The sequence below is a fragment of the Candidatus Polarisedimenticolia bacterium genome (assembly GCA_036004685.1).
Taxonomy (GTDB): Bacteria; Acidobacteriota; Polarisedimenticolia; order Gp22-AA2; family AA152; genus DASYRE01.
This window is the reverse complement of the sequence record DASYRE010000054.1, coordinates 114561-172231: the sequence shown is the minus strand read 5'-3', so window position 1 is coordinate 172231 and position 57671 is coordinate 114561. Positions and strand designations below refer to the sequence as shown.

Genomic DNA, 57671 nt, shown 5'->3' with positions numbered 1-57671 from the left:
TCTCATGCTCTTCGCCGCTTCACGCAACGCCTCCCGCCCCGGGGGGTTCTTCTTCTGGCAATTCCTGCTCTTCGGCTTCATCGTCCTGACTCCCGGGATGATCCTGGGGGCGCTTTTTCCGTTCGCGGCCCGGCTCATGGCCCGGGTCGAGCCGAGTGCCGGCGCCGGCGTCGGCCGCGTCTACGCCTGGAACACCGCCGGTTCGATCCTCGGGTCCCTGGCGGCGGGCTTCGTCCTGGTCGAGATGCTGGGCAGCGAGACGACGCTCGCCTTCGCCTCGGGGGCGAGCGCCGCGCTGGGCCTCCTGACTCTGGCCGGGTGCAGCGGACGAAAGTTCCGCCTCGCCACGGGCTCGGCGGGGGCGCTGCTGCTCGTCGTCGTCCCGTTGGCGATTCCCCGCTGGGATCTCTACCGGATGACCTCCGGAGTCACGCAAATCCTGCGAACTCTCCGACAGAAGAGCCCGTCGATCCCGCTGGCCGATCTGATCGCCGGTTCGAAGGCTCCCGATGCCCGCGTCGTTTTTCATCGCGAGGGGAAGACTTCCACCGTGACGGTAATCCGGGAATGGAGCCTCACCTGGCTTCGAGTGGACGGGAAGACCGACGCCAGCAGCACCGGCGAAGACATGCTGACCCAGGTGCTGCTGGGGCAGCTCCCCTTCTTCTTCGCGGCGCAACCCTCCGACGCGTGCGTCATCGGATTCGGCTCGGGCGTCACCTCCCACGCGGTGCTGACTCATCCCATCCGACGGCTCGACAACGTCGAGATCGAGCGCCAGGTCGTGGAGGCTTCCCGCTTCTTCCGGGAAGTCAATTTCGATCCCCTCGCCGATCCGCGGAGCCGGCTGATCGTCGACGACGCGCGCACCGCCCTCGCCTACCGCCCGGCGACCTACGACGTGATCGTCTCCGAGCCCTCGAATCCCTGGATGGCCGGAGTGAACAACCTTTTCACCCGCGAGTTCTACCAGCTGGTCCGCCGCCGCCTGAAGCCGGGAGGCGTCTTCTGCCAATGGGTCCAGTCGTACGAGCTGTCCAGCGCGTCGCTGCGCTCCATTCTCGACACCCTGGCCTCGGTTTTTCCCCAGACCCACTTGTTCTCCTCCCACCTTGGCGGGGACATGGTGCTGCTGGCGTCGGATCGTCCGCTGGCCCTGGTGCCCGGGGCTGCGGAGCTCTTCCCCGATCGCCCCCGCGTGGCGGAGGATTTCGCGCGCATCGGCGTGAGCCAGATCTCCGATCTGGCGATCCTGTATACCGCGCCGATCCCCGCGCCGCTGCCCGGGGCGGCGCTGAACACCGACGACGCGTCGCCGATCCAGTACCGCGCGCCGCTCGAGTTGTTGCGCGGCGTCGAGCCCGACAAGGCGCTGGTCCAGACCTCCAGCGCCGATCTCGAGCGCCTCTTCTTTCCGAACCTCGACGAGAGGGCCGCGCTGTTCGAGCTGGGAAAGGCCGCCAGCCGGCGCGGCGCCCTGGCCACGCTCGAGGTGATCGCCTCGTTGCTGGATCAGGCCGGCGAGGCAGGGAGGGCGGGCGAGATGCAGGCTCTCGCCGTGGCGCTGCGCCGGAAGCTCGATGCCGCGAATCAGATCAACAACCTCCTGCTCCTGGCCGACGAGCGGGGAGAAGCCAAGGACGCCGTGGCGGCGCTGGCGGCGCTGCAGCAGGCGGAGACGTTGGGAATCTCCGGCGCCGAGCAGCATTCCCGCGCCGGATTCGCCTTCCTCAACCTGGGTCGGTACGCCGAAGCCGAGAGGCACTTCGATCAGGCGGTGGCGACCCCCGTCTCGCGCTTCTACTATCAATCGCTGGCCGCCCGCGGGGCGACGCGCTTCCGTCTCGGCCGCCGGGCCGAGGGCACCGCCGATATCCTGGCGGCCAAGACGCTCGACCCCGGCGAGGCGCTCGCCTATCTCTTGTTCGGCCTCGCCCTCTTCGACGCTGGCGAGCGGGACGCGGCCTTCCGGGAGCTTCGCCAAGGGGCGAGCATCGCGCCGCAGGACGAGCGCGTACGGTCCACGCTCGAGTACCTTTCGTCGCTTCCGCCGCCGCCGGGCCCGAAGGGGCCGGGGCCCTCCCCGAAGTAGCCGAATCTCCCCTGCTTTTCCGGCATCGAAAGCACGCCATCTTTCCAAGGGAGACGACGATGATGAACCTGCTGCGATCGGCCGACCGCGGGCGCACCCGGCTCGGGTGGCTCGACAGCTTCCACACTTTTTCCTTCGGCGGGTATCACGACCCGCAGCGCCTGGGCTTCCGGGATCTCCGGGTGATCAACGAAGACCGGGTCTTGCCGGGTGAGGGATTCGGCAATCATCCCCACCGCGACATGGAGATCATCTCCTACGTTCTGGAGGGCGCCCTCTCCCATCGCGACAGCCTCGGAACCGGCTCGGTGATCCGGGCGGGAGAGTTCCAGGTCATGAGCGCCGGGACCGGCATCACCCACAGCGAGTTCAACGCCTCGACGATCGCGCCGGTGCACTTCCTGCAGATCTGGATCGTCCCCGAGCGCCGGGGGCTGACGCCGCGGTACGACCAGCGCGCCTTCCCCGAAAACGCACGGCGCGGCCGGCTGGCCCCCGTGGCCACTCCGGACGGCCGGGACGGATCCATGAGGATCTTCCAAGACGCGTCGCTCTACGCCGGCTCGTTCGCCGCCGGGGATAGACTGTCTCATCCCCTCGCGCCCGGACGCCACGCCTGGCTGCAGGTGGTGCGCGGCAGCGTTCTGCTGAACGGCAGCCCGCTCGACCAAGGCGACGGCGCATCGACGAGCGACGCGACCCGCCTGACCCTGGAGGGACGGGAGGACTCCGAGGTCCTGCTCTTCGACTTGCGCTGACCGGCGGGCGAGGCTGCGGGGCTGCTAAGACGACTCGCGGCGCGACGGGGCCTGCCTTACCGCGGAGCCCGCTCCGGGGGAGGCTGGGTCGCGAACGCGAGATCGAGCAGCGCCTTCTGCTCCAGGGTATGGGCCTTGAGCGACCCGGTCGCCGGGCTGGCGCTTTCGGCGCGATGAACGACCGTGACCGGGCGATCTCCGGCGAGGCGCTGGAGGTACGGGCGGATGAAGCGCAGGGCGCCCATGTTTCCGGGCTCCTCCTGGACCCAGACGATCCGCCGGGCTTCGGGACGGCGAGCCAGCTCCTCCAAGAGTTCCGCCTGCGGGAACGGGTAAATCTGCTCCAGTCGCAACAGGGCCACACGCTCTGCGCGGCGCGCGCGCTCGGCAAGGAGGTCGTGGGCGATCCGCCCTGTGCAGATCAGGACGCGCTCGGCGCCGGCCGACTCCGGGTCGCCGAGCACCGGCCGGAACGCGCCGGCGGCGAGCTCCTCGAGCGCCGAGGCGGCGGCCGGGGCGCGCAGCAGGCTTTTCGGCGTGAGGACCACCAGCGGCTTGCGCCACCGGCGAAGGCATTGGCGCCGCAGGACGTGAAAGTACTGCGCCGCGGTCGTCGGCTGGACGACCTGAAGGTTGTCCTCCGCGGCGAGAGCCAGGAAGCGCTCCAGGCGCGCGCTGGAATGCTCGGCCCCCTGCCCCTCGTAGCCGTGCGGCAGCAGGAGAACGAGCCCGGAGAGCAGGCCCCACTTGTCCTCCCCCGCCGCCACGAACTGATCGAGGATCACCTGCGCGCCGTTGGCGAAATCGCCGAACTGCGCCTCCCAGCAGACCAGCGCCTCGGGAGTGTCGCGGCTGTAGCCGTATTCGAATCCCAGCACCGAGGCCTCCGACAGCGGCGAGTCGATGATCTCGAACCGTCCCTGGCCCGGACGCAGCCGCGCCAGAGGAACGTGTTCCGTGCCGTCGCGCGTGTCGAACAGCACGGCGTGGCGCTGGTTGAAAGTTCCGCGGCGGCTGTCCTGTCCGGAGAGCCGCACCGGGATCCCCTCCTCGAGGAGCGCGCCGAAGGCCAGAGCCTCGGCCATGCCCCAGTCGACCCGGCGCTTCCCGCGGCTCATCGCGAGCCTCTCCTGGAGCCCTTTCTGCACCTTCGGATGGACGCTGAACCCGTCGGGCGCCGAGGCGATCTTGCGGCCGATCTCCGCCAGGCGCTGGGCGCTTACCGCCGTCTCCACCTCGAAGCCCCGCTCGTAGCGCCCCCCGGCGAACGGACTCCAATAATCGGGCAGCTGGCGGAAGGTCGAGCGCGTGGTCATCGCCCGCCCCTCCTGCAGCGCGCGCTCGAGCTCGGCGCGAATCTCTTCCTCGAGGCCGGCGCGCTCGGGCGGGGCGACCTCGAGGCGATCGGCGTAGGCCTGCCAGAGCATCGGCAGGGTGGCGATCTTCTCGTAGAGCTGCGGCTGGGTCGTGGTCGGGTCGTCCACTTCGCTGTGACCGTAGCGCCGGTAGCAGATCAGGTCGACGACCACGTCGGTGTGGAACGCGGCGCGGTATTCCAGCGCCATCGCCCCGGCCCGCGCCGCCGCCTCCGGATCCTGGCCGTTGACGTGGAAGATCGGCACGTCCAGCCGCCGCGCGGCGTCCGACGCGAACCGGCCGGTATGCAGCAGCGGGCGCGGGGTCGTGAAGCCGATCAGGTTGTCGATCACGACGTGGATCGTCCCTCCCACCGAAAAACCGGGAAGCTCGGAGAGGTTGAGGGTCTCCGAAGCGATTCCCTGGCCGGCCAAGGCGGCATCGCCGTGCAGGCTCACCGGCAGGACGCGGCGGGTCCCCTCCTCGCCGAGGCGCGCCTGGCGGGCCCGTGCCCGGCCCATCATCACCGGGCCGACCGCCTCGAGGTGGCTGGGATTCGAGACCAGGTGGAGCTGCAGAGAATCGCCCGACGCCGCCCGGAACTCGCCGGTCGCCCCGAGGTGGTAGCGCACGTCGCCCCCGCCCAGCACGCTGCGGGGATCGACGTCCTCGAAATCGGCGAACACCAGGGCGGCGGCGATCCCCACGATCTGGACCATCACCGCCAGCCGCCCCCGGTGGCTCATCGAGAGAAGGACGATCCCGGCGCCCTGCGCCGCGGCCCCCTCCAGGACGGCGTCGAGCAGCGGAACCAGGCCGGCGGCTCCCTCGAGCGAATAGCGCTTCGTGCCCACGAAGCGCTGGTGCATGAAGCGCTCGAAGAGCTCCGTCGCCGCCAGCCGACGGAGGATGCGGCGGCGGTCCGGCGCGGGGACCTCCGACTCCATCCGGCCGGCGATCCAGCGGCAGCGCTCCGCCTCGGGAAGGTGCATGAACTCCGCCCCGATCGCCCCGCAATAGATCGACCTGAGCCGCGCCGCCTCGGGACCGGACGCGGCTCGCAGATCGGCATGGACGAACGGCGGCAGGCGCCCCAGCGGGTCGAGATCGGCCTGCAGGTAACCCCATCGCCGGAAGGCATTGAGGAGTCGGGAGGGTGGCATGGCTCAAACCGTCACGATCGTTCGTCCCGTCTCGCGCCTCCGGATTCCCGCTATCCCAGGCAGGTGGACCCGCGGCGGGTTTCAGCCGCCGGGTCCAAACTGCCCCGAATTCGGCCGCCGCCCGCGAGGTTAAGGTCACTTCCGGGACGTGACACTCGGAATCGTGAGCAGTCTAGCGCTTTCCTTCTTACTATCTACATCATCGCGGCCGGAGGCGCCGGCTCGTCGGGGCTCCCGGCGTTGCGCAGCGGAATCCCGATCATCGTCCAGCCCATCACCGCGAGGACGCCCAGCCCCACGAGGTAGGAAGGATTCTCGAAGAAGCCGGGGAGCGGCTTTTTCATGAAGAAGGCGTATCCCGCGGTCACCAACCCGACGAGCGCCTCGCCGGCGATCAGGCCGGAAGCGATCAGGATGCCGACGTTCTCCACCCGGATTCGCTGGGCGGAATTGTAGCCCCGCCTTGTCGCCAGGCTGTCAGTGATCCACCGGATCACGCCGCCCACGAAGATCGCGAAGGTCGTGTCCAGCGGCAGGTACATCCCCACCGCCACCAGCATCGGGCTGCGAACCTGGAGCATGATCATCACGATTCCCATCAGGATGCCGACGACCACCAGCGGCCAGGCCATTTGTCCCTGGACGATCCCCTGCGCCAGCGACGCCATCAGCCCCGCCTGGGGGGCGGGCAGCGCCGGATCGCCGAACCCTATCCCGCCGGCGCTGATGTTGCCGTAATGCAGGATCATCACCGGGAAGAACATCACCAGGCTGGCGCACGCCACCGCGATCAGCTCGACGATCTGGATCGTGCGCGGCGTCCCGCCGAGGATGTAGCCGACCTTGAAGTCCTGGAGCAGCTCGCCCGCCACCGCGGAAGAGACGCAGACCACGGCCGCCACGCCGAGCACGGCGACCACGCCGCTCGCGCCGGCGACGCCCATCGACGTCATCAGCAGGGCGGCGATGATCAGCGTCGAGAGCGTGAGGCCGGAGATCGGGTTGTTGGTCGAGCCGATCATCCCCACCAGGTACCCCGAGACGGTGGCGAAGAAGAAGGCGGCGACGATCATCACGATGGCGGCGACGATCCCCCCTCCGACCAATCCCGAGAGATAGATGTACAGTCCCACCATCAGGATGAAGGTCACCCCGATGAGCGAGAAGACCGTCTTCGAGCTCATGTAACGCTCCGTCCGGGCCACCGCGGCGGGCTCCTGCGCCCCGCCGCGCAGCTCCCCGAAGGCGCGGGCCAGTCCGCCGAACAGGTTCTTGCGCATTCGATACATCGTGTTGGCCGCCCCGACCAGCATCCCGCCCACCGCGATCGGCCGGACGATGTAGCGCCAGACGGCCGTCGCCGGTCCGTCCCAGGCCTCCATCTCCGCCCCGGGCGGCAGGAAAGTCTGGATCTGGGGTCCGAGGAAGTAGAGCAGCAGCGGAATCAGGAGTCCCCAGGCGAGGACGCCGCCCGAGAAGTTGAGCGCCGCCAGAGTCGGTCCGATGATGTAGCCGACGCCGACGTAAGCGGGGCTGATGCTCGGCGCCGAAAACTTGGTCACCCCCCCGGTGGCCAGGACGTCCTTGGAGGCGGCGGGGCCGAGCCGCAGCGTGCTCGTCCCGAGCCTGCCGATCTTCAGGAAGACCTCCTTCCCCGCCGCGAACAGCCGAACGGCGCCGAGGAAGAAGATCAAAGCGCCGAATCCCATGTTGTAGAAGAGGTACTTCGCGGCCTGCCCGCCACGCTGCCCGGCCTTATGGATCTCGCCGGCGGCGACCGACTCCGGGAACGGCAGGTCCGGATCCTCCACCATCACGCGGCGCACCAGCGACACGAACAGGACGCCGAGGATTCCTCCGACCAGCATGAGGGCGGTCGACTTCCAGTAAGCGTCCTTGGCGCTGAAGGAGGGCCAGACGCCGGCGAGGACGAAGGCCGGCAGCGTGAAGATCGCCCCCGCCGCCACCGACTCGCCGATCGACCCCGCGGTCCGCGCGATGTTCTCCTCCAGGATCGACCCGCGCCCGAGCCGCCCGAGGATCGCCATGCTCATGACCGCCGCGGGGTAAGTCGCGGCGATCGTGATCCCGGCGCGCAGCCCAAGATAGGCGTTGGCGGCCCCCAGGATGAGCGTCATAGCGATCCCGAGGAGCACCGCCCTCAGCGTGAACTCGGGCATCTCCATCGACGTGGGAACGAACGGCTGGTATCGGCGGCCGCTGGCTGGCTGAGAGCTCTCTGGCTTCGCCATGGAGTCGGGTCCCTCCGAGACGCGTGGAATGAGACGGATAGGTCCGGCGAACTCTACCGCAGCGCCGCGAATACTGTCAACGGAATCACCGCGCGCCGTCGCGGCGATCCGCGATCTCCGGCGACTCTCCTGGGCGTTCGGTGCGGTGCAGATCAATCCGCGCCTGAGTGCCGGGCGCTTGGAGCACGGTAAGCAGCAGGCGTTCCAGCTTCCAACTCTTGACAGGATCGGTCGCCGAGGAGTAGGTTCGGACCAGCTCAATCCCCCCATGCAAAGAGGAACCCGGCCCCGGGCGTCCGGCTGTCAGTGGAGGTTCTAATGCAGCTCGAGAGGCACTCCCTTCTCTTCCCTCTCATCCGCTGGCTCATCGGTTGGCTGACGGCGCTCTTGCTTACGCTCCCGGCCCTCGAGGGCAGCGGCGCAGCGTCTCTCAATCCACCGAAAGAAGAAGCGAGCCGTCGCGTCCTTTCCTTCGATGCGCGGGTTGCCGCCCAGAAGGCGATCGAGGAAGTCTTTTGGCGCCACCGGATCTGGCCCAAGGAGAACCCGGGCCCGAAGCCGGCTCTCGAAGAGGTCCTGCCCGACTCGGTGATTCGTGAGAGAGTCACCGAATACCTGAAGAAATCGAACGCCCTCGAGAAGCTCTGGGGCCGCCCGCTGATCGCCACGCAGCTGCACTCCGAGATGGGGCGGATGGCCAAGAACAGCCGGCAGCCGGAAGTGCTGCGCGAAGTTTTCGCGGCCCTGCGCAATGACCCGTTCCTCATCGCCGAATGTCTCGCGCGTCCGATCCTGGCGGACCGGCTGTTCAGGAACTGGTACTCCTTCGATGACCGCGTGCATGGTCCCCTGCGCGCAGAAGCCCAGCAGGCTCTGGCCCGGCATCGTGCTCTGAGCGCGGAGCCGCCGGACGGCGCCGGGTATCATGAGGTCACCTGGCGGTCGCGCCCCACGGGCCGGGATCCTGGAGACTTCACCGCCAAAGGCAAGGAGATCTCGTTGGATCCCGAGGAATACGAGACCCAGGTCCAGAGCACGTGGCTCGAGATGGGCCTCGATCCGGCACCGGCCGCTCAGCAGCGGCCAGCCAATCTCGCCGAACTGCCGCAGGGACGATTCGGCCCTCTTCAAGAGGACGAGAACTCCTTTTTTGCGAAGGCGGTGATCGCGCAGGACGCCGATTCGATGCGGGTGGGGGCTCTCAGCTGGAGGAAGACGCCCTTCGAAACCTGGTGGAGCCAGGAGCGTCGCAGTCTCGATGCGGATCTCTCGCCCGAGGAAGAAGACGTTCAAACCGTGGCGGTGGATTCCCCGACCTGTGCGGACGATACCTGGACGCCGATCGCCTTTGGGCCGAATGCCCGATTCCTGCACGCTGCGGTTTGGACCGGCAGTGAGATGCTGATATGGGGGGGGGAAGACGTCAATTCAGCGCTGCTGAACTCCGGCCTCCGTTACAACCCTGCGACCGACACTTGGACGCCGATGAATCCCCTCAATGCGCCCACGGCGCGCATAGATCACACGGCGATCTGGACGGGCACGCGGATGATTGTCTGGGGAGGCGCCGGCCCCGGCGCGAGCTTCCTGAACACCGGGGGAAGATACGATCCGTCGACCGACACCTGGACCGCCACGAATAGCACAGCGGGCATCGCCCCGACCGTCCGAATGGACCACACCGCCGTCTGGACCGGCTCCGAGATGATCGTCTGGGGAGGATATGGTGGGGCCAGGCTGAATGATGGGGGGAGGTACGATCCCTCGAGCGACACTTGGATCGGCATTTTCGCCGGTACGGGACCGCCCGGACGGAGGCGTTCCCATTCGGCTGTCTGGACGGGCTCCGAGATGATCGTTTGGGGAGGGATCGACATCACCGAGCTCAACACGGGCGGTCGTTACGTCCCGAGCACCAACACCTGGAGCACCACGAGCACGGGGGTCAACCTGCCCTCGGCACGATTCAATCACACGGCTGTGTGGACGGGGACCCAGATGATCATTTTCGGGGGAACCGCCCAAGCGGGGGACCCGATCGGCGGCGCCCGCTATAACCCGGGCTCCGACACCTGGAGCACCCTGAACACACCCCTGTATTCTGACGTGAGCCACGCCGCCGTCTGGACCGGTTCCAGGATGATCGTCTGGGGCGGCTATTCGAGCTCCCCTCCCAACCCAGGCCCCACGAATCTCGGATTCCGGTACGACCCTTCCAGCGACACCTACGTCACGACGAACCTGACGGGCGCGCCCGCCTCGCGGGATAAGCACACCGGGGTCTGGACCGGCACCGAGATGATCGTCTGGGGCGGCAGCGGCACCACCGTATTCGATTCAGGCGGCCGGTACGACCCGGCCAGCGACAGCTGGGTTCCGACGAGCCGGGCTCCTTCTCCCACGCCTCGGTTCAATCATTCCGCAATCTGGACAGGGTCCGAGATGATCGTGTGGGGAGGAGCAGCTACCGGTGGCAACTACGTCAGCACCGGCGGGCGCTACGTGCCGGCGACCGACGCGTGGAGCGCCACGAACAGCGCGCCAGGCGCCGTCCCGGAAGGCCGGACCTTTCAGACTGAGGTGTGGACTGGCACCGAGATGATCGTCTGGGGCGGCATGGACACCTTCGGAACGAGACTGAGCTCGGGAGGGCGCTACAACCCGACCAGCGACTCGTGGTTCCCCACGGGAGCCGGGACGAACCTTCCCGTGGCTCGCGTCGGCCACTCCGCCATCTGGACCGGGACGGAGATGATCGTCTGGGGAGGGACCAATTCTTCTCCATCGCCCGTGAATTCCGGAGGCCGCTACAGTCCCGCCTCGGACGGATGGGTTCCGACCGGCGTCGGGGCAAACCTTCCTAGCGCCCGTTCCGGCCACACCGCGACCTGGACCGGAAACAGGATGTTCGTCTGGGGCGGGAGCGGAAGCGGAACGCCGGAGACGACCGGCGGGCGGTACGATCCGGGCTCCGATTCATGGGCCGCCGTCAGCACGTCCGGCGCTCCCTCCAGCCCCGATGGACACACGGCGGTCTGGACCGGCTCCGAAGTGATCGTCTGGGGGAGCTCGGGGCCCGCGAGCAACACGGGGGGCCGCTACAATCCCTCCTCGAACACTTGGAATCCTACAGGTACGGGAACTGGGGTACCGGCCGGTCGACTGTCTCACACCGCGGTATGGGGGAACGGCGAGATGATTGTCTGGGGAGGGTACTCCAGCCCCAATGCGTTGAACACCGGCGGGCGTTACAATCCGTCGAACGACACTTGGACGCCCACCGGGACGGGATCGAACCTACCGTACCCTCGATACGATTCTAGGGCCGTCTGGGCGGGCACCGAAATGCTCGTCTGGGGAGGCTTCAATCAGGGTCCTCTCGGGACGGGGGGGCGTTACTGCCGGCAATGCGGGACTTACTATATCTACTACCTTGATCGGGATCTGGATCACTTCGGAGACCCGCAGACGGCGCAGACCACCTGCGAGTCGATCCCACTCCCGGGGTTCGTCTCCGTGGGCGGCGATTGCCTCGACACGGATCCACAAGTTTGGGGGGTTCCGTCGGAGGTCTCAGGCTTGGCCGTTCTCACTGGAAACCCGACGACCGTCACGTGGACCTCCCAGAGCACGCCCGCGGGATCCGAGACCATTTATGATCTGGTGGGGGGCACGTTCACGAGTCCTCCCGGCTCGACGGGTCTGTCCGCCGCGTCGTGTCTCCAGCCCTCCGGCCCAAACAGCTTCCCCGACTCGCGAGCCGCTCCTGCCGCGAGCACCACCTACTGGTACCTCGCCCGGGCTCGCAACTCCTGTGGGATCGGCACCTACGGCGCCGGCCGGGATGCAGCGATCCCCCCGTGTCCCTGAGCCTCCTGCATCGGCATCCGTCCGCGAGGAGAGACTTAGTGCGTCTGCGCGGCCAGAGCGCCGGTTACGGCCTGCACGATCCGAGCTGCGTTGAAGGGTTTGTCGATGTGAGCCAGGAAGCCTGCATCTCGGGTCCGCTCATGGTCTGCTTGGCTGGCGAGCGCGGTCAGGGCCACGACGGGCAAGTAGACTAGACGCGAGCTCCGGTGAAGCTTCCGGATGAACTCGAATCCGTCCATGTCGGGCATGCGCAAATCGCACAGCACGATGTCGAAATAACTGCTGGCCGCCAGAGCCAGGCCTTTCTGGCCGTTGGGGGCGCTCCGGACGGCGGCTCCGAGACCCTTCAAGACCAGTTCCGTCGCCTCCCGCACGTCCTCGGCATCCTCGACCAGGAGGATACTGAGGTTGTCCAAGCGTGCCGAAGAGGAGACCTCCGTGTCGTGCATGATGGCGCTCGCCGTCTCCGTCCCCACCGCGAGGGGCAGTACCAGCCGCACGCTCGTGCCCAGTCCCATTCCGGGGCTCGAAACGGCGACCTTCCCTTGATGAGCCTCGACCAGCCGCCGGACGATGGCGAGTCCGGCGCCGAGCCCCGAGTATTGCCGCCGCGTGCCTTCTTCCTGTTGGCGAAACAGATCGAAAACGAACGGCAGGAACTCGGCGGCGATTCCCTTGCCCGTGTCGGTGATCGTCACGACCGCCTGGTCCGCTTCCCGGGCGAGGAGCACGTGGATGCTGCCGGTCGGAGGAGTGAATTTCAGAGCGTTGGAGAGAACGTTCGTGAGGATCTGCTGGAGCCTGCCCGCGTCGGCGCGGACGAGCACGGGTTTCTCCCCTCCGGAGAACTCCAGCCGAATCCTCTTTTGTTCCGCAGCCTGCGCGATCGCGGCCACGGCGGAGCCCAGAGCTCCTCGGATATCGAGCGGCTGGAGGTCCAACGGTGTCTTGCCTCGCATGACTTGGTTCACGTCCAGGAGGTCCTCGACGAGGCGGGCCTGAAGCAGGGCGTTGCGCTCGATCACGTCCGCCGCCCGAAGCGGATCCCCTCCGGCCTTCAGGATGTGGGCCCAGGCGATGATCGGGGTGAGCGGCGAGCGCAATTCATGGGAGAGCACGGCCAGGAAGTCGTCTTTCGCGACCGCCGTCTTCTCGCTGAGCCTCATCGTTTCTTCATCGAGACTGATGCGATGGTCCTCTCGCAGAAGCGCGTCTCCGAGGATTCGCAAGAGCTCTCCGACCAGCACCAAGCGGCGCTCCGGCACCGGCCGTTCCCGGCGTGAAACCTCCCAGGCCCGCGCAAAAGCCACTCCGGATTCCCGAGCCAATTCCTGGATCGCGAACTGGTTCAGGAAATCCACGAGCACGTACCCGCCGACGATGGAGGCACGGGGTTTCTCCCCGCGCTTCAGACAGACTCCGACGACGCCTAATCCTTGGGCGGTTCGGAGGGCGATGGGCGAGCGATCGACGTCCTGTTCCAGACAGCGCCGCGCGCATTCCTCGAAGATGCCGGGCTCGTATCCCTTCAGCAACTGAAACAGGGGATTAGGGCCGATGGGACCGAAGGCGAGCTTCCCGCCCGCATCGTAGAGCTGGACGGTCAATCCGGTGACGGCGGCGAATTTTTCCAGCGCCGGGAGCCACACTCCGGATGCGAGGGGTTGCTCATCCGGTGCGGACGACACGGACTCACCTCGCTTTTTCGGCATCGTCACGCCGGGGGCGGCGCTCCGGATTGCGGGACAGAAGGCTGTAATACGAAGAGAAGGCGCTTGGAGGAACGTGCATCTCACGCGGCAGCACAGACAGTCCCCGCCGGTCCACGATTTCGCACTCGTGGGTCGTGCGGACGACGGGATTCGCCCGCATCTTGGCCACCGTCAGGCCGAGGCGGAACGTATCCCCCAGCTCCACCCAGTTCATCAGGATGATGTTGTCCACCAGCGAGCTCATCGCGAAATCTCCCATCATGGACGACATCCCGAGCATTTCGGGGTTTTCATGGTTGTAGACCGCGGCGATCTGATGCTCTTTCATCAGGGCGACGACGGCGTGAAAGAAGTCGCGAAAGATCCGGCCGCTGGTGCCCAGCGCGGAGCCATAGGTCGAGAGGCTGTCGATCAGGACGCGCGTCGGCTTGAACTGCTCGACGTACTGCTCGATCTGGTGAAAGTGGTGATCGATCTCTATTTCTTGAGGCGGCTCGTAGACGACCCGGACGATGCCTTTCTTGATGGCAGGCTCGAGATCGATCCCGATGCTCTTGGCGTTTCGGAGAACCTGCGCATACTGCTCGTCGAGCGTCACCATCAGGCTGTTTTCGCCGCGGCGCGCCCCCTCCCCGATGTACTGCAATCCCATGACGCTCTTACCGACGCCCGAGATGCCCGCGACCACCGTGGTGCTGCCGAGCATGAATCCGCCGTTGACCACCGGATCGAGGCCCGGAGTCCCGGTCGTGACTCGCTTCGTGGGATCGAAGGTCCCTTCGCTCTCGCGGCTCGGCGCCCGGGGCGCTTGCACCCGGCGATAGACCTGCAGCCCCTGCCCGTCCACGATGCGGAAGCTGTGAAGTCCCATCTGGAACGGCTGGCCGCGCGACTTCACGATCTCGATGGACCGGAACACGGCGCGGTATGTCTCCTCGGTCCGCAGGCGGATGACGGTATCCGCGATGGACTCCTCCTCCAGCCCCGGAGGAAACCCCCCGTTGAGGATCGAGGCCTCCACGGCCATCACGGCGGTCAAGCCCTCGCGCTGCAAGCCTTCGACGAGCACGTGGAACAGATCGCGTGAATCCTGCCGGTCGTCTCTCAGGCGCGCCACTCCGTCGATGAACATGCGCGTCGCGCCGATGGAGGCGGCCTGCTCGAGGAGAAGGCTGTCCGCCTGCTGCATTTCCTGCCGGAAGACGTCGCGCGTCGTGAACACGATCTTCAATCGCCCGCGCCGCTCGAGCTCCTGCAGGTCCCACCCCAGGCGGGCCGCGTCGCGCGTGAGCTTGTCCGGAGAAATCTCGAACAGAACGATAATCCCGGGCTCGTCGAACTCGCTGGCGCCGCGATAGATCATCTCGACGCCAAGCGTCGTCTTGCCGGTTCCGATGGCGCCTTCGAGCAGGATGATGTTGCCGCGTGGAATGCCGCCTCCCAGGATGGCATCCAATCCGGTGATTCCGGTCCGAATCAGGCCGGGTCCCTTCATCGCAACTCCTGGAGTCGGAGGCTCACCGGACGCTCCCGAGGGAGCCGCGCGCTTCTGGAAGGGCGCGCGCCGGGGCCGCCGGTTTCTTGAGCGCTCGAATCACCCGCTGGCGGCCGTGGGAAGTCGAAGCGATTTTCAGCAGGCTGAGGAGCGATTTCCCGTGCGGGTCCGGCATCGCCAGGACGTACAATCGCGCCGCATGGGCTGGTGTCGGAGAACGCTCCAGGAACCCGCCCTCGATGAGCGCCTCCAGGGAGGCCGCCACCTCTTTGGCGCTGTACCCAAGAAACCGCGCGATGCTTTTGCTGGTGAGGAGCGCCCGAGGGTGCCGAAGCAGGAAAGTCAGCAGGTCCAGATCGCATGGACGGCGCACCACCCTGGCCTGTCCGAGTAGCTGCTGGATTCGCGACACCACGAGTACTCCCAGGGTTTTTGCCAGAGAAATAAAAGCTATATATTCATCGGCTTATGATCAAGGCAGATGTGCCGACTCTGAACGGCCTTTCTGTGAAACCGCTCCATTCCGGCGGGCACGTCGAGTAGGTTTCTCGACGCGTCGTGGCCTGATGATATCATGACCGGCCAAGAAGTTGGAAGATGCCCTCTCCTCGTCGCATCATGTTCCTCATCCTCCGATAGCACTGCGCAAGCCGAGTTCTCGGCGTCGGCAAATTGCCACGCGCTCACAGACGCCATGCTAGAATACCGCCCTTCCGAGCGGAGAGGTACCGAAGTGGTCGTAACGGGCCCGCCTCGAAAGCGGGTTGGCGCCTAAACAGCGCCACGTGGGTTCGAATCCCACCCTCTCCGCCATTCTTCCGAACCTTCCTCTGAGGAGTCCCGAGCCGTGTTGCGCCCCCTACCCTCGTTCCCGGCCGTCGTCCTCTCCGGCATCCTCGCCGCCGGCGCGCTCGCCGCGATCCACGCCCTGACCTTCGGGGCGGGGCCCGAGCCGGCCCCCGGCGACGCGAAGTTCTACACCGTGGCGCAGCGCTACCTCGACGAGACGCTGCGGCTGTTCCCGGCCCAGGCCTCGGTCAACGGCTACCATCGCTATGACGCCGACCTGGAGGATTTCAGCGCCGCCGGGATCAAGAGGATGACCGACACCTTCAAGCGCCTGCAGAAGGATCTGGCGGCGGTGGATCGATCGAAGCTCGGCCTCAGCGCCCAGGTCGACCGCGATCTCCTGGTGCAGGACTGCGAGTCGAACCTCTTCACGCTGACGACGCTGCGCCCCTTCGATCGCGATCCCCTCTTCTACAACGACGTGCTCGGCAACAGCACGCTGTTCGTGACTCAGGTGGCGCCCGACGCGAAGGAGTTCCCCGAGCGGATGGCGAGCCTGATGGGAAGGATGAAGAAGATCCCCGCCTTCCTCGAGCAGGCCAAGAAGAACCTCAAGAACCCGGCGGAGATCCAGACGAAGTTCTGCCTGGTCCTGAACCCGGGGAACATCGAGTTCTTCGAGAAGACCCTTCCGCCGCTCTCCGGGAAGGTCCCCGCCCTGCGGGAGGACCTGCATCGCGAGAGCGCCAAGGTGATCGGGGCGCTGCGCGACTACCAGAAATGGCTGGAGAGCGACCTCCTGCCGCGCTCCAAGGGCGACTGGCGGCTGGGCAAGGAGCTCTGGACCCGGAAGCTCCGCTATGCCCTCGCCTCCGATCTGACTCCGGAGGAGATCACCCGCCGGGCCGAGGAGAAGCTGAAGAAGGATCGGGAGGAGATGCTCGCGGTCGCCCAGCCGCTGCACGACAAGATGTATCCCGATCACAAGCACCAGGAAACCGGCGACGATCTCATCAACGTCGTGGTCAAGGAAACGCTGGCGAAGCTCGCGGAGAGCCATTCGAAGCCCGACACCCTGTTCGCCGACGTGAAGGAGAAGTGGATCCCGAAGATCAAGGGTTTCATCCGCAAGAGCGACATCATCGGCCTGCCGCCGGAAACCGACAACTTCGTCGTGGAGCCGACGCCGGCCTTCATGGACGGGGTCGCCGTCGCCTTCTTCAATTCGGCGCCCCCCTTCGAGCCCGATCTGAAGAAGTCGTTCTGGGTCTCCTCCGTCCCTCGCGGCGGCAGCCCCGAAGAGGACGCCCGAGTGGCGGAGTCGTTCTTCCGCGAGTACAACGACTACGGGTTGCAGAGTCTCATCATCCACGAGGCCTTTCCCGGGCACTACGTGCAGGCCTGGTACGCGCTGAAATCCCCCATGGCGACGATTTACAAGAAAGTCTTCGCTTCCGGCACCTTCGCCGAAGGATGGGCGGTCCTCGCCGAAGAGGAAATGTTCACCAACGGCTTCGCCGCGGGGGATCCGGCGAACTACCTGGTCCACAAGAAATTCGACCTCCGGGTCCCGATGAACGCCCTGCTCGACTCGAAGATGCACACCGCCGGCATGTCCGAGGAGGAGACCGACCGCTGGGCCATGGACCTGATGACCCGGCTCGGGTTCCAAGAGGAGGTGGAAGCCAAGGGGAAGCTGCGGCGCGCCAAGATCACCGCCACCCAGCTCTCCACCTACTTCGTGGGGTTCACCGAGCTCAACGATCTGCTGACCGACGTGAAGGCGCGCGAGGGAGAGAAGTTCTCCCTGAAGAGCTTCAACGAGCGGCTCCTCGGCTTCGGGACGATCCCGCCGCGCGACGCGCGGCGCCTGATGCTCGCTCCGGCTGTGACACCTTAGTACCATTCCGCGTGACGCGGCGATGGAGTCCGCCCATGACCGCCGGACGACGGCTGATGACTCCTACTCGGAACCTTTCGGCAAGGAGATTCCATGCTGAAGCTGCTCTGGGTAGGATGCGGCGGATTCCTGGGGTCCGCCGCGCGCTACCTCCTGGGAGGATGGCTCAACCGGCTGGCGGCGAGGGCGCTGTTCCCCTACGAGACGCTGACGATCAATGCGGCCGGATGTCTCGCCATCGGATTTCTCGCCGGCCTCATCGAGACGCGTGGAGTTCTCGGTCCGGAGGCGAGGCTGTTCGTCCTCGTCGGAATCCTGGGAGGCTTCACGACGTTCTCGTCGTTCGGGTACGAGACGTTTCAGCTCCTGCGCGACGGACAGGCCCTGGCGGGGATGATCAACGTGGCCCTGCAGGTCTTCCTGGGAATCGGCGCGGTCTTCGCCGGGCACGTCTTTTCCCGGCTCTTTTAGAGCACCCGCGATGATGTTGCCCGAGGCAGGCCAGCTGCTGCGCATTTTCATCGGCGAGAGTGACAAGCACGACGGGATGCCGCTCTACGAATGGATCGTCCGCCGAGCGCGCCAGGAAGGATTGGCCGGCGCCACCGTGATTCGCGGCGTCGAGGGTTACGGGGCGCACAGCCGCCTGCACACCGCGAAGATTCTCCGGCTTTCCGAGGATCTTCCGCTCATCGTCGAAATCGTGGATACGCAGGAAAAGATCGAGAGCTTCCTGCCGGTGATCGATGCGGCCATCCCCGAGGGGCTGGCGACGCTGGAAAATGTCCGGATTCGCTTTTACCGCAGCGGTTCTTGAGAACCCGAACCCTTGTGCAAGGGAGGACGATCTTGATGAAGACCAGCCTGCTGCTTGCCGCCGTCTTGGCGCTGGCGCTGATCCCGGCCGCCGGAGCTGAGGAAGCCCGTCCCGCCAAGAAAGATCCGGCGGGATTCGATCGCCTGAAGGCCCTGGCGGGCGAGTGGGAAGGGAAGACGAGCGATGGAAAGCCGGTCAAGGTGACCTACAAGGTGGCCTCTTCCGGCTCGGCCGTGGTCGAGACGCTCGACGCCCCCGGCGACATGAACATGGTCACCGTCTACCACGCCGACGGCGACAGCATCCTGATGACGCACTACTGCGCGGCCAACAACCAGCCGCGGATGCGCGCCAAGGCGGCCTCCGCGAGCCCCCGGGAGCTGGCCTTCGCCTACGTCGACGCCGCCAATCTCGCGGGGCCCGACGAGGGGCACATGTCCGCCCTGACGCTGACGTTCGAGGACGCCAACCACCTGGCGGAAGCCTGGACCTGGACCGGGCCGGGCGGGGGCAAGCCGGAGGTCTTCGAGTTCCAGCGCCGGAAATAGATCCGATCGACGACGATTGAACCGGCGCCGTGGCTTCGGCTACGATGCAACGGCGCGCCGCGCGGAGAGATGTCCGAGTGGCTTAAGGAGCACGCTTGGAAAGCGTGTGTGGGGGTAACCTCACCGTGGGTTCGAATCCCACTCTCTCCGCCATTTTCCCCCTGAAGACCGGAGCCCGGAGGAGCGCAGCGTGTCGCTGGAAGATCGCGTCAAGGAGTATTACACCCTGTTCGGGGAGAGAAAGCTCAAGGAGCTGGAGGCGCTGTTCACCGACGACAGCCTGATCATCGACTACAACGGGGTCGAGCACCACAGCTCGGGCGTGGTCAGGATGTTCGAGCTCTTCCCCCCGACCACGAAATTCGAACTGCTCTCCGCGGTCTCCGACGGGAAATCGGTCTTGGCCGCCTTCCGCGTGGAGGGCGGCCCCCCCGACCGGGCGGCTCTCGGGCGCGACCTCTTCGTCTTCTACGGCGACAAGATCCGGGTCCTCGAGACGACGCTTCCGCCCACCTGAGGCACTAAAGCATTCGTTTTCGGGTCATCGCGGCTTTTTCGGCCAGATCGTCCAGACGCCGTGGGCCACCGCCAGGATCTTCCCCTGCGGATCACGGATCTCTCCTTCCGCGAAGGCGACGCTCCGGCCCCGTCGGGCTACTCTCCCCTCGGCGGCGATCACGCCCGGGAAAACGGGCTCCCGGAACTGCACCGAAAGCTCCAGCGTGCCGGTCCACTCGCGGGGGCGGATGGCGGAGACCACCGCGGCGCCGAGCGCGGTGTCGAGGAGGGATGCCACGACGCCGCCGTGCGCCACTCCCCTCCTGTTGAGGTGATCCGGCCCGACTTCCAGCTCGTAGCGGGTCCGTCCCGGCTCCCGCAGGGTGCAGCGGCTTCCGAGCATTTCGTTGAACGGAGTGGTGGCCTCCGCAAGCTTTTTCATGGCCCGGTATCGTAGGGGACGGTCCCGCCGGGTGCAACTCGAGGCTTTGCCGGCGCCTCTTGACCCTCCCCGCCGGCGCGGCTATCCTGCCTTTCCCGCCTTGGACGCTCAGCGGAGAGAACCCTATGGCCGAAGACAAGCCCGATCCCGCCCTCGACGATCTCCTGCACGAGAACCGGGTCTTCGATCCTTCCCCCGAGTTCCGCAGCCGCGCCGTCGTCGCCGACGAGGCGCTCTACCGGCAGGCGAAGGACGATCCCGAGGCGTTCTGGGCCGCGGCCGCCTCGGAGCTTGCGTGGGAGAAGCCCTGGAAGAAGGTCCTCGAGTGGAACCCGCCGCACGCCCGGTGGTTCGTCGGCGGCACGCTCAACGTCAGCGTGAACTGCCTGGACCGGCACCTGCAGGGGCCGCGCCGGAACAAGGCGGCGCTGATCTGGGAAGGCGAACCGGGAGAGCGCCGGACCTACACCTACAAGGACCTGCACCGCGAGGTCTGCCAGTTCGCCAACGCCCTGAAGTCGCTCGGAGTGGCGCGCGGCGATCGCGTCGCGCTGTATCTCCCCCTGATCCCCGAGCTGCCGATCGCCATGCTGGCCTGCGCCCGGATCGGGGCGGCGCACACCGTGATCTTCGGCGGCTTCTCGGCCGAGGCCCTGCGGGACCGGATCAACGACGCCCAGGCGAAAGTCCTGATCACCGCCGACGGCGGCTACCGGCGGGGCGGCCTGATTCCGCTGAAACAATATGCCGACCACGCCTTGGAAGGGTGCCCGTGCGTGCAGCACGTCGTGATCGTGAAGCGCGGCGACTTCCCGCTGCACGTGAAAGAGGGGCGCGATCATTGGTGGCACCGGCTCATGCAGGAGGCATCCGTCGCGTGCCCTCCCGCGTTCGTCGACTCCGAAGAGCTTCTCTACATCCTCTACACCTCCGGCACGACCGGCAAGCCCAAGGGCATCGTGCACACCACCGGCGGCTACCTGACCGGCGTCTACGCCACCACCAAGTACGTCTTCGACCTCAAGGAGGAGGACGTCTACTGGTGCACGGCCGACATCGGATGGGTCACGGGCCATTCCTACGTCGTGTACGGCCCGCTCGCCTGCGGCGCCACGGTCGTGATGTACGAAGGTTCTCCCGACTGGCCCGACCGGGGCCGGCTCTGGAAGACGATCGAGAAATACGGCGTCACCATCTTCTACACCGCGCCGACCGCGATCCGCGCCTTCATGAAGTGGGGCGACGCCCATCCGGCGGCCGCCGATCTCTCGTCGCTGCGCCTGCTCGGCACGGTCGGAGAGCCGATCAATCCCGAGGCTTGGGTCTGGTACCACTCGCGGATCGGCGGCGGCCGCTGCCCGATCGTCGACACCTGGTGGCAGACCGAGACCGGCATGATCCTAATCGCGCCGCTGCCGGGCATCACGCGCCTGAAGCCGGGATCCGCCACCTTTCCCCTTCCGGGAATCGACGCCGCGATCTTCAACGAGCGCGGCGAGGAGGTCGCCTCCGGCGGCGGCTACCTCGTCCTGCGCCGCCCCTGGCCGGCGATGCTGCGGGGCATCTACGGCGACCCGGACCGTTACGAGAAGCAGTATTGGAGCCGATTTCCGGGAGTCTACTTCACCGGCGACGGAGCGAAGCGGGACGAGGACGGCTATTTCTGGCTGCTCGGCCGCGTCGACGACGTGATGAACGTGGCGGGGCACCGGATCGGCACCATGGAAGTGGAATCGGCCCTGGTCGATCACCCCGGTGTGGCGGAGGCGGCGGTCGTCGCGGTCGCCCACGACATCAAGGGCCAGGCGATCGCCGCCTTCGTCACGCTGAAGGAAGGGGCCGCGGCACGGCTCGAGCTGGCGGAGGAATTGAAGGCGCACGTGGTGAAGAAGATCGGGGCGATCGCGCGGCCCGAGCAGATCCTGTTCACGGCGGAGCTGCCCAAGACCCGCTCGGGAAAGATCATGCGGCGCCTGCTCCGAGACGTGGCCGAAGGCCGGGCGCTCGGGGACACGACGACGCTCGCCGATCCCACCGTCGTCGAGCAGCTCAAGCAGAAATACGAAGAGGAGGGGGAAGCCTAGACACTAGAAGTCGAGCTGCACCCCGAACTCGAAGCGGCGGCCGAACCGCCGCTCCCCGATGATTTTCCTGATGTCCCGGCCGGCGATCCCCTGTCTCTGCTGGATCTCGAACACTCGCAGGCTGTCGCTGTTGAGAATGTTGAAGACCTCGAAGAAACCGGAAGCGGCGGCGCTCCCCATCACGAAGCTCTTCTGCAGCCGGGCGTTGAAATCGTAGGTGGCGTGGTTGCGGTGGTTGTTGCGCGGCTCACTCTCCAGCCCCTTCGGGCCGATGGATCCGTAGAGCAGCCTCTGCTGAACGTACCCGACGTCGTCGGACGCGTCCCGCAGCTGGACCATCGAGTAGGGCAGCCCGGAGGCCCAGGTCGCGATCCCGCCGAGCTGCCAGTCCCGCGGCAGGTTCGTCTTGGCGCTCAGCTTGATGACGTGGCGTTGATCGTAGCTCAGGAACCCGGGCTCGAACTCGGCCAGGGTGGGATCGTCGCCCACGTCCGAGAGGAAGCTCTCCGCGTTTCCCCAGCTCTTCGAATAGGTGTAGTTGGCATTCATCTGCCATTTCCGGCTCAGCCGGCGGGCGATCTCCAGCTCCCAGCCGCGGTAGGTCTGCTGGTTATAGTTCCCCAGGCGGAAGACCCGATTCAGAAAGAAGTTCTCCACGTAGAGATCGGGGAGTCCGTCGAGCGCGCAGGTCGCCGTGCCGCAGACCGTCCCGTTGCGGTCGAGGTACCTCCCCGTTTCCGGATCGCGCACCGCGTGGTGGTTCAGGTCGATGTCCTGGAGCTGATCCCGGTAGTCCCGCCGCACGTAGGTGACCGAGAAAGTGATCTCGGGCGCCAGCTCGCGCTGGTACCCGGCCGTCACCTCGTCGCTGAAGGGGGTCCGCAGTCGGCGGTCGATCTGGAAGGCGGTCGGCGGGGATAGGGAGACACTGCGGCCCACTTGCCCGTTCGGGACGCCCAGGATGGTGAGGCCGTCGGGGTCGAAGGTGTACACCCGCGTGAATTCGTCCGGCCCCTCCTCGAGGACCATGGTGTTCAGGAAGAGCTTGTCGTAATAGCGGTTCCACGAGGCGAAGAGCTTCGATTTCCCGTCGGAGCGCGGATCCCAAGTGACGCTCAGGCGGGGCGCCAGGTTGTTGTTCTGGATGCGGATGTCCTCCGGCGTCCGGGGGCGGACTCCGAGCTGCAGCAGGCTCGCCAGCGACCCGCTTCTGCCGATCACCGGGCCCAGCCCGGGGGCGAAGACCTCGATGTCGGCGTTGTGCCGCGTCATCCGCCGGGGCGCGAGGCTTCTCAGGGTGGTCAGGAGGGTCGACAATTGGAGCGCGGCCTGCGCGTCGCTCGCATATAAAGGATCCACCTCGATTCCCTTCGGGCTAATCGAGTCGAACAAGTCGGAGTCCACGCCCGTAAGGGCCATCAGGTTGCTGTAAATCCGGCGTTCCTTGTGAGGGTCGAACGAGGTGAAACCGAAGGAGGTGAGATCCTCGCGGTCGAAGCGGAGGCCCAGCCCGAAGGTCAGGTTCGGCAGAGGCTTGTAGGTGTCCTGGAGGTAGAGGCCGAGGTTGCTCCCCGCAGCCGTGTTGTTCACGAAGATCGGCACTCCCATGAACGCCGTGAGCAGGGTTTCGCGCGCCAGGCCGCCGGATCCGAAGGAACGGCCCTGGATCTGGGAGCTGGGACGCAGCCAGGTGTCCCGATCGAAGCCCTCCCGCTCGTAGACGGCGCCGAGCTTGAAGTCGTGGGTCCCGAAGAATTCCGGGACGTAGACCGAGAGGTCCTCGCGCCAGGTCAGCCGCGTCCGGTGATCGGCATACTCGTAGGGGTTCGGCCCGCTCTGCCTTCCCTCCACGTCGATCAGGTAGCCCCGGTCCGGAGGCAGCGGCGCCTGGTATTCGCCATACTCGTGGATTCCGTTGTGGTTGCGATCGTTCCAGAAGGGGTACGGCGTGTAGCCGGAGTCTCCCACGACGTCGAGCAGGCCGTTGCCGTTCCGATCCTCGGAATCGAATCGGCCATTCCCGGCGGTTCCCGGCACGATCTTCTCAGGGCAGTTCCATGCCTGGCAAAAGGTCCCGAGTCCCGTGTCCTCCTCGGGATCGGCCTTCCCGTTCAGGTTCGCATCCGTTTCCCGATCGATTCTGCCGTTGCAGTTCACGTCCTCGTGGCTTTTCCCTTCGCAGGCTACCGCGTCCGTGAGCCTCCCGTCGCCGTCGAGATCCTCCTCGCGTTCCAGGAGCGTGTCGTGATTGAAATCCTCCCAGAGATCGTAGGCCGCGTCGCGATCGTAGTCCTCGCCGCTGTCCAGCTCGGACACCTCCAAGAGGCCGTTCTGGTTGCCTCCCAGTTCGGGGAACTGATCGACGTACAGGATGCCGTTGCGGTTGGTGTCGGGATCCAGGGTCGGCGTCCGCGCGAAGCGGTTGTCGAACCAGGAGACGGTCGACTCCAGCAGCGTCTGGGGCCCGAAGATCGACTCCCCCTTGAGGGTGTAGGTCGGGCCGCCGCGCTCGAAGGAATATCCCGATTCCGTGTTCACCAGGCTGTCGATTCCTAGATTGTCGTCCCGGGTGTGGTCGAGGCTGAGCGAGAAGACCAGCTTGTGGCTGGCGGCGAGCTGCGCCGTCGCCTTGACGAACTGGCGGTAGCCGCGCGTCGGGATGACGAACGCCTGGGTCACGGCGTTGACCGGGTTCTCCTGCTGAATGTACTCGCTCGCCAAGTAGTACCAGAGTCGATCCTTGCGGATCGCCCCCGACAGCGAGAGGAAGGGATAGAGATCGGTGAAGCGCAGGTCCCGGAAGCCCTTCGCCTCCCCGATCCCCCCCTGCACGTCGGGGGGATCGATTCCCGCGCCGTCGCCGTCCAGCCGGTGGCTCCGGACGAACATCTTGAAGGTCGCCTGGAACTCGTTGCCCCCCGACTTGGTCACGACGTTGGCGAAGCCTCCCTGGGCCCGGCTGAATTCGGCCGAGGCCCCCGAGGTGATGATCTCGATCTCCTGGATCGACTCGATGTTGAGCTGCTGCCCGTAGTAGCCGGTGAAGGGATCGGTCGTGCTCACACCGTCCACCAGGGTGACCATGTCGGTATCGCGGGCGCCGTGAATGTTGGGGTTCCCCGTGTCGTTCACGTCGGTGACCCCCGGCGCGAGGCTCAGGATATCCTGATAGTCCCGGCCCAGCACCGGCAGCCCGGCGATGAGCTCGGAGGAGAAGACGGTGGAGGTGGTCGGGCGCTCGGTATCGACGACGTCACCCTGGGCCTGCACGCGGATCGTCTCCCGCAGCTCCGCTTCGGGACGCAGGACGATGTCGGCGGCATGGACCTCCCCGGCCGACAGCTCGATGTCCCGGAATTCGATCGTCGAGAATCCGGCCAGGGAGGCGCGCAGCCGGTACCCCGGGCCCGGGGTCAGCAGGGCAAAACGGAACTTTCCGCCGGCGTCGGTGACGGTGCCGCGCTCCGGAGAGGCCAGCGTGTCGTTGCGGAGGACGAGGACGACCCCGGGGAGAGGCCGGCTGTCGCCGTCGACGACCGTCCCACGGATCTCGCAAGTCGTGGCGGCTCGCAGCCCCGAAAGGATCGAGGACCCGCCGAGGCACACCAGGAGGATCAGGGCGCGGCGCGTCAGGCTGGCGGCCCGGAAACGAGCTTTACCCTGTCTCAAGCGACTTCCTGCCCGGCCCAAAGGGACCGTTCTCCCGCGTGCGCGCCGATCAGATTGGAACGCTTCGAGCCCGAAACGTTTTCTTGACTTAATGATACGGCGATCCGCGGGGGCGCGCAAGAGACGATTCGGCTCTTGATCGTCGCGGCGGACGCCGGATAGAATGCGGCGCATCGGGGGCCCGGCGACCCACGCTGCGGGATCGCGATGCATGACGAGAACGACACCGGCCAGGGAGAGGTCACGCGCCTTCTGATATCCTGGCGCGACGGGGACTCGCGGGCCGCCGAGGCCCTGTTCACCCTCCTTTATCATGAGCTGCGCGCTCTCGCCCGGCGCCAGATCTGGCGCCCCGCGGGCGAGTCGACGCTCAACACCACGGCCCTGGTGCACGAGGCCTACCTCAAGCTGGTCGACGGTTCCCGCGTCAACGTACGGGACCGCGGCCACTTCTTCGCCCTCGCCGCGCGCGTCATGCGGCAGATCCTGGTGGACCATGCCCGCTCGAAAGCGGCGGCCAAGCGCGGCGGCAACGTCCCGCCCGCCCCCCTCGACGAGAATCTCGGAGGCACCTCCCCCGTCGCCGAGGAGGTGGTGGGGGTGGACGAGGCGCTGAAGAAGCTCGAAGCGCTCGATCCCCGCCTGGGAAAGCTCGTCGAATTGAGGTTCTACGCTGGACTTTCCGTGGAGGAATGCGCCGAAATCCTCGAGACCTCCCCCCGCACCGTCAAGCGCGACTGGCAGAAGGCCCGAGCCTTCCTGTATCACGAGCTCGGCCGGCAGGGCGGCCCCTAAGGGCTCCCCCCGGCCCCTGCCGGACCGCCTGATCGCGCCTTGCCGCGAATCGGTGCGCCTTCCTGGCCCCGCCCGGCCTCCGTTTCCGTGGATCGGAATGAGCCGGATTCCCTCGGAGGCCGGGCATGGCTGTGGAAATCACTCCCATCCGATGAGGCCCCGCCGCCGTCATGGACGACGACATCACCCCGCGAGAATGGCGCCGGCTCAGCGGATTGCTGGACGAAATGCTGGAGCTTCCCGCGGATCTTCGAGCCTGCCGGCTCCAAGCGATCGGCGCGCGGGAGCCGGCCCTGAAGGAGCGGATGATGGCACTGCTAGCGGCGCTCGATCGCGCCGGCGATTTCCTCGAGTCACAGGCCCTGAACCGCCTCCGCGAAAAAGCGGCGCGGCGCGCCGCCGTTCTCCCCGAGAAGGAGGAGCGATCATGACCGGGCGCCCGGCGGGCGCGCCGGCGGCCTCTCGGAGGGGCCCGGCGAAGGGAGGGCAAGCATGACGATCGCGGCCTGGGCTCCCGCCATCCTCTTCGCCGCCGTCCTGCTCGGACTGGCCTCGCTGGTGCACCTGCGGAACCATCTGGTGCGGCTCAAGAACCAGGTCGCGAACGCCCTGGCGAGCGTCGACGCGATGTTGAAGAAGCGCCACGATCTGATCCCGAACCTCGTCGCCGCCGTTCAGGGCTTCATGGGCCACGAGCGGGAGATTTTCACGCGCATCACCGAGCTGCGTGCCGCGGCCCTGGCCCGCAAGCTCCCGCCGCCGGAGAGGCTGGCGCTGGAAGAGTCTCTCTCCCGCGAGCTCGCGGGGCTCACCGTGGCTGTGGAGAACTATCCCCAGCTGCGGAGCAACGAGAACGTGCTGCAGCTCCAGCAGGCCCTCAACGAGGCGGAAGAGCAGATCGCCGCCTCCCGGCGCTTCTACAACAGCGCCGTCACCGAATACAACGTCGCGCTGCAGACCTTCCCCTCCAACCTGGTCGCCTCGATGCTGGCCTACCGCTCCGAAACGCCGTTCCAGGCCTCCGAGGCGGAGCGTCAGGTCCCCGAGGTCGGCCGCCTCCTGGGCCGCTAGGGGGAGCGATGGAAGCGCCGGCGACGATCGCGCGGGTGCCGCTCCCGTCGCTTTACGAGGAAGCCCTCTCTCCCGCGCTGCGGGAGCTGGACCGCCAGGCGCGCCGCTTCAGCGCCTTTCTGAGCGCCGCGACGATCCTGGCCGCCCCGCCGGCGCTCCTCGCCGCCTGGCGGCTCCACCTCCGGCATCCCGACGGGGAGCGCTGGGTCCTTCCCCTCGGCGCCGTCCTTTTCGGCCATCTGTTCGCGCGGATGGGCTTCGACGGCTGGTGGAAGCGGCGCTTCAAGCGCCGGGTCCTGGCGCCGTTCGTCGCCGCCTCCCAGGACGGCGTCCGTTACGAGCCGGACGGCTTCGTCGCGGCGGAGGTCTTTCACTCGTCCCGCCTGTTTCCGCTGCAGGCCGACGATTATCGCGGGGAGGATAGGATGTCGGGCACCGACGGCGAGGTGCGGTTCGAGCTCTCGGAGATTCGCGCCCGGCACTGCGTCAAGCGCTGGTCGCCGCTCAAGCGCATCGACCGGGAGGCATGGGTGCCGCTCTTCCGGGGACTCTTCTTCGTCGCGGACTTCAGCAAGGGGATGGAGGGGACGACCCTCGTCCTGCCGCGCGCCGCCGGAGCGCTGCGGGAGGAAGTGGTGAAGGCGATTCGCCGGGAAGGCCGCGGGAAGCGGGAGACGGTGGAGCTGGAGGATCCGGAATTCCGGCGGGTCTTCGAGGTGATCGCGGACGATCAGGTGCAGGCGCGCTACCTCCTCTCCCCCGGCCTGATGAGCCGGCTCTTGGAGTTCCAGCGGGACCGCCGGGAACCCTTCGCCCTATCGCTCACCGCGGGAAAGGTGTTCTTGGCCCTGTTCACCTCCCAGGACCTCTGCAAGCCGATCCCGCCGCGCGAAGTCCGGGAAGCGCTGGCGAGCCCGGACGCCAGGAAAGCGATCCTCGGGCGCCTCGGGGCCACCTCGCAGGATCTCCGCTTCGGCCGCGATCTCGTGGAGGAGCTGCGTTTGAACGTTCGCATCTGGTCGCGTCCCGACAAGGAGGATTCACGATGAAATCGACCGCCGTTCTCGTCTCGATCGCTCTGGCCCTGTCTCCCGCCCTGGCCTTCGCCGACCTCACGCTGAAGGGCAGCGGGAGCGGCAGCGGCCTCGGCATGTCGGCCTCCGGAGAGACCGCGATCTACATCAAGGGCGGCAGGATGCGAAGCGACTGGACCCAGGGCGCCAAGTCGCAGAGCATGATCCTGGATCTGGATCACCAGCGGATGATCGTCCTGGACCACGCCAAGAAGAAGGCGGAAGTGTTCGATCTCGCCAAGATCGCCGCCGATCTCAAGGCCATCCCGGACGGCGACATGAAGGTCGAGATCAAGCCGACGGGAAAGACCCGCTCCATCCTGGGAAGGACCTGCCAGGAGTTCCTCCTGCGCGTCGTCGTCCCCTACGCCGATCCCTCCGGCATGAGCGTCGACACGATCCTCAGCGGACCCGCCTGGATCGCCAAGGACTCCCCCGGAGCGTCCGACTATCGCTCGTTCTACCTCAAGGCGGCCGAAAAGGGGCTGTTCTTCAACCATCCCGCGGCGGCGAAAGCCCAGCCGGGGCGCGCCAAAGGGACGACGGCGCTCTACAAGGAGCTGGCGAAGCTCGGCGTTCCCTACGCCAGCGACATCCGCGTCGACTTCCAGGGAACCGGCCTGCTCGCCCAGATGATGAGCAAGATGGGCGAGATGAAGAGCGGCTCCACCGTCTCGCAGGTCTCCACGGCGCCGCTCCCCGACCACCTCTTCGAGGAGCCCGCCGGCTACAAGATCAAGGCCAAATAGACCCGCCGGCCTCGGCACCGTTCGTTGACGCTCCCCGCGGGCCTGCGATAAGATGCGCCCGAATCGATCACTCCCGCGGGGAAAGGAGCCGGCGCGACGGCCGGTTCGAGCCCCGCGCAATGCGAATCCCCGAATTCCGCCAGGCCCGGAAGGGAGCAACGGTAGGGACTTGTTCGCAGGTGCCGCGGGATCCCTTGAACCGGCTCTCGGGCCGGCGCTTTCTCCCCGCGACCGGGAAAGCCCGATGCCCTATCAGGTCCTGGCCCTCAAGTACCGGCCCCAGACCTTCGACGAGGTCGTGGGGCAGCGGGCGGTCGTCCAGACTCTCAAGAACTCCCTCGAGGGGAGCCGCATCGCGCACGCCTATCTCTTCTCGGGGGTGCGCGGCGTCGGCAAGACCAGCGTCGCCCGCCTGCTCGCCAAAGCGCTGAACTGCGTGAATGGCCCGACGGTGCGGCCGTGCAACGTCTGCTCCTCCTGCGTCGAAATCGCCGCCTCGTCGTCGCTGGACGTCCTGGAGATCGACGGCGCCTCCAACAACAGCGTGGACGATGTGCGGGACCTCCGCGAGACGGTGCGCTACGCCCCCTCGCGGGATCGCTACCGGATCTTCATCATCGACGAAGTCCACATGCTCTCGAGCTCGGCGTTCAATGCGCTGCTGAAGACCCTCGAGGAGCCCCCTCCCCGCGTCGTCTTCATCTTCGCGACCACCGAGCATCGCAAGATCCCGGTGACGATTCTCTCCCGCTGCCAGCACTTCGAGTTCCGCAAGATCGCCCGCCGCGAGATCGCCGCGCACCTCGGCAGGGTGTGCGCCGCCGAGGCGGTCTCCATCTCGCCGCACGCTCTCGATCTGATCGCCCGCCTGGCCGACGGATCGCTGCGGGACGCCCAGAGCGCCCTCGACCAGGTGATCGCCTACTCGGGATCCGCGGTGAAGGACGAGGACGTGCGCACGATTCTCGGGGTGCTGGATCGCGAGATCCTGCTCGCTTTCATGGAGAAGATCGCCGCGAAGGACCCGGCGGCGCTCCTCGAGCTGATCGACCGCGTCCTGGAGACGGGGCACGACCCGGTGCTGTTCCTGAACAGCCTGATGGAGCAGGCGCGCGACCTTCTCCTTCTCAAGGTGGCAGCCGACTCCCCGAAGACGCTCGAGCTCGCCGAGGAGGACCGGGCGGCGATGGCCCCGCTCGCCCCGCGCTTCTCCGAGGAAGACCTCCTGCGGATCATGGACGGCGTGGCGCGCGAGGAGGGAAGGATCCGCTTCTCGGCGCAGCCGAGATACCTCCTGGAGGCGCTGGCGGTGCGCCTGTGCCATCTCGCCGACCTCACGCCCCTGGAAGACCTGCTGGCCCGTTTCCCCGAGGAGGACGAACCCGTCGCTCCGAGGATGCCGCCCGCGGCCGATCCGCCGCGCGGGGCCTCCGCGGCCGCCCCGTCCGAGCCGCCCTCGCCCCGGCCCGTGGCGGAGCCGGTCGCGGCCGGCGAGACCCCGGCGGGGGGCGCGGTGCCGCCCGCTCCGCCGGCCGATCCCGGCGAAGTCCGCCGGCAGGTCGAGGCGATCCTGGAGCGCGTCGATCGCGAGCGCAGCACCCTGGGCGGCTTCCTCAGCCATGCCGCTTTTTTCGATCTGGAGGACTCCGCCTTCGTGATCTCGCTGCCCGAGGACAAGGCCGTCTTCCGGGCGAGCATCGAGCGGAAGGAATACCTTTCCTTCCTGCGCGACACGATCGCGGCCGTCACCGGCAGGCGTCTGGAAGTGAAGATCCGGCTGGCGCGGCCGGCGCCCGCGCCGGAGATCGCGGCTCCCGCCGCCGCGGGCGAGGCCCGCGACTCGAAGCGGAAGCAGCTCCTGGAGGAGGCGCATCGCTCCCCCGTGGTGAAGTCCTTCCTGGATCTCTTCCAGGGGGAGATCAGCGACATCGAGGAGGTGTAGCAAGCCCATGGTCGACATCAACGCCATCATGAAACAGGCCCAAAAGATGCAGGAGCGGCTCCAGAAGCAGCTCGCCGAGATGCGCGTCGACGGAGCCGCCGGCGGCGGCATGGTCACCGTGACGATGAGCGGGACGAAGCAGGTCCTCGCCGTCAAGATCTCCCCGGAGATCTTCGCCTCGGGCGATGCCGAGATGCTCGAGGATCTCATCCTGGCGGCGGTGAACGTGGCGACCCAGAAGGTGGACGAAGCGGTCCAGCAGGAGCTGGGAGGCCTGGCCGGCGGGATGAAGATTCCGGGACTCTTCTGAGGCGATGGACTACGCCGATCCGATCGAGCGTCTCGTGCAGGCGCTCAAGCGCCTGCCCGGCATCGGCCAGAAATCGGCCCAGCGGCTCGCTTTTGCAATTCTCCACCAGCCCCGCGAGGAGGCGCTCGCCCTGGCCGCCGCCGTCACCGAGGTGAAGGACAAGATCCGGCTCTGCTCCCAGTGCTGTCACATCACCGACGTCGACCCTTGCCGCTTCTGCGCCGACGAAGGCCGCGATCGGAGCTCGATCTGCGTCGTCGAGGAGCCCAACAACCTGCTGGCGATCGAGAAGACGCGCGAATACCGGGGCCTGTATCACGTCCTGCACGGGTCCCTCTCGCCCCTCCGCGGCGTCGGGCCCGAAGACCTCAAGATCGAGCCGCTGCTCGCGCGCATCGGCGCCGGCGGAATCCAGGAGATCATCCTGGCGACGAACCCGACGGTCGAGGGCGAGCAGACGGCGGCCTACCTCTCGCGCCTCCTCAAGCCGCTGGGCGTCCGGACCAGCCGCATCGCCATCGGCATTCCGGTGGGCTCCGAGATCGAGTACACCGACGAAGTGACGATGTCCAAAGCGCTGGAGGGTCGGCGCGAGATCTAGAGTCCGGGGTCGCGTCGCCAGAATCTCGTTACACGGGACGGGTTCACCCGCGGCGGGTTCAAGCCGCCGGGTCCAAACCGGCCTTGAATTCGCCGGTCCCCTCGACGAGAATAGGGCCGCTTCGGCTCGGGAATCACAGGATCCCCTCACCGCGAAACTCCCGGCACGCGACGGCGGCGCGCGCGCCGGGCCGCCGCCCCACCGAGGAGCGGTGCGGCCCTCGCCGCCCGGGAGATCGCCGATGAGCAGCGAAGGCGCCGGCTTTTTCCATCCGTCGCGACCGGGATTCCGTTTCACCGTCCTCTTCTTCGTCGGGCTGTTGCCGCTCGGCAGCTATTTCGCGTACGACACCATCGGGGCGATGGCCCCGACGTTGATCGAGGCGTGGCACACCAACCGCCAGTCGATCGGGTGGCTGTACACCGTTTACAGCCTGGCGGCGATCCCGTCGCTGCTCGTCGGCGGCCTCCTGATCGATCGGATGGGGACGCGGCGCTCCAGCCTCCTCTTCTCGGCGCTCGTCGTGATCGGGGCGGCGATCGTGGCCGCCTCGGACAGCTTCGGGATGGCGGCGCTGGGGCGCGCCATCTTCGGGGCCGGGTCCGAGACGCTGATCGTCGTCCAGAGCGCCATCCTGGCGCGCTGGTTCCGGGACCGCGAGCTGGCGCTGTCCTTCGGCATCACGCTCTCCCTGGCCCGACTCGGCACCCTCTTCAGCTTCAACACCGTCTCGCTCATCGCCGTGCGCAGCGGCTGGAAGCTGGCCTTCTGGATCGCCGCCGGCCTCTGTGTGGCGAGCCTCCTGAGCAACGTCGTCTACTTCTTCCTCGACCGTCGCGGCGAGCGGGTCCTCCGGCTCCACGACGAAGGGGGCGGCGACAAGATCGTGGTGGGCGACATCGTCCGCTTCCGGCCCGCCTACTGGTACACGGTCGTCCTCTGCGTGACCTTCTACTCGGCCATCTTCCCGTTCACCGATCTCTCGACCGACTTCTTCCACGACAAGTGGGGCCTGCCGCTCGCGGCGGAGGAGACGGGAAGCTTCCTGCAGGGCGTCTTCAGCAATTTCCTCCACATGTTCTCCACGGCGCCCGGCACCACCTCGATCATCATCTTCGCCTCGATGATCTGCGCCCCCTTCGCCGGCGGGCTCGTGGACCGGATCGGCAAGAGGACGGCGCTGATGATCCTCGGCTCCCTGCTCCTGGTTCTCAGCTACCTCCTCCTGGGGTTCACGCGAATCCCTCCCTACGGCCCCATGATGATCCTGGGGGCCGCCTTTGTGCTCGTGCCGGCGGCGCTCTGGCCGGCGGTGCCGCTGCTGGTCGAGAAGGAGCGGACAGGGACCGCCTACGGCACGATGACCATGCTCCAGAACATCGGCCTGGCGCTGTTTCCCTGGCTGAACGGCCGGCTGAGGGACACCACCCACACCTACACGGCGAGCATGCTTATGTTCGCGTCGCTCGGCATCGTGGGCCTGATCTTCGCCTGGCTCCTGCGCCGCGCCGACCGCTCGGCCGGATCGATCCTGGATCGCGGCAAGGTAGCCTAGACGCCCGGGTGCGAGCTTCGGCGCCGCCCTTTTTTTCCGTTATAATGCGCGCCCTGACATGGCTTCCACGTTCCGTTCCCACTCTTCCTCTTCCGCCCGCGTCGCGGGGCTCGACGCGGATCCGCTCCGCTTCGCCAGCATCCTCATCTATTGCCGGTCGAGCGTGATTCTTTCGCTGCTGATCTTCGGAGGCTTGGGGACGAAGCTCTATTCCGACCTCTATGTCCACCTGATCCGGCAGGCGACTCTCCGGCTGGCGCGCGGCGGCGCCCCGCCGGAGGCGCTGTTCTTCGGCCTGTTCCTCGCCGCGCTCTTCTTCGCCTCCCGGACGAAGCCGTGGATGGAAAAGGCGGCGATGCTCGTCCTGGCGGCGAATCTCGGGATCTTCCTGCTGCGCGGCGGATCCCGGGTGAACTCGCAGATCTATCAGCTTCTGTGCGTCGTTTCCCTGGCGCTCGATCTGTCGCTGGTCGCTCTGGTGACCGCCTTCTATCGCCGTTACCCGCCCGTGCTCCGGCTGGCGGCCGAAGCGGCCGCGGCGGCGCCGGCGCCGCGCGGCGTGGCGCGGGGGGGGAAGAATCCTTGAGCGCTCCCGCCGCCCGCCGGCCGGCCCGCTTCCGGGGCGGGGCGTCCGCCTGATGCCCAAGACCAAGGATTGTCCCTATTGCGGCGCGCCGAACGGCGTTTACGCGACCGAATGCTCCTCGTGCCACCGCTCCCTGATCTTCGAGATGCCCTGGGGCGTCAGCCTCCTCACGCTGGCAGTCCTGGGCGTTCTGGCCTATCTGACCTTCTATTTCCTCGAGTTCCTGCGCTCGAAGATCCTCTGATGCGATGATGCACCGGCTGCTCGCCCTCTCCCCCGCTTTGGCGCTCGCTCTCGCCGCCTTCCCGGCCCGGCCGCTCGCGGCGGAAGCGGTCGGGGGCGGCGCCTGCGTCCTGGGGATTCTGGCCGGCGCCGGCGCTCCGCCGCGCATCGCCTTGCTCGGAGAAGGGCGGGAGACGCGGCCGGTCATCTTCGATACCGGCTATCCGGTCTCCGCCGTCGAGAAATCCTCCGATCGCCAGTCGCTCGCCGGGGGCCGCGGCCGTTTTGGCTGCGAGGTCCAGCGCGCCGAGAGAACGCTTCTCGACTGGGAAGCGGACCTCCTTGAGATCCTTTCGCCCGCCTGGCGCGGCGAGGCGCTTCTTCATCAGGGGGAGGTCGGGCCGGCGATCGAAGCCTTCGCGGCCGGCCTTCCGGATCCCCGGTCGGTGCTCTGGCTCCGTCAGGCCGCCCGGAACGTCCCCGGGGCGGTCGCGCCGTCCCTGGCCAAGGCGCTGGCGTCGCGCGATCGATCCCGGGCGGAGTCGGCGCTCGCTCCTCTCGGATCGCTGATCTCGGCGCACCCCGCTCTGGCGAGAGAAGCGGTGCAGATCGCCCTCGAGGCGCGGCACCGCGAGCTCCGTCCGCGGGTCCTTCTGCTGGCCGGCGAAGAGGCCGCGGGATTGCGGGCGGGCAGCCCCGCTTCGCTGGCGGCCAAGGAGCTCACCGAACGCATCGAAAAGGCGCTGTCGGGACGCGACCCGGCGGCGCGGGCGGCGGCCGCGGCCGCGCTGCTCGTGGCGGAGCCCGATCCCTCCGGGACGATTCCGCTCCTGGCCGCGGCGCTGGCGCGCGAGAAGGATCCGGAGGCCCGGGCGGCGCTTTTTTCAGCGCTCGCGGAGGCTGGAGGGATCGAGGAGATTCTGCGGCAGGCCCGATCGGCCTCGGGCGAGCGGCGCCGGGAGGCGCTCTGGGCGCTCGCCGACGCCCCCGGACGTCCCACCGGGAAGGACGATCCTCTTCTCCGAATCCTGCGCGACGAGGGAGCCGACCCGTCGGAGGTGGTGCGGCGGCTCGCCCGCCGCCCGGGCGCCATCGACGCCGTGTGGCTGCCCCACCTCGAGAGAATCTACCCGTCGTTGGGAAGCGCCGAGCGGGCGCTGGTTCCTCCCCTGCTTTGCCGAGCGCTCCTCGCCGGCGAAACCGAAGGAACGTCGGTGCTTCGCGAGATGCTCCGCGGGGAGAAGTCGCCGGAGGCGGCCGCAGCCCTGGCCGCGGCGCTCGGAGCGTGTGGCGCCGGCGATCGCGAAGCGGCGCTGGCGACGCTTCTGCCCATGGTGTCGGACGCCGGGGGGGAGGAGGCGGTGCGGGGCGCAGCGGCCCGGGCCGCGGCCGATCTCGTCGCCTCCGCCGATCAATACGAGCGGGTCTTCGAGCTGATGCGAGCGCTGCTGAGCCGCGCCGATCTTCCGGCACGCCGCGTCGCCCTGGGAGGGCTGCTCCATCTCGCCCGGAAGGATCTCTACCGGCCCGCTCTCCTCCTGGCGGACGTGGCGCTGCGCGAGGAGGGGAACGATCTTGGCCGGACGGCCCGGGAGGGGCTCGGCGAGCTGTTCGATCTGGGGCCGGGCCCGGTGACCACCGCGCTGCGCCAGACGGGAAAGACCCTGCCGGAATCGGACCAGGAGAAGATCTTCGCTCTATACGCGCGGCTGAAGCCCGAGAAGCGCGATCGGATCCTGCAGCGCTGGAAGGCTTCCCTGCAGGTTCCGGGGGCCCGGATCGCCCCCGGAATGCGTTCCGAGATGCTGGCGCTCGCCGATTACTGGCCCCGCGAAATCCTCGAGCTGCTCGTGCCTTACTTCGCCGCCGCGCCGGAAGAAGATCGCCTCGCCCTCCTCGAGCTGCTCGTCGCCCTCGGCCGGCACCTTCCGGATCAGGTCCTCAACCTCCTCGCCGTCCCGGAGGGCGCCTCGCCGCGCTTCAGGGCCGCGGTGGAGGAAGCCACCGCCGCGACCCTGGGGCGGCGTGTCCTGGCGGCCGGTGGGGCGGGACGCGAGGAGCTGATGCGCCTGGCGCTGGATTGCGCCGACGCCGCCATGAGGACGCGGGGCCGCCGGGCGCTGTGGCTCCTGGCGCGGGAGAACCCCGCCGTCCGGCCGTTTCTGGTCCAGTGGGCCAGATCCCAGCGGGCCAAGTCCCCCTGTCCGCTGCGCGTCGAGCTGGGGAGATGGCTGGGAATGGTCTCGGAGATGGCTACGACGAAGATCCCGGTTTGGCCGGAGGAATCACTGGAGCCACGGACGGTGCGGTACCCTCCAGATACTTCTGGGGATTCTGCGCCAGCTCCTTCAGCGCCTCCGGGGAGAGATGGGGGAACTTGATCTGGTCGCCCGCGTGCAGAAGGTTGATGTCCTTCCTCGGCCGCTTCGGATCGTATTTTCCTTCCGCGTCGAAGTAATTGGCCTTCTCGTACAGCAGCCGGTTCTGCGATTGCAGCCACACGTAGGCCGCGACCAGGGAGGCGATCTCCTTGTCGGCGGGATTCGTGAGGTCGACGCCCAGCGCCGCGCCGTACTTGATCCCCACTCCCCAGGCGCCGTACTTGTCGTCGTCGGTGACCGTGTAGGTGATGATCGGGTGCTCTTCGGTGAATCGATGAGGGGTCGGCTGAGGCTCCTTCAAGGTCTTGAACCCCTCGCGCACTGCCACGGTGTCGTAATACCACTTGTCCCAGGTGTACCCTTCCACCGGCTGGAAGGCAGGGCCGAGCGACGCCACGTCGAGCTGCCCTTTCAGGATGCGACGAGCGTATTCGGCGAGAGCTCCCTGGATCTCCGTGTGCTCTTCGTAATAGCTCTTGCCCGTCTCCTTCGCCTTCTCCGAAACGGGAAGGGAGGCCTGGGGGGAGGGGGGGGGAAGCTCCGGGGGGAGGACCCTGCCTTCGTTGGTGTCCGTGAGCAGGTACAAGGTGAAGGCGCCGGCCACCACCAGGAATCCGACAACGACGGCGATTGTGAGGAGGCGCTTGCGCGTCTCGATCGGTTTCTTCCGTTGGTCGAGATCGCGCTGCAGCGATTCCAGGAAGCCTTCATCGATTTCCGGCATCTTCTCCCCACGCGGCCCTGCGCCCGCGGCGCGGTTCCGGACATGCCATGCCGTCTCCCCGGCTGGGGCGCCACGGCGAAACGGTCACCAGGAGATGCACGATCGAAGGAGGGTGATTATATGCGAGCCGCTTCTTCTGTCAAACGGGAACCTGGAGGACGGCGCGCGGCGCGGCGGCCGGAGAGAGGCCTCCCTCGATGGATTCCTGCTTCCAACATCGGATAAGCTTTCCGCGGCCGTAGCGGGTTATTGGAGCGCGCCATGGAAACCGCCTTACTGGCAGGATGGCTGGCGGGAGCTGTTCACGTCCTCTCCGGGGCCGATCACCTGGCGGCCCTGGCGCCCTTGTCGGTCGAGGCGGGGCGGCGCGCCTGGCGCGCGGGCCTGCGCTGGGGGCTCGGGCATTCCTCGGGCGTGTTGCTCGTGGGCGCCGCCGCGTTCCTTCTGCGCGGCGCTGTCGACCTCGATTCGATCTCCGGCTGGGGCGAGCGCATCGTGGGAATCGTCCTCGTCGCCCTCGGGCTCTGGGGATTCCGCCGCCTGTTCCGCGACCGCCTCCACAGCCACACCCACGATCACGCCGGCCGCGTGCACGCCCATTTCCACGTCCATGGCCCCGCCGCCGCGCATGAATCGCCCCAAGCGCACCTCCACAGCCACACCGCCTTCGCCGTGGGGACGCTGCATGGGATCGCCGGGACTTCGCACCTATTCGGATTGCTTCCGGCCCTCGCGCTTCCGACTCCTGAAGCGACCTGGTCGTATCTGGCCGGCTTCGGCGGGGGGACGATCGCGGCGATGACGCTGTTCGCGGGAATCCTGGGATGGGCCACGCCGCGTCGAAGCGCCGACGGGCTGCGCGCCTACCGCGGCCTCCTGGCCGTCGCCTCCAGCCTCACCCTGCTCGTTGGCCTCGGCTGGATCCTCTTTCCCTGGCTCGGCATCTCTTCTTAGTGGCGCGTCACGGCCGGCCGACTCCCTCGACGTCACGCGACGAGGGGCGAATCGTGAGCCGAAGGAAGAGGGTCGGCCGGCGTCGACTCGGCGCGGCGCCTTCCTGGTAGAATGAGCGTCATGAATCTGGCCGTCCTGGGCGTTCCCTCCAGCATCGGCGCGCGCCATGCGGGGTCCGAGAAAGCTCCCGCGGCCCTCCGGCGGGCGGGACTCCTCGAGAAGCTCAGGAGCGCGGGACACGACGTGGCGGATCGGGAGGACCAGGAGCTCGTCGTTTTCCGGCCCGACGTCGATCCCGCCCGCGCCAAGCAGCAGAACCTTCCCGCAGTGGCGAAAACGGCCCGGGGCGTCGCGGCGCGCGTGGAAGCGGCGCTGCGCGAGGGGCGGCGCCCGCTGGTCCTCGGGGGCGATTGCACGATCGCGCTGGGAAGCGTGGCCGGCTTGTCCCGATTCCACCCCGACCCGGGATTGGTCTACCTCGATCGGGACGCGGAGCTGAACACCCCCCAGACGACCCGGTCGGGAATCCTGGACGGGATGGTGATCGCTCACCTTCTCGGGCGCGGCGCCCCCGAGCTCTCCCGCCTTTCGGGGCAATCTCCGATGCTGCGCCCGGGACGCCTCGCCCTGCTCGGCGTCGGCCGGCTGGATCCGCAGGAGATCCCGATCTTCGAGGCCCTTCCGGCGCTGCGGATGCGCTCCGACGACCTCGTCCGCCTGGGATCGGCCGCGGCCGCGAAGGAGACGCTGCAGCGGCTGGGGGGCTCCGGCGCCTTTTTCGTCCATCTCGACGTCGACGTGCTGGACGGGGAGGCGATTCCCGCCGTCGACCTGCCGGCTGCCGGCGGCCTGGCGCTGTCGGAGGCCGCGGCCTTCCTGTCGATCCTCTCCGGCGATCCCGGTTTCGCCGGCCTGGAAGTGACCAACTACAATCCGGACCGGGACGCGAGCGGAGTGGCGGCGCGGAAGCTCGTCGATCTCCTCGCGGCCGGCTTCGCGCCGCCGGCCTGAGGCTCACGCCAGGCGCCGGGACGGGCTCGTGGAGGACCCCGGGGGATGATGGTGAAACGTGGCCGATGTCTTGCCGGACTCGCGGCGCTGCTTGGGTTCGCGCTGTGCGCCTGCGGGGCCTCGTCGCGCCCGTCCGCCCCGGCGGCGGCCGGCGAGCGGAACGCCGTTCTTCTGCGCGTCTATTACTTTCCCTTGAAAACCAGCGGGCAGATGGGGAATCGCCACCCGGCGCTGACGGCGTTCCTCCACTCCGGGTCGCTGCCCGGCGGACAGGATGGACCGGCTCAGCTGGCATCGCTCAAGGCGGGGTTCACGCTGCCCGATCTCGGATTCCAGTTCAGCGACGCCGCCAGCCCCGAGGCGGGCAAGGAAGTGGTCCTGCGGATGGGATTCGGCGAGCAGATTCAGATCCGCGTGGGGCCCTTGACCCGAACCGATGCGTCGGCCTATTCGTCCGAGTTCGTCTTCACCTTCGGCCACCGGGAAGCCTTGCGCCAGACGATTCCCTTCAAGTCGGGGCAGGCGCTCCTCTTCGCGGGACATCTGGACGCGAGCCTCCCCATCCTTTCGGTCATCACGCTGGAGATCGCCGCCTTCCCCGCCGGCGCCGATCTGCCGCTGCAGAACTTCCTCGATCGAGCCAGAAAGGACCGCCAGGATTTCGCGCCGCCGCCCCCCCAGCAGAGGGCCCGGGAGCCTTACCTCCCCGGCGTCGGAGACGTCACCCTTCCCGAGCTCGTCACGAGCTCGGTCGCCCTCTACCCCGACGCGGCGCGATCGGAGAAGCTCGACGGGCAGGTGATCGTCGAGGTGACGGTGGATCGGGAAGGACGCGCCACGGAGCCGAGAATCCTGGTCTCCACGTCGCCGATTTTCGAGCCGGCGGCGCTGGAAGCCGCGAAGACCTACCGATACCGCCCCGCCCTGAAGAACGGCACGCCGGTGGCGGTCACGATGAATCTCGTGATGATCTTCAAGTACACAGCGGGCACCACTCGCTAAGGGCGGAGACGCGACGCCGGAGCTCTCCCCCTCGAGTCCCGGGCGGACGAAGCGAGGCGCAACGCCGCGCTCTTCGCGGAAAGCCGGAAAAGTGCCCGAAGGGCCGGCGCGGCCCCACCGGCGGGCTCAGCTGGAGTGCGTCTGGATGAACCGGAGCAGGAGGGTGAGAAGCCCAGCGCCAAGACCCAGGCTCAGAGCAATGCTCAGCACGATGGTCACGAGAAGGAGGAAGACTTCCATGGAGGGGATGGGTCCTTTCTTGGCTCGGGGGTGGGCTGCCGTCGTCGCCACTGACTCCGGAGCGTTCCCCCCATCCGTTGCAGCGCGGCATAATCTAAGGTAAATCCCGGCAAAATGCAAACTTCCCGTTTCCGTCATCGTATCGGCGCGGCGGCTCCCGGGCCTCACACCATCGTCATCGGCCGCGACGCCTTCCAACCGAAGGCAGTCACGCACTTTCGGCGACTTCCGCCTCACTCGCAGCGCTCCGTAGGGCTCCGGCTCGCCCATACTTGTGTCCAATCCACCATGCCGACGGGATCGTGACGCAGCCCGCACAGACCGGCCCGGACGAGAAAGCGCCTCTCCAGGGAGGCGAGCGGTACTAGGTACCCCCCCTCCTGAAGGGAGGCGTCGAGCCCCTTGAGCCCCAGGGCCAGGCGGCCCGCATCCTCTACATGGGCGAGCGTTCTCGCCTGGTCGGCGAGGCTCCCGGGGATCGAGCGGTTCCAGCGCATCAGCTCCTCATAGGCGATCAGGAAAGAGGGGCTGGACGGAATGAAGGGCAGCACGAAAAGGTGGTATTCGCCGCGGGCCAGGGCCCCGGAGATGTCCGGAAGCTTCACGGAATGCAGCGCGACCCGCCCTCCCGCGCGCAGGATCTCCCCCTGGAGCTTCGCCGCCAGCGACGCGGCGACGGCGTCCGACTCGGGGACGAGAAGATCGAGGCGGCCGAGCGGGCCGGCGGCGGCTCCCCGGGGCGCCGCGGCCCGCCGCGGCCCGGGCGACAACGCGGTCACCAGGGTCGCCGGAATGAAGCTCTTCTCCGCCCCGGCCGCTCCCCGGAGCGCTTCGCGATCCAGCGAGGCGAGGAAGGCCCGCGCCGCGTCGGAGCGTGAGAACGGCGGAGCGGAACGGTTCAGCCCCAGGAGGTAGGTGCGCGGCACGGCGTGCGTGAAGAGCCGGACCGCCGGCCCCCCGGGCGGCGCCTCGGAGCGCGGCAGCACCGCGAGGTCGAGGCTGCCTTCGGCGATCCGGCCCGCCTTCGCCGCCTCACCGCGGAGAAAGGCGATCTCATCGAGGTGCGGCAGCCCCCGGAAATACTCGGGATTGCTGCGCAGCGTGATCCGCTGGGCTTGCGGCGTCCCCCAAATCTCGAAAGGCCCGACCCCCTGCTCGTCCTCCCCGAACGCCGAGACCCCGAGCGCGGGATGGGCGAGCCGCAGGGGGAGATCCGGCACCGGCCTTTCGAGCACGACGCGCAAGGTCAGACCGTCCTCCAAGATCAGGCCCGCGGCGTGGGGCGACTCTCCGGAGGCCAGCGCGTCGAATCCCTTGAGCGCCTCGAGCAGGAAGGCGTAGCGGGCCGCGGGAGCGGCGATGAGCCGCTCCCACGAAGCCGCGACATGTCGGGCTTCGACGTAGCGTCCGTTGGCGAAGGCGGTGTCAGGACGGAGGTGGAAAACCCATTCCGCTCCCCCACGCAGGCTTTCCCAGCGCACCGCCAGCTCGGGCTCCACCGCTCCCGACGGGGCGAGACGCGACAGCCCGTGAAACGCCAAACCGCGCAGCATGCGGTCGCTGGTCGTGGCCAGTTTCGCGGCGGCGACGGAGGTGAACGGCTCCTCCAGCGCGAAGGCCCCCTCCCCGCCTTCCTCGGGCACCGCCGCCTCGGGCCGTTGGGGGGCGCGCGGTGGAGCGGGCGAGGTGGGCGGGACGGGCGCCGGGGCGGGCGGAGCCATCCGGCTGCGGCAGGCGGCGAGCGTCGCCGCGAGCATCGCCGCGGCCAGGATCCTGGTTCGCATGGCCGAGACGTTAGCACAGGGGCGCGCGGAATTCCCGGGCGCCGCGCCGGCGAGCGCGGCGGGGATCAGCGGCGCGGGCGGGGAGAGCCGGTGAGCAGGAGCAGCGCCGGCAGCGTGGTGAGCGCCGTGACCAGGCAGGTGATCGATCCGATGACGCAGACCATCCCCATGGAGCTCAGCCCGGGATAGCTGGAAAGGCCGACCGTCCCGAATCCCGCGACGTTCGTCAGCGCCGCCATCACCACCGCTTTTCCCGTCTCCAGGAGCCCCTCGGGGTTCTCGAGCCCTTCCTGGGAAATGCGATGGATGATGTGGATGCCGTAATCGATTCCGACGCCCAGAATCATCGTCGTCACGAAGGCGTTGATGAAATTCATCTTGATCCCCAGGATCTGCATCCCGGCCAGCATCCAGATCACTCCCGAGAGGAGCTGGACGTTCGCCAGCAACGTGAGACGCAGGCTCCGGAAGTCAAGATAGAGGAGGATCGCGACCAGGCCGATCCCCAGCAGGACGGCGCGCCAGGCGTCCCGGCGGAATATCCGCCGCATCTCGGCGCTGGCGATGTTGACGCCCGTCAGCTCGACGCCGTGCGCGGGATCATTCACGGCGCTCACCAGGGCCCGCGGGATGTGCCGCTTGGCGTTGGGCGAGGAAGGGAAGAGATAGGTCACCGTCTGGAATCCTTCCGGGCCCGCTTTGACGTAGCGCGACACGAAACGGTCCAGCCCCGCCCGCTGCAAGTCGGTCAGCCCGATCGGCGACTGAGGACCGAGGGTCGCCGGGAGCGTCTTCAGGTAGGAATCGTAGCTACCCTCGCGGAAGCCGCTCTCCTGGAGCGCCGCCCGGAAGGTCGATTCGATGCGGCCGAGATTGAAGGCCCCCTGCGATCCGCTCCGCAGCGCCTGAATCACCGTCTCCTGGTTCTGGCGGGGCGGCAGGTAGGTGAGGACCGATTCGAATCCGAGCAGTGTGCCGTCCGCGACGAAGCGCTGCAGCTTCCGGTTCACTTCGCTGTTCTTGCGCAGGACCTCGTCGGCGTCGGCTCCGCGGCAGATCACCATCATCGGGTTGAAGGCCGTTCCGAACTTCCGGGAGATCCTCTCCTGGGCCTGGATCCCCCGGTTCGAGGGAGAGCGCAGCTCCTGGACGCTGTCGCTGAACTCGACGCGGGTCGCCAGGAAGCCGGCGGCGAGGGTGATCGCCGCCGACAGAGACACGACGAGACGGGGGTGCCGGATGCTCCACGTCATCATCTTCTGGATTCCGAAGGAGTGCAGGTAGAGCTTTTCGCTGACGTCCTTCTTCCGCCGCCTGCCCTCGTTCCAGGCGATCATCGCGGGGAGGAGGAAGAGGATCGCCACCAGGCACAGGAGGATGCCGGTCCCGACCAGGAAGCCGAAATCGCGCAGCCCCTTGTACTCCGTGATGCACATGGCGTAGAAGGTGCCGGCGGAGGTGATGGCGCCCGTGAAGACGCCGAACGCGGTCGCCCCCATCATCAGGCCCAGCGCCTCCTGCAGCGTGCGCCCGCCCTGCCGCTCCTCGACGTACCGGGCGTACATGACGATCGTGAAGTCGGTCCCCAGCCCCATGAGCATCGCCCAGAAGCCGGTAGTCGCCGAGTTCAGGTGCCGCAGGAATAGATAGGCGACCGCCAGCGTCAGGAACTGGCCGACGACCAGCGGGGTGGACGAATAGAGGATGGCCCCGAAGCGGCGATAGCAGAAGGCGTAGAGTCCGACGATCACCAGGAAGGAGAGGATTCCGTTGCGCACCATGTCCTTCCGGATGAGCTGGCTGTCCTCCAGCGCGATGACGTAGCCCCCGCCGAAATAGACCTCCGGAGCTTCCGCCGCTTTCGCCTCTCCGGTCGCCTCGTCCCCGGCTTCCTGCCGCCGCTCGGTGAAGAACCCGCGCTCGGCGTCGTGCGCCGCTTTCTGGGCCTGATCGAGCAGGGTTCTCGTGAAGTCGACGTCCTGCGCCGGCCGGGTCGGCTTGGCGATGATCAGCAGCGCCGTCCCGTCCTTGGAGAAATAGTAGCCGCTCTCCAAATCCACCTTGAGAGGGCCCTTGCTCCGCAGCATCTCCTGGAGCAGCAGCGGGCTGATCCAGAAGGGATCCTCCTCCAAGACTTTCTTGACCAGGAAGGAGGAGGGTCCCGAAAGCTGTCGGGCGTTCTCCCGGACCCGCTGGCGGATCGCGGCGTCGCTGAATTTCTCCGCCAGCTCCGGCAGCCGGGCGGGAGGCAGGAAGAGGATCTCGTTGCGCCGGAAGAAGTCGAAGAAAGGACCCGACGTGTCGAGCCGGTGCTCCACGTACCGGATCGAAGGAATCTTCTGGAGCTGCTCGGAGAGCAGGTCGGCATATTCCTGCAGATCCTCCTCGCTCTGGCCCGGGCGCGCCTCCACGACCACGAGCAGATAGTCCAATCCGCCGAAATCGGTCAGCGCCTGGCGAAAGGTGTTGATGGCACGGTTCTCGCGGGGAAGGAGGCTGAGAACGTCGCCGTCCAGGGAGAGCTTGCTGCCGAGGTAGATCGAGCCGAGGACCAGCAGCAGGGTCACGAGAAAGACGCGCCGGTAGTGCGTACGGGCGAACTCCTCGATGCGCAGGAACAGTCCGTACTTCAGCCCGCCTCTCACCGATTCCATCCTCCGCGATCCCGACGGCGCGCCGGCCGGCGCCCTCGGCCGCGCCCGCGTGAAGGGGCCCGATTCTCCAGCAAAAGCGGAGACGGAGCAAGTCGGGGCGCTCGACTCCGGGGCCGGTGTCGCCGGGATTCCCGGAGTCGGCGATCCGGCGGCGAACTGTGCTAGTCTTCAAATTCATCGCAGGAGTCGCGCGTGGAGAAACCCGCCCCGACGAGCCATCCGATCCATTCCCTCATCGCCCGGCGCTGGAGTCCGCGAGCCATCGATCCCGGCCGGCCCCTGCCCGCCGAGACGGTCTCCGCCCTCCTGGAGGCGGCCCGCTGGGCCCCGTCTTCCAACAACGAGCAGCCCTGGCGCTTCCTGATCTTCGACGGACGCGATGCCGCGAGTCTCGAGCAGGCCCGCTCCTGTCTGGCGGAAGGGAACGCTTGGGCGCGGAAGGCGCCTGTGCTGCTTCTCTCGGTCGCGTCCGAAGTGTTCGCCCGCGGCGGGAAGCCGAACCGTCACGCCTTCCACGACGTCGGTCTGGCGACCGAGAACCTCCTCCTGCAGGCCACGGAGCTGGGGCTCGTGGTCCATCCGATGGCGGGGTACGACGCGGCGAAGGCGAGAGCCCTCTTCGGGATCCCGGAAGGACACACCCCTCTGGCGATGATCGCGGTCGGCCATCCGGGAAAGGTGGAGGATCTTTCGGAAGAGCTCAGGACTCGGGAGCTCGGCCCCCGCGTGCGCAAGCCGGTGGAGGAATGGGCTTACGCGGGACGCTGGGAAGGTCCTTATCGTTGAACGGCCTTCCCGGGGCCGCTCAGGCCGGGTTCTGGGCCAGGCGCCGCTCGAGCCCCCGATGCTGCCTCCAGATCTCTTCGGGCATGCGATCGCCGTAGCGCCCCAGGAATTCCTTCTGGCTCGCCACCGCCTGCGCCCAACCCTCGCGATCCACGCCGAACAGGATCGCCTCCGCGGCGGGATCGAGATCGAGACCTTCCAGATCCAGGGAGCCGCCGGCGGGAAGCAGGCCAATCGGCGTCTCCTTCGCGCCGCCGGTTCCTTCGCATCGCTGCAGGATCCACTGCAGGACCCGTAGGTTCTCGCCGAATCCCGGCCAGACAAACCGTCCGTTCGGACCGCGCCGGAACCAGTTGACGCGGAAGATGCGCGGAGGGCGCTTGAGGGCGCCCCCCACCGCGAGCCAGTGGGCGAAGTAATCGGCCATGTTGTAGCCGCAAAACGGCAGCATGGCGAAGGGGTCGCGCCGGAGCACGCCGACGCGCCCGGTCGCCGCCGCGGTCGTTTCCGAAGCGAGGGTGGCGCCCAGGAAAGTGCCGTGCGGCCAGTCGAACGCCTCGTACACCAGCGGCACCACGTCGGAGCGCCGGGACCCGAACAGGATGCCGCTGATCGGGACGCCCCGGGGGTTTTCCCATTCCGGCGAGTAGCTGGGGCACTGCTGGATCGCCACCGTGAAGCGGCTGTTGGGATGCGCCGCCGTCTCGGAGCGCCGGGGAGTCCACCGCTCCCCGCGCCAGTCGAGGCACTCTTCCGGAGGCGCTTCGAGACCTTCCCACCAGACCGTGCCGTCGGGCTTCAGGGCGACGTTGGTGAAGATCGTGTCGTGCGTCACAGCGCGCGCCGCGTTCGGATTTGACTCCAGGCTCGTCCCGGGCGCGACGCCGAAGAAGCCCGCCTCGGGATTCACGGCCCACAGGCGCCCGTCGTCGCCGACGCGCAGCCAGGCGATGTCGTCGCCGACGGTCCAGACCCGCCACCCCTCGAAGCGCTGCGGCGGAACCAGCATGGCCAGGTTGGTCTTGCCGCAGGCGCTCGGAAAGGCGCCGCAAAGGTAGGTGATCTTCCCCGCCGGGTCTTGGACCCCGACGATCAGCATGTGCTCCGCCAGCCACCCCTCGCGCGCCCCCTCGACGCTGGCGAGCCTGAGGGCCAGGCACTTCTTGGAGAGCAGGGCGTTGCCCCCGTAGCCGGACCCGACGCTCCAGATCGTGTCGTCCTCGGGAAAGTGGCAGATGTACCGGCGGTCGGGATTCAGATCGGCCTTGGAATGCAGCCCGCGCGTGAAGCGATCGGAGCCGCCGAGCTGCTCCAGCGCCACGCGCCCCATGCGCGTCATCAGCCCCATGTTCAGCACCACGTAGAGGCTGTCGGTGATCTCGACGCCGATCTTGCTGAACGGCGAGCCGGGAGGCCCCATCAGGAACGGGACGACGTAGAGCGTCCGCCCCCGCATCGAGTCGCGGAAGATCGGGCGAAGCTTCTCGTAGGCCGCCGCGGGCTCCATCCAGTTATTGTTGGGACCGGCGTCGTCCTTCCGCGGGCGGCAGACGAAGGTGAGGCCCTCGGTCCGCGCCACGTCGCGCGGGTCGCTCCGGTGGAGGGTGCATCCGGGCAACCGGGCCGGGTTCAGGGCCAGGAGATCGCCCGAGGCGAGCGCTTCGCGGGTCAGGCGGTCGCGCTCCTCGGCGCTGCCGTCGCACCAGACCACTCGATCCGGGGCGCAGAGCCGGGCACATTCGTCGACCCACGCATTCAAAGAGGAATTCACTTGAGGCGTCTCTCCCGTCCCCTTCGCAAGCCGCCTCACGCGCCGCGTCAGGAACGCATTATTGTAACCTCAATCGGCAACCTCAATCGGCGGAACCCGGCCCCTCGCGGCGGCGGGCGGGCCTTCAAAGCTCCTTGCGGAAGGCGTGCTGCGTCTTGTGGAGCTCGTATCCCAGCTTCCGATAGAAGCGATGCGCCGCCTCCCGGATGACGTTCGATCGCAGCGTCACTCTCCGGCAGCCGTTGCCGCGGGCCCAGCGCTCCGCCTCCTCCATCAGCAGCCGTCCGGCGCCGCGGCCGCGATGCGCCGCGTCGACGACCAGTCCGCCGATCTCCGCCCGGGCGTCCGACTCCACTCCCCGGTAGAGAAAGACGTGGACCCATCCGAGCATCGGGCCGCCGGCCGCCTCCGCCACGTAGACGGCGTGACGCGGATCGCTCCCGATCGCTTCCAGGCGGAGGCGAATCTCCTCGGCCGTGGCGGGATACCCGAGCTGGCCCGCGAGCCGGGCTATCTGCTCCTCCTCCCCCCGGCGCGCCGGACGGATCGCCGGTGCCGCCCCCATCCCCTGCTTCGGCTTTCCCGCGCCGCTCATGATGCGAAACCTCAGGAATAAGGGACGTCCGGATGCACGAGCCGGATCAGAAGGTGGAACAGAGGGCCTACCGCTCTCGGGAAGAGCAGGAACGCGACCAGAAGGCCAATCATGGAGATCTGCGGAGATCCGGCGAGACGCCGGACGGCGCGGGCTTTCTCCTCCGGAAGGACCAGTCCGAGCACGGCCGCTCCATCCATGGGCGGCAGCGGAATCAGGTTGAAAGTCCCGAGCAGGACGTTGAGCGTCAGGAACATCGACAGGCCCTGCGCCAGAAACCCCGCGAGGTCCCCGGAGACGCCGGGGGCCACGAGATGGCTGAAATCGATCCGTGACGGCGGGACGAAATAGCCCCACGCCAGCCCGGCCTTCATGAAGAGAAAGGCGGCGGCGGCGATGCAGTAGTTCGCGGCCGGGCCCGCGCTCGCCATCCAGGCCGCCCGCCGCGGGTGGCGATCGGCCCAGAGAGGATCGTAAGGAGCGCTCGCCCATCCCATGGCCCACCCTCTCGTCATCGCGGTCAGGAGCGGCACGACCACCATGCCGATCGGCTCGCGGCGGATGTGCGGGAGGGGCGACAGGGAAACCTGCCCCCCCTGGTAGGCGGTGCGATCCCCTCCCAGCAGCGCCACCCATGCGTGTGCCGCCTCGTGCACAGTGGTCGAGAAGAGGAACGCCACGAACCAGAGGATCCCTTCGAGGATCTGATGCGGTTCCATCGGCCTGGCGCCTCCTTGGGGCTTCTTCCGAGCTCGCGGCGGTCTTGCGGGAGCCGCTTCGGTCGCAGCGCTCCCGGAACGGGCCATTATCAGAAGGGCGATCGACTTACGCAAGCCGCCCCCCGGCTTCGCGGGGAACAGACTGCGATCGGCCGCCGGAAGGAAGGTGGCAGAGCGCGCGGGTGAGGCGGGCGCGGCGCGAGGGGTTCGGGCTTCAGGACGTCCCGGCGCCGTGGCTGCGCAGGAATTCGAGAATCGTCTGCTGGATGTTGTCGACGCGCGCCGGCTTCATGATGCACGGGCGCTCGGTGGCGATCATGTACTCGTGGGCGTTCAGGCTGTCGAGAAGCCCGGTCGTGAAGATGAAGCGATGCTGCGAGCCCGGGCGGACCGATCCCGATTTCAGGAGGAATTCGATCCCGGTCATCCTCGGCATGCGGATGTCCGAGATGATCAGGTTATAGCCGCTCTCTTTGAGGCGCTCGACCCCTTCCACCCCGTCCGCCGCCGTCTCGACCGTGAAGCCCATCGCTTGAAGCACCTCGGCGTAGAGGCTGCGGATCACCGGCTCGTCGTCGACCACCAGCGCTTTTCCGAGATCGCGCGGAAGGTTGGAAAGAAAGGGGGTTTCTCGAGGCATGGCTCGCCCTCCGGGTCGGCGCCTGGAGGGGGCTCCAGGTCCAGGGAAACATAAGCTCCGCGCCCGGGAGGGTCAAGAAATCGGCGGCGGGCTTTCAGGTTTCCAGCCGGCGGACGAGTCCGGTGCTGCCGTCGAGCAGGATGCGGTCGCCGCTTTTCAGGGCGCGCGTGATCCCGGGCAGGTTGACGACCGTCGGCAAGCCGTATTCACGGGCGATGATCGAGCCGTGCGACAGGGTGCCGCCCATTTCCACGACCAAGCCGGAGGCCAGCGTGAAAAGCGGGATCCAGGAGGGATCCAAGGCGGGGGCCACCAGAATGTCGCCGCGCCGCACCCGGTCGACCTGGTGGGGGCCCTCCAGGACCACGACCCGACCTTCGATCCGGCCGGGCCCGACCGGCAGCCCCTGAAAGGTGCCCCGCCCGGCCGGGTGGAGCGGCTGCCGGGCGGCGAGGTTGCCAATCTCCGACTCCCGGAGGAGGTTGGGCATGGGGATCGCCTCCCGGCGGCTCCGCTCTTCCCGCCGCCGGCGGATGATGTCGGGAAATTGCGTTCCGTCCGCCCGGCCGGAGAGGACCGCTTCGATCTCCTCGAGGCGCAGCAGAAACAGGTCGGTGGAGTCGCCCAGCAGGTCGCGCGCGCGCAGCCGCCGGCCCGCCTCGCGCAGGAACCGCCTCAGCTCCGCCGCGACCCGCATCCCTTCGAAGCGGATCCGCTCCCGCAGCGCGATCGCCTCCTTGAGGTCCCGGACGGCCGCCCGGAGCAGCAGGGAGCGCACCGGGACGAGCCGCTCGGCGGGGGAAAGGTCCCTGCGGAGATCGCGCCACGCCCGGGCGGCGGTCTCCTCCTGGCGGCGCGCCAGCGTCTCGGGATCGGGCGACCGCGGATCCTCTCCGGCGGCCCCGATCGTCTTCAGCAGGAAGCCGGGAGCATCCCGGTACAGGGGCATCGCGGGATCGGTCTCCTGGATCCCTCGATGACCGTACCGGCGTAGGTAATCCTGGAAAGCGGGGAGAAAAAACGTCCCTTCGAGCTCCTTTTCGTAACCGCGAAAGTCGTCCTTCCCCTCCAGCAGGTATTGCAGGGTCCTCCCCTCCCGCCTCGAGAGCTGCGCCAGCCGCAGGAGGTCCAGTCCCTGCCGGACGGAGATGTTCTTCTCCCCGGCCGGGACCACGGCATTGACCAGCCGCGCGCCGCTCGCGCGCCGCGGCAGCAGGAGCTCCAGCGCGAGCATCTTCGACGTGACCCGATTGAATCCCGCCATGAGGAAGTAGATGAAATCACGGCTGCTCGCCTCCAGTTCCCGGCAAGCCTCCAGGATTCGCGCGTCGGTGGCGGCCGCCGGATCCTCCGCGCTCAATTGCCGCGTCCGGGCATGGACCCGATCGAAGAACCGCCGCGCCTCGGCCGGCATCCGCCTCTGGCGCAGGAAGGCCCGCAGGTGGGCCGCCGGATGAAGCAGCAGCGCCCGGAAGGGACGGGCCGCCGGCTCGGCCGCTTCCGCCACTTCCTCGCCATGCCCGATCCAGCGGGCGAACCGGTCGTAGGAAAGCCCGAACTTCGCCATCATCGCGCCGATGAGCGACAGGTTGAAATAGGGACGCCCCTCGATGGCGCGGACGAGCGTCCCTTCGGGCATCTCGGTCCCCAGGCGGCGGTAGCATTCCCGCCAGTCGACCCGCTCGAGCAGCGACAGGAACAGCTCCGAGGGCAGGTCGGGAAGCAGCTCCCGCATGTTGGCCCGAGTCCAGAGGGTGTCTTCGGCAAGCGGGGTCGCGGAGCGCCGGGTAGCCGCGGCGGCGGAATCGCCCACGACCGGGCGCGCCTGGAGCAGATGCAGGCGCTCTCCTTCCAGGGCCCATTCGATGTCGAGAGGAACGCGCCACGCCGACTCCGCCGCCAGCGCGGCGCGCCGAATCTCCTCGAGGGCGCCGGAGGAAAGCAGCCCCGAGGCAGTCCGGTCGCCGGCGGGCGATCCCGACCCGCGCGGCAGGCGGAGCCGCTCGGGGCGGTCCCTCCCTTGCGCCAGACGCTCGCCGCTTCCCGCCACCGCTTCGACGACCAGATCGCCGCCGGGCGATCCCGCGGCGCGCGTGAACAGGATTCCGGAGACCGAGGGACGCAGCATGATCTGGACGATCACCGCCATGCGGATGGCGGAGGGATCGGTCGAAAGCGCTCGATCGCGCCGGTAGAGCAGCGCCCGCTCGGTGAACGCCGAGGCCCAGCAGCGGAAAAGGGCCGGCAGGACGTCGCCGCGCGCCACTCGGAGAAACGACTCGTGGATCCCGGCGAAGGAGGCCGTGGCGGAGTCCTCCTGGACGGCGGAGGAGCGCACCGCGAACCCTTCCGGGGCCGCGCCCAGCGCGTCGAGAGACGCTTCGAGAGCCTCCCGAACGGGCGCGGGGACCTGCCGCGCCAGCCTTTCCGGCTCCGGATCATCGGGGGACCGCGAGCGGATCTCCTCGAAGAACGAGGCGGGCGTCACGAAGGCGCGGGGCACTGCGATCCCGAGCGCCGCCAGGCGGGCGAGCCCCACCCCTTTTCCGCCCGCCTCGTCGAGGTCCTGCTCGCCGATCTCCTCCAGGAACAGGAAGGGCCGCTTCATGGGCGACACTATACTCCGGGAGAATGTATGATGAGTCGCTATGACCGGCGTCGCGGAAGCTCCCCACGGATCCCGCCCGTTGCTGCGCAAAGCGCTTGCGGTCCTCGTGTTTCTCTTCGTCCTGGCCGTCCTCGCCGGCGTCGCCGCCCAGAGCACGCGGCTCGTGCGGTGGGAGGCGGCGGGCGGGCGGACCGGCCGCTACAACGTGATCCTCGTCACGGTCGACACGCTGCGGGCCGATCACCTCGGCTGCTACGGCAATCCGCGCGCCCGGACGCCGGCGATGGATCGCCTGGCGGCCGACGGGATCCTGTTCGAGCGGGCCGCGACCTCCGCCCCGATCACGCTCCCGGCGCACGCCTCGATCCTGACCGGCACTTATCCCGCCTATCACGGCGTCCGCAATAACGGCAGCTACCGCCTCGGCCCCCGGGCGGAGACCTTGGCCGAGATTCTCCACGCGCACGGCTACTCGACGGGCGCGATCATCGCCGGCTACCCTCTCGTCACCCGCTTCGGCCTGTCGCAGGGATTCGATACCTACGACGATCGCCTTCCGTCGGAGCGGGACCGGCAGGTCGGCTTCCGCGAGAGGGGAGCGGAGGAGATCACGCGTCTGGGGATCTCCTGGCTGGGGGGCAAGGCCGGCGAGCGCTTCTTTCTCTGGCTGCACTATTTCGATCCTCACGCGCCCTACGCTCCCCCCGCGGCGTACGCCGACCGCTTCCCGCTCTCGCCGTACGACGGGGAGATCGCCTACGTGGACGCCGAGCTGAAAGCGCTGCTCGACGCGGTGCGCAAGCTCGGGCTTTCGACCCAGACGCTCGTGGTCCTGACCTCGGACCACGGCGAGGGGCTCGGAGAGCACGGGGAGTCGACGCATGGCGTCTTCCTCTACGAATCGACCCTGCACGTGCCGATGATCCTGTCGCTCCCCGGGGCGCTCCCGCGGGGGCGCACCGTGCCGACGCCCGTCCGCACGATTGACCTTCTTCCCACGATTCTGAGCCTGGTGGACCTCCCGCAGCCCGACGAAGTCCAGGGGACCAGCCTGCTTCCTCTGGTCGCCCGCCGCCCGGCCGATTTCCTGCTCAAATCGATCTCGGAGACGCTCCTGCCGCGCGAGAACTATGGCTGGAGCGAGATGGCGGCGCTGCGGATCGGAGATTGGAAGTACGTTCAGGCGCCGCGCGAGGAGCTCTACGATCTACGGAACGATCCGGGGGAGACGAGGAACCTGGCGCCGCAGCGGGAGGGCGACGCGGCGCGGATGCGCGAGGAGATCCACCGGCTGATGGCTGAGGCTGCTCCCGAAGGCGCCTCCATCGCCTATCGGCAGGAGCTCGACGAGACCGCCCGCGAGCGGCTCCGCTCGCTGGGCTACCTGTGGGCCCCGGGACCGGCGCGCGGCGCTCCTGCCCCCGATCCCAAGAGCCGGGTCGGCGCGCTGCAGCAGCTCGACGAAGCGATCGCCCTTTATGCGCGCGGGCAGTTCGGCCCGGCCGTCCGGGAGTTCGACGAAGTGCTGGCCGCCGATCCCGGCAACCTCGCCGCTCTGCTCCACCGGGGAAACGCCCGGGTCGGGTCGGGCGATTTCGTCGGCGCCGCGGCCGACTTCGAGGCGGTGCTCGCCCAGCGCCCGCGGAGCAGCGAAGTTCTCCTCAACCTCGGGACGGCGCAGCTGGGCCAGGGGCTGCTCAACGAGTCGGCGAGGACCTTCCGCCAGGTCCTCGATCTCGACCCCGATTCCGACAAGGCCTACGCCGGTCTCGGCCAGGTGCTGTCGCGCCAGGGACGGCAGGACGAGGCGGTGGAGGCCTTCCAAAAAGCGCTGGCCTTCAATCGCGCCTCGCGCGAGGCGAAGCAGGGGCTCGCCGCCGTGCTGGCCGCGGGGGGCAAGACGGAGGAGGCGGAGGCCACCTACCGGAAGGCGCTCGAGGAGAATCCCGCCGACGCCGTCACGGCGCTCGCGCTGGCGAGGATCCTCTACGAATCGCGGCGCTACGACGACGTCGTGGCGCTGATGGAGCGGACCTTGAAGGCCGGGGTCGACGTCCCCGATCTCCACTTCGCCATGGGCAACGCCCACTTTCAAAAGGGAGAGGTCGCCCAGGCCGCCGAAGAATACGCCCGCGTGTTGAAGGCGAGGCCCGGGGACTCGCAGGCGCTTTTCGGGTCGGGGCTGGTGGCTCTGAAGATGGGGCGGACCGGCGAGGCGATCCGGCTGATGGAACGCAGCCGGGACGCCGATCCGTCCAACGCCGCGGCCCGCCGAAATCTCGCGATTCTTTACGACGAGGGGGGCCAGGACCTCAAGGCGATCACCGAATACCGCTCCGTGCTGGCTCTGCAGCCCTCGGCGCGCGAAATTGCCTTCCACCTCGGGCGGGTCTTCGCGCGGTCGGGCCGGCCGCGCGAAGCGGCGGAGCAGTTCCGCGCCTACCTCGCCTCCGGAGGGGGCCCCTTCGCGGACGAGGCGCGGCGCGAGCTCTCCCGGCTCGGAGGATCCTGAAAGCGAGGAGCCTCCCAAAAGCAAGACGGCCCCGGGGGGGCCGCCTGCGGAACGCGTCCGGGCGTGGTTCGTTACTTGATGATCGCCCGCAGCCCCTTCCCCGTGGTGAACTTAACGACCTTCTTCGCGGGGATTCGGAGCGGAGCGCCCGTCTGGGGATTGCGGCCGGTCCTTGCCTTCCGTCGCGAGATCGAGAACGTGCCGAAGCCCACCAGGCTGGTGCGCTCCCCCCGCTTTAACGTCCGGGTGATGTGCTCGACCAGCGAATCGATGGCCTTCGCCGCCTGGACCTTGGTGATCTTGACGTCCCGCGCGACGAAATGGATCAGGTCGCCCTTGTTCATCGCCTCACCTCCACCTCGTAGGTTGGTTCGGATCGGTTGGAATCCCCGAGAACGAAAGTTGGCGCTTATATAGCATCGCGAGATCGGGGTGTCAACAGAAAGTCGCTCGGAATTCGCCGGCGCGGCGCGCCGCGGAACGCGGCTATAATGGACGGGCTTTTGCCGCGGCCTTCCGCCGCGCTCCGGAGGAATGGAATGAGTCCCGAGCCGTCGCTTCCCGTCGATCGGAGCCGGGCCCTCACGCGCAAGACGGGCCGGGCGATTCAAGACTACCGCATGATCCAGCAAGGCGACCGCGTCCTGGTCGCCGTCTCCGGAGGAAAGGACTCCTACGTCCTCCTCGATCTCCTCGAGACGCTGCGCCGCCGATCGCCGATCCGGTTCGACCTCGTCGCCTGCAACGTCGATCAGGGATATTCGGGATTCCGCTCCGACATCATCGAGGAGCATCTGCGCTCCGGCGGCTACGCCTATCACATCGAGACCACGGAGATCGCCGCCACGATCCGGAAGAAGATGGACCCGGAGGACACGCATTGCTCTCTCTGCGCCCGGCTGCGCCGCGGCGTTCTCTACCGTCTCGCCGATCAGCTGGAATGCAACAAGATCGCCTTGGGGCACCACGCCGACGACGTGATCGAGACGCTCCTGATGCTCCAGTTCTTCAACGGGCAGATCAAGGCGATGCCTCCCGTGCTGCGCGCCGAAAACGGCAGGCACACGGTCATCCGCCCGCTGGTCTACGTCTGGGAGCAGGAGGTGATCGACTACGCGCGCGACCGAGGATTCCCCGTGGTGTGCTGCTGCTGCCCCGCCTGCGGCGACGCCTCCTTGCAACGGCACCAGATCAAGAGCTTCCTCAAGCGCCTGGAGGAAGGCCACCCCGGAATCAAGGCCTCCCTGCTCAAGGCGACCCGCAACGTCCACCTGCCTCACCTGATGGATCCGCGGTTCCTCGCGCCGGCGTCTCCCGCGGCGGACGGCGCGCCCGCGGCCGCGGAGTCGGCGACGCACGCCGGCTGATCGGCGGGAGCGCCTCCCCTCCTGCCGAACGAGTTCCTCCAGATGCGCAGGCGTTTGTGCGCCCGCCGCAGATCGAAGTAGCGGCGCAGGGCCCGCGCGTCGCCCGGACGCGGGTTCCAGAGAATCACGTAATCGTAGCAGGCGGCCGCCCGCCGGAGCGCCTCGTCGCCGGGCACCGCGCCCCCCTCCCCTGGCGCCCAGGGCGTCACCCGGTAGGTCACCGGATTGTAGGCAGGTTGCGCGTGCAGGTAGGGAGCCCACCCCCTCTTCGCCATCAGGTAGTAGGCCCACGAGTGCAGATTGACGCGGTATTTGGGCCCCGGCTCCAGGTTCTCCATCGGCAGCAGCGAGCTCCCCTCCTCGACGGCGTCGATGCCGGCGAGATATTCCTCCACGTCGCCGCTCCGCTTGCGGAATTCCTGGAGGTTGCGCATCTGAATCGCCAGAGCCGCGGCGACGAAGAGAGCGGCCGTGGCGATCCGGATGCCGCGTTCCTTCGGGAGGCGCACCCCGCCCAGCAGCGCCAGGACGAGCAAAGGGCTGAATCGCATCTTCAGATGCCACCAGTCGCGCAGCTGGCCCGGGGCCAGCAGATACCCCAGGGCGAGCAGCGCCGCCACCACGAGCCAGGGGTTGCGGCGGAGAAGGTCGTTGCGGCGCGGCGACGGCGCGCCCGCCGAGCGCAGCGTCGCCAGCGTCCAGAGCGTCGCGCCTCCCAGCGCCCCCACCCAGCCGAGAGCGACGACGGTGTCGTAGCCCCAGCCGTGCGGATTGAGGAGCCACACGAGCGCGAGTCTCGCCAGATCGAGCCGGGGCCGCGCGAAAGCCGGGCGCAGCGCGCCGGCGCCGCCCGGCCCGGAAAGGAGGGAGAAGAGCAACGTCCCGATCATCAGGAGAAGCCCCGGAAGAAGTCCGGCCGCCTTCCTGAGCAGATCGCGGCTGAAGCTCAGCGCCAGAAGGCATCCGGTCACTCCGGCCAGAATCATGAAGACGAAGCCGTGGGTGAAGTAGAGAAGGGTCGCCAGCAGGGTGAACGCCGCAGGGAACCGCCCCCGTGCCGGCGCCGCCAGCGCCGCCAAAGCGGCGACGTAGACCATCAGCGCGCAGCAGAAATTGAGGTTCCCCATCATGAGGAAAAGGTTGAATCCCATCGCGGGAGTGGCGAGGGCCAGCAGCGCGTTCTCCGGATTCACGCGACGGAGCCAGCGGTAGGCCGCGGCCGGCATCAGGGCGAGGCAGGCCGACACGAAGATCTTGGAAGCGGCCATCTTGCCGACGAGAGGCGCGAGGAGAAGGATGACGGCATAGCACGTGGCATTGGCCACGGGCCGGAGATTCGGCGCGTAGATGGCATCGACCCAGGCCTCGCGCCGCAGGAACCGCTCGAGGAGGTCGACCTTCAGCAGATGATTCGGCAGATCCTGGAGGGGAAGGAACCGGACCGCCCAGACGGGGACAAGGGAGCCGATTCCGAGAAGGAGCAGCAGGGCGCGGAGGGCGCGATCTTCGGCGGAACGTCCGTCAGGCAACTCACGCTCCGGGAGGCTCGTCCACGGCGCCACGGCCGGGCCCGC

At 67.9% G+C, this 57671-nt stretch carries 44 protein-coding genes, 2 tRNA genes, 1 other RNA gene and 1 riboswitch (1 of these 48 only partly in view); of the genes, 30 read left to right on the top strand and 17 right to left on the bottom strand.

Going from position 1 to position 57671, the window contains the following annotated elements; translation table 11 throughout:
• Positions 1-2092, top strand: the 3' portion of a protein-coding gene (locus VGR67_15510) for a fused MFS/spermidine synthase (protein ID HEV8337819.1). It extends 971 nt beyond the left edge of the window; only the last 2092 of its 3063 coding nucleotides appear in the window; the start codon falls outside the window, past its left edge; its stop codon occupies positions 2090-2092.
• 59 nt (positions 2093-2151) lie between these two features.
• Positions 2152-2850 carry a pirin family protein gene (locus tag VGR67_15505; protein HEV8337818.1) on the top strand — a complete coding sequence of 233 codons (699 nt, stop codon included), beginning with the start codon at positions 2152-2154 and terminating at the stop codon, positions 2848-2850.
• Between the two features lie 56 nt (positions 2851-2906).
• Here VGR67_15505 and VGR67_15500 read toward each other — a convergent pair whose 3' ends face one another.
• Positions 2907-5369 (bottom strand): 2-oxoglutarate dehydrogenase E1 component, encoded by a 2463-nt coding sequence (locus VGR67_15500; GenBank protein HEV8337817.1) that lies wholly within the window; start codon positions 5367-5369, stop codon positions 2907-2909.
• Between the two features lie 194 nt (positions 5370-5563).
• Positions 5564-7621 (bottom strand): oligopeptide transporter, OPT family, encoded by a 2058-nt coding sequence (locus VGR67_15495; GenBank protein HEV8337816.1) that lies wholly within the window; start codon positions 7619-7621, stop codon positions 5564-5566.
• Between the two features lie 318 nt (positions 7622-7939).
• On the opposite strand from VGR67_15495, the gene VGR67_15490 reads away from it, so the two are divergent.
• Positions 7940-11491, top strand: a complete 3552-nt coding sequence (locus VGR67_15490) for a hypothetical protein (GenBank protein HEV8337815.1) — start codon at positions 7940-7942, stop codon at positions 11489-11491.
• A gap of 35 nt (positions 11492-11526) precedes the next feature.
• Here the strand turns inward: VGR67_15490 and VGR67_15485 are convergent, their stop codons facing one another.
• From VGR67_15485 to VGR67_15475, 3 genes are read right to left on the bottom strand one after another with little or no spacing between them, the layout of a single operon-like run.
• Entirely contained in the window at positions 11527-13179 is a 1653-nt protein-coding gene (locus VGR67_15485) for an ATP-binding protein (GenBank protein ID HEV8337814.1), read from the bottom strand.
• Between the two features lie 4 nt (positions 13180-13183).
• Entirely contained in the window at positions 13184-14698 is a 1515-nt protein-coding gene (locus VGR67_15480; protein HEV8337813.1) for an ATPase domain-containing protein, read from the bottom strand.
• A gap of 22 nt (positions 14699-14720) precedes the next feature.
• The gene (locus tag VGR67_15475) at positions 14721-15110 is read right to left on the bottom strand and encodes a MarR family transcriptional regulator (GenBank protein HEV8337812.1); all 390 of its coding nucleotides are present in this window, start codon (positions 15108-15110) and stop codon (positions 14721-14723) included.
• A gap of 307 nt (positions 15111-15417) precedes the next feature.
• On the opposite strand from VGR67_15475, the gene VGR67_15470 reads away from it, so the two are divergent.
• From VGR67_15470 to VGR67_15440, 7 genes are all read left to right on the top strand, one after another.
• Positions 15418-15511, top strand: a tRNA-Ser gene (locus tag VGR67_15470).
• A gap of 34 nt (positions 15512-15545) precedes the next feature.
• Positions 15546-17387 carry a DUF885 domain-containing protein gene (locus VGR67_15465; GenBank protein ID HEV8337811.1) on the top strand — a complete coding sequence of 614 codons (1842 nt, stop codon included), beginning with the start codon at positions 15546-15548 and terminating at the stop codon, positions 17385-17387.
• 9 nt (positions 17388-17396) lie between these two features.
• Positions 17397-17460: riboswitch (Fluoride riboswitch) on the top strand.
• A 20-nt stretch (positions 17461-17480) separates the two neighbouring features.
• Positions 17481-17858, top strand: a complete 378-nt coding sequence (crcB, locus tag VGR67_15460) for a fluoride efflux transporter CrcB (GenBank protein HEV8337810.1) — start codon at positions 17481-17483, stop codon at positions 17856-17858.
• A 10-nt stretch (positions 17859-17868) separates the two neighbouring features.
• Positions 17869-18204, top strand: coding sequence for a DUF190 domain-containing protein (locus tag VGR67_15455; protein HEV8337809.1), 336 nt, complete (start codon positions 17869-17871; stop codon positions 18202-18204).
• A gap of 35 nt (positions 18205-18239) precedes the next feature.
• Positions 18240-18752: a hypothetical protein gene (locus tag VGR67_15450; GenBank protein ID HEV8337808.1), complete on the top strand. Its 513-nt coding sequence runs from the start codon at positions 18240-18242 to the stop codon at positions 18750-18752.
• 63 nt (positions 18753-18815) lie between these two features.
• Positions 18816-18905 (top strand) — tRNA-Ser (locus VGR67_15445).
• A gap of 37 nt (positions 18906-18942) precedes the next feature.
• Positions 18943-19269: a nuclear transport factor 2 family protein gene (locus tag VGR67_15440; protein HEV8337807.1), complete on the top strand. Its 327-nt coding sequence runs from the start codon at positions 18943-18945 to the stop codon at positions 19267-19269.
• 24 nt (positions 19270-19293) lie between these two features.
• On the opposite strand, the gene VGR67_15435 is transcribed toward VGR67_15440, so the two are convergent.
• Positions 19294-19692: a PaaI family thioesterase gene (locus VGR67_15435; GenBank protein ID HEV8337806.1), complete on the bottom strand. Its 399-nt coding sequence runs from the start codon at positions 19690-19692 to the stop codon at positions 19294-19296.
• A 125-nt stretch (positions 19693-19817) separates the two neighbouring features.
• Here VGR67_15435 and acs point away from each other — a divergent pair, with 125 nt between their 5' ends.
• Positions 19818-21776 (top strand): acetate--CoA ligase, encoded by a 1959-nt coding sequence (gene acs, locus VGR67_15430; GenBank protein HEV8337805.1) that lies wholly within the window; start codon positions 19818-19820, stop codon positions 21774-21776.
• 3 nt (positions 21777-21779) lie between these two features.
• Here acs and VGR67_15425 read toward each other — a convergent pair whose 3' ends face one another.
• A complete protein-coding gene (locus tag VGR67_15425; GenBank protein HEV8337804.1) occupies positions 21780-25445 on the bottom strand; it encodes a TonB-dependent receptor in 3666 nt (1221 codons plus the stop codon).
• Between the two features lie 207 nt (positions 25446-25652).
• Between VGR67_15425 and VGR67_15420 the strand changes: the two genes are divergently transcribed.
• The 16 genes from VGR67_15420 (at position 25653) to VGR67_15345 (ending at position 40421) form a co-directional block, all read left to right on the top strand.
• Positions 25653-26240 (top strand): sigma-70 family RNA polymerase sigma factor, encoded by a 588-nt coding sequence (locus tag VGR67_15420; GenBank protein HEV8337803.1) that lies wholly within the window; start codon positions 25653-25655, stop codon positions 26238-26240.
• Positions 26241-26410: 170 nt separating this feature from the next.
• The gene (locus tag VGR67_15415; protein ID HEV8337802.1) at positions 26411-26671 is read left to right on the top strand and encodes a hypothetical protein; all 261 of its coding nucleotides are present in this window, start codon (positions 26411-26413) and stop codon (positions 26669-26671) included.
• A 61-nt stretch (positions 26672-26732) separates the two neighbouring features.
• Entirely contained in the window at positions 26733-27311 is a 579-nt protein-coding gene (locus VGR67_15410) for a LemA family protein (protein ID HEV8337801.1), read from the top strand.
• An 8-nt stretch (positions 27312-27319) separates the two neighbouring features.
• Positions 27320-28360: a DUF3137 domain-containing protein gene (locus tag VGR67_15405; GenBank protein ID HEV8337800.1), complete on the top strand. Its 1041-nt coding sequence runs from the start codon at positions 27320-27322 to the stop codon at positions 28358-28360.
• A complete protein-coding gene (locus tag VGR67_15400) occupies positions 28357-29133 on the top strand; it encodes a DUF4412 domain-containing protein (GenBank protein ID HEV8337799.1) in 777 nt (258 codons plus the stop codon). The genes VGR67_15405 and VGR67_15400 overlap by 4 nt, the downstream gene beginning before the upstream one ends.
• Positions 29134-29241: 108 nt before the next feature.
• An RNA gene (gene ffs / locus VGR67_15395) (signal recognition particle sRNA small type) lies at positions 29242-29328 on the top strand.
• A gap of 49 nt (positions 29329-29377) precedes the next feature.
• Positions 29378-31075: a DNA polymerase III subunit gamma/tau gene (gene dnaX / locus VGR67_15390; GenBank protein HEV8337798.1), complete on the top strand. Its 1698-nt coding sequence runs from the start codon at positions 29378-29380 to the stop codon at positions 31073-31075.
• Positions 31076-31082: 7 nt separating this feature from the next.
• On the top strand, positions 31083-31385 hold the full coding sequence (locus VGR67_15385) for a YbaB/EbfC family nucleoid-associated protein (protein ID HEV8337797.1): 303 nt from the start codon (positions 31083-31085) through the stop codon (positions 31383-31385).
• 4 nt (positions 31386-31389) lie between these two features.
• On the top strand, positions 31390-31986 hold the full coding sequence (gene recR, locus VGR67_15380; GenBank protein ID HEV8337796.1) for a recombination mediator RecR: 597 nt from the start codon (positions 31390-31392) through the stop codon (positions 31984-31986).
• A gap of 241 nt (positions 31987-32227) precedes the next feature.
• Positions 32228-33541 (top strand): MFS transporter, encoded by a 1314-nt coding sequence (locus VGR67_15375; protein ID HEV8337795.1) that lies wholly within the window; start codon positions 32228-32230, stop codon positions 33539-33541.
• Between the two features lie 58 nt (positions 33542-33599).
• Complete coding sequence (locus VGR67_15370; GenBank protein ID HEV8337794.1) at positions 33600-34127, top strand: hypothetical protein; 528 nt, start codon at positions 33600-33602, stop codon at positions 34125-34127.
• 52 nt (positions 34128-34179) lie between these two features.
• A complete protein-coding gene (locus VGR67_15365; protein HEV8337793.1) occupies positions 34180-34371 on the top strand; it encodes a hypothetical protein in 192 nt (63 codons plus the stop codon).
• Positions 34372-34375: 4 nt separating this feature from the next.
• On the top strand, positions 34376-36730 hold the full coding sequence (locus tag VGR67_15360; protein ID HEV8337792.1) for a hypothetical protein: 2355 nt from the start codon (positions 34376-34378) through the stop codon (positions 36728-36730).
• A gap of 985 nt (positions 36731-37715) precedes the next feature.
• Positions 37716-38408 carry a High-affinity nickel transporter gene (locus VGR67_15355; GenBank protein ID HEV8337791.1) on the top strand — a complete coding sequence of 231 codons (693 nt, stop codon included), beginning with the start codon at positions 37716-37718 and terminating at the stop codon, positions 38406-38408.
• A gap of 120 nt (positions 38409-38528) precedes the next feature.
• Positions 38529-39419, top strand: a complete 891-nt coding sequence (locus VGR67_15350; protein HEV8337790.1) for an arginase family protein — start codon at positions 38529-38531, stop codon at positions 39417-39419.
• A gap of 45 nt (positions 39420-39464) precedes the next feature.
• On the top strand, positions 39465-40421 hold the full coding sequence (locus tag VGR67_15345; protein ID HEV8337789.1) for an energy transducer TonB: 957 nt from the start codon (positions 39465-39467) through the stop codon (positions 40419-40421).
• 126 nt (positions 40422-40547) lie between these two features.
• Here the strand turns inward: VGR67_15345 and VGR67_15340 are convergent, their stop codons facing one another.
• The 3 genes from VGR67_15340 to VGR67_15330 all read right to left on the bottom strand — a co-directional run bounded on the left by VGR67_15340 (position 40548) and on the right by VGR67_15330 (position 45099).
• On the bottom strand, positions 40548-40712 hold the full coding sequence (locus VGR67_15340; GenBank protein ID HEV8337788.1) for a hypothetical protein: 165 nt from the start codon (positions 40710-40712) through the stop codon (positions 40548-40550).
• 182 nt (positions 40713-40894) lie between these two features.
• Positions 40895-42445 (bottom strand): ABC transporter substrate-binding protein, encoded by a 1551-nt coding sequence (locus VGR67_15335; protein HEV8337787.1) that lies wholly within the window; start codon positions 42443-42445, stop codon positions 40895-40897.
• A gap of 65 nt (positions 42446-42510) precedes the next feature.
• Entirely contained in the window at positions 42511-45099 is a 2589-nt protein-coding gene (locus tag VGR67_15330) for an MMPL family transporter (GenBank protein HEV8337786.1), read from the bottom strand.
• Between the two features lie 192 nt (positions 45100-45291).
• Here VGR67_15330 and VGR67_15325 point away from each other — a divergent pair, with 192 nt between their 5' ends.
• Positions 45292-45885, top strand: a complete 594-nt coding sequence (locus tag VGR67_15325) for a nitroreductase family protein (GenBank protein ID HEV8337785.1) — start codon at positions 45292-45294, stop codon at positions 45883-45885.
• Positions 45886-45904: 19 nt separating this feature from the next.
• Here the strand turns inward: VGR67_15325 and VGR67_15320 are convergent, their stop codons facing one another.
• From VGR67_15320 to VGR67_15300, 5 genes are all read right to left on the bottom strand, one after another.
• Positions 45905-47656, bottom strand: a complete 1752-nt coding sequence (locus tag VGR67_15320; protein ID HEV8337784.1) for a phosphoenolpyruvate carboxykinase (GTP) — start codon at positions 47654-47656, stop codon at positions 45905-45907.
• A 124-nt stretch (positions 47657-47780) separates the two neighbouring features.
• Positions 47781-48251 carry a GNAT family N-acetyltransferase gene (locus VGR67_15315; protein HEV8337783.1) on the bottom strand — a complete coding sequence of 157 codons (471 nt, stop codon included), beginning with the start codon at positions 48249-48251 and terminating at the stop codon, positions 47781-47783.
• Positions 48252-48262: 11 nt separating this feature from the next.
• Positions 48263-48970, bottom strand: coding sequence for a site-2 protease family protein (locus VGR67_15310; protein ID HEV8337782.1), 708 nt, complete (start codon positions 48968-48970; stop codon positions 48263-48265).
• Positions 48971-49184: 214 nt separating this feature from the next.
• On the bottom strand, positions 49185-49610 hold the full coding sequence (locus VGR67_15305; GenBank protein HEV8337781.1) for a response regulator: 426 nt from the start codon (positions 49608-49610) through the stop codon (positions 49185-49187).
• Between the two features lie 94 nt (positions 49611-49704).
• Positions 49705-52218 (bottom strand): PEP/pyruvate-binding domain-containing protein, encoded by a 2514-nt coding sequence (locus tag VGR67_15300; GenBank protein ID HEV8337780.1) that lies wholly within the window; start codon positions 52216-52218, stop codon positions 49705-49707.
• A gap of 40 nt (positions 52219-52258) precedes the next feature.
• On the opposite strand from VGR67_15300, the gene VGR67_15295 reads away from it, so the two are divergent.
• Complete coding sequence (locus VGR67_15295) at positions 52259-54730, top strand: sulfatase-like hydrolase/transferase (protein HEV8337779.1); 2472 nt, start codon at positions 52259-52261, stop codon at positions 54728-54730.
• A gap of 71 nt (positions 54731-54801) precedes the next feature.
• On the opposite strand, the gene VGR67_15290 is transcribed toward VGR67_15295, so the two are convergent.
• Positions 54802-55074 (bottom strand): HU family DNA-binding protein, encoded by a 273-nt coding sequence (locus VGR67_15290; GenBank protein HEV8337778.1) that lies wholly within the window; start codon positions 55072-55074, stop codon positions 54802-54804.
• A gap of 195 nt (positions 55075-55269) precedes the next feature.
• On the opposite strand from VGR67_15290, the gene ttcA reads away from it, so the two are divergent.
• A complete protein-coding gene (gene ttcA / locus VGR67_15285; protein ID HEV8337777.1) occupies positions 55270-56097 on the top strand; it encodes a tRNA 2-thiocytidine(32) synthetase TtcA in 828 nt (275 codons plus the stop codon).
• On the opposite strand, the gene VGR67_15280 is transcribed toward ttcA, so the two are convergent.
• Positions 56007-57626, bottom strand: a complete 1620-nt coding sequence (locus tag VGR67_15280) for a hypothetical protein (GenBank protein HEV8337776.1) — start codon at positions 57624-57626, stop codon at positions 56007-56009. The genes ttcA and VGR67_15280 overlap by 91 nt on opposite strands.
• Between the last annotated feature and the right edge of the window lie 45 nt (positions 57627-57671).

Coding starts and splice junctions, on each gene's coding strand:
- VGR67_15435 (HEV8337806.1), bottom strand. CDS start 19,692: ATGAAAAAGCTTGCGGAGGCCACCACTCCGTTCAACGAAATGCTCGGA.
- VGR67_15415 (HEV8337802.1), top strand. CDS start 26,411: ATGGACGACGACATCACCCCGCGAGAATGGCGCCGGCTCAGCGGATTG.
- VGR67_15495 (HEV8337816.1), bottom strand. CDS start 7,621: ATGGCGAAGCCAGAGAGCTCTCAGCCAGCCAGCGGCCGCCGATACCAG.
- dnaX (HEV8337798.1), top strand. CDS start 29,378: ATGCCCTATCAGGTCCTGGCCCTCAAGTACCGGCCCCAGACCTTCGAC.
- acs (HEV8337805.1), top strand. CDS start 19,818: ATGGCCGAAGACAAGCCCGATCCCGCCCTCGACGATCTCCTGCACGAG.
- VGR67_15300 (HEV8337780.1), bottom strand. CDS start 52,218: ATGAAGCGGCCCTTCCTGTTCCTGGAGGAGATCGGCGAGCAGGACCTC.
- ttcA (HEV8337777.1), top strand. CDS start 55,270: ATGAGTCCCGAGCCGTCGCTTCCCGTCGATCGGAGCCGGGCCCTCACG.
- VGR67_15290 (HEV8337778.1), bottom strand. CDS start 55,074: ATGAACAAGGGCGACCTGATCCATTTCGTCGCGCGGGACGTCAAGATC.
- VGR67_15360 (HEV8337792.1), top strand. CDS start 34,376: ATGATGCACCGGCTGCTCGCCCTCTCCCCCGCTTTGGCGCTCGCTCTC.
- VGR67_15405 (HEV8337800.1), top strand. CDS start 27,320: ATGGAAGCGCCGGCGACGATCGCGCGGGTGCCGCTCCCGTCGCTTTAC.
- VGR67_15295 (HEV8337779.1), top strand. CDS start 52,259: ATGACCGGCGTCGCGGAAGCTCCCCACGGATCCCGCCCGTTGCTGCGC.
- VGR67_15385 (HEV8337797.1), top strand. CDS start 31,083: ATGGTCGACATCAACGCCATCATGAAACAGGCCCAAAAGATGCAGGAG.
- VGR67_15310 (HEV8337782.1), bottom strand. CDS start 48,970: ATGGAACCGCATCAGATCCTCGAAGGGATCCTCTGGTTCGTGGCGTTC.
- VGR67_15315 (HEV8337783.1), bottom strand. CDS start 48,251: ATGAGCGGCGCGGGAAAGCCGAAGCAGGGGATGGGGGCGGCACCGGCG.
- VGR67_15450 (HEV8337808.1), top strand. CDS start 18,240: ATGAAGACCAGCCTGCTGCTTGCCGCCGTCTTGGCGCTGGCGCTGATC.
- VGR67_15330 (HEV8337786.1), bottom strand. CDS start 45,099: ATGGAATCGGTGAGAGGCGGGCTGAAGTACGGACTGTTCCTGCGCATC.
- VGR67_15455 (HEV8337809.1), top strand. CDS start 17,869: ATGATGTTGCCCGAGGCAGGCCAGCTGCTGCGCATTTTCATCGGCGAG.
- VGR67_15505 (HEV8337818.1), top strand. CDS start 2,152: ATGATGAACCTGCTGCGATCGGCCGACCGCGGGCGCACCCGGCTCGGG.
- VGR67_15335 (HEV8337787.1), bottom strand. CDS start 42,445: ATGCGAACCAGGATCCTGGCCGCGGCGATGCTCGCGGCGACGCTCGCC.
- VGR67_15345 (HEV8337789.1), top strand. CDS start 39,465: ATGATGGTGAAACGTGGCCGATGTCTTGCCGGACTCGCGGCGCTGCTT.
- crcB (HEV8337810.1), top strand. CDS start 17,481: ATGCTGAAGCTGCTCTGGGTAGGATGCGGCGGATTCCTGGGGTCCGCC.
- VGR67_15355 (HEV8337791.1), top strand. CDS start 37,716: ATGGAAACCGCCTTACTGGCAGGATGGCTGGCGGGAGCTGTTCACGTC.
- VGR67_15410 (HEV8337801.1), top strand. CDS start 26,733: ATGACGATCGCGGCCTGGGCTCCCGCCATCCTCTTCGCCGCCGTCCTG.
- VGR67_15400 (HEV8337799.1), top strand. CDS start 28,357: ATGAAATCGACCGCCGTTCTCGTCTCGATCGCTCTGGCCCTGTCTCCC.
- VGR67_15305 (HEV8337781.1), bottom strand. CDS start 49,610: ATGCCTCGAGAAACCCCCTTTCTTTCCAACCTTCCGCGCGATCTCGGA.
- VGR67_15365 (HEV8337793.1), top strand. CDS start 34,180: ATGCCCAAGACCAAGGATTGTCCCTATTGCGGCGCGCCGAACGGCGTT.
- VGR67_15500 (HEV8337817.1), bottom strand. CDS start 5,369: ATGCCACCCTCCCGACTCCTCAATGCCTTCCGGCGATGGGGTTACCTG.
- VGR67_15490 (HEV8337815.1), top strand. CDS start 7,940: ATGCAGCTCGAGAGGCACTCCCTTCTCTTCCCTCTCATCCGCTGGCTC.
- recR (HEV8337796.1), top strand. CDS start 31,390: ATGGACTACGCCGATCCGATCGAGCGTCTCGTGCAGGCGCTCAAGCGC.
- VGR67_15420 (HEV8337803.1), top strand. CDS start 25,653: ATGCATGACGAGAACGACACCGGCCAGGGAGAGGTCACGCGCCTTCTG.
- VGR67_15370 (HEV8337794.1), top strand. CDS start 33,600: ATGGCTTCCACGTTCCGTTCCCACTCTTCCTCTTCCGCCCGCGTCGCG.
- VGR67_15480 (HEV8337813.1), bottom strand. CDS start 14,698: ATGAAGGGACCCGGCCTGATTCGGACCGGAATCACCGGATTGGATGCC.
- VGR67_15350 (HEV8337790.1), top strand. CDS start 38,529: ATGAATCTGGCCGTCCTGGGCGTTCCCTCCAGCATCGGCGCGCGCCAT.
- VGR67_15375 (HEV8337795.1), top strand. CDS start 32,228: ATGAGCAGCGAAGGCGCCGGCTTTTTCCATCCGTCGCGACCGGGATTC.